General features: G+C 65.4%; 52 protein-coding genes, 4 pseudogenes and 1 other annotated feature (2 of these 57 only partly in view). Of the genes and pseudogenes, 32 read left to right on the top strand and 24 right to left on the bottom strand.

The window, feature by feature from the left end:
• Positions 1–136 carry the start of a dimethylsulfone monooxygenase SfnG gene (gene sfnG / locus ACV7NL_RS14850; protein WP_056190705.1) on the bottom strand. 980 nt of this gene lie to the left of the window's left edge, so the window shows 136 of its 1,116 coding nt (coding positions 1–136); its start codon is at positions 134–136; the stop codon falls past the left edge of the window.
• Between the two features lie 643 nt (positions 137–779).
• On the opposite strand from sfnG, the gene ACV7NL_RS14845 reads away from it, so the two are divergent.
• The 4 genes from ACV7NL_RS14845 (at position 780) to ACV7NL_RS14830 (ending at position 4,168) form a co-directional block, all read left to right on the top strand.
• A complete protein-coding gene (locus ACV7NL_RS14845) occupies positions 780–1,202 on the top strand; it encodes a hypothetical protein (RefSeq protein WP_056190525.1) in 423 nt (140 codons plus the stop codon).
• Between the two features lie 530 nt (positions 1,203–1,732).
• Positions 1,733–3,079, top strand: a complete 1,347-nt coding sequence (locus tag ACV7NL_RS14840) for an L-serine ammonia-lyase (RefSeq protein ID WP_463356061.1) — start codon at positions 1,733–1,735, stop codon at positions 3,077–3,079.
• 326 nt (positions 3,080–3,405) lie between these two features.
• Positions 3,406–3,528: a hypothetical protein gene (locus ACV7NL_RS14835; RefSeq protein ID WP_280138736.1), complete on the top strand. Its 123-nt coding sequence runs from the start codon at positions 3,406–3,408 to the stop codon at positions 3,526–3,528.
• A 118-nt stretch (positions 3,529–3,646) separates the two neighbouring features.
• A complete protein-coding gene (locus ACV7NL_RS14830) occupies positions 3,647–4,168 on the top strand; it encodes a hypothetical protein (protein WP_056480825.1) in 522 nt (173 codons plus the stop codon).
• A 206-nt stretch (positions 4,169–4,374) separates the two neighbouring features.
• Here the strand turns inward: ACV7NL_RS14830 and ACV7NL_RS14825 are convergent, their stop codons facing one another.
• Positions 4,375–5,172 (bottom strand): lytic murein transglycosylase, encoded by a 798-nt coding sequence (locus ACV7NL_RS14825; protein WP_056190520.1) that lies wholly within the window; start codon positions 5,170–5,172, stop codon positions 4,375–4,377.
• 275 nt (positions 5,173–5,447) lie between these two features.
• Here ACV7NL_RS14825 and ACV7NL_RS14820 point away from each other — a divergent pair, with 275 nt between their 5' ends.
• Positions 5,448–5,585 (top strand): hypothetical protein, encoded by a 138-nt coding sequence (locus ACV7NL_RS14820; RefSeq protein ID WP_463356060.1) that lies wholly within the window; start codon positions 5,448–5,450, stop codon positions 5,583–5,585.
• Positions 5,586–5,609: 24 nt separating this feature from the next.
• Here ACV7NL_RS14820 and ACV7NL_RS14815 read toward each other — a convergent pair whose 3' ends face one another.
• Entirely contained in the window at positions 5,610–5,840 is a 231-nt protein-coding gene (locus ACV7NL_RS14815) for a hypothetical protein (RefSeq protein WP_463356059.1), read from the bottom strand.
• Positions 5,841–6,104: 264 nt separating this feature from the next.
• On the opposite strand from ACV7NL_RS14815, the gene ACV7NL_RS14810 reads away from it, so the two are divergent.
• The 4 genes from ACV7NL_RS14810 to ACV7NL_RS14795 all read left to right on the top strand — a co-directional run bounded on the left by ACV7NL_RS14810 (position 6,105) and on the right by ACV7NL_RS14795 (position 10,689).
• The gene (locus ACV7NL_RS14810; RefSeq protein WP_463356058.1) at positions 6,105–7,412 is read left to right on the top strand and encodes a lytic murein transglycosylase; all 1,308 of its coding nucleotides are present in this window, start codon (positions 6,105–6,107) and stop codon (positions 7,410–7,412) included.
• A gap of 104 nt (positions 7,413–7,516) precedes the next feature.
• Positions 7,517–8,341 (top strand): glycosyltransferase family 32 protein, encoded by an 825-nt coding sequence (locus tag ACV7NL_RS14805; RefSeq protein WP_162241535.1) that lies wholly within the window; start codon positions 7,517–7,519, stop codon positions 8,339–8,341.
• 65 nt (positions 8,342–8,406) lie between these two features.
• Positions 8,407–9,441, top strand: coding sequence for a glycosyltransferase family 4 protein (locus tag ACV7NL_RS14800; RefSeq protein WP_463356057.1), 1,035 nt, complete (start codon positions 8,407–8,409; stop codon positions 9,439–9,441).
• Positions 9,442–9,576: 135 nt separating this feature from the next.
• Complete coding sequence (locus ACV7NL_RS14795) at positions 9,577–10,689, top strand: NHL repeat-containing protein (protein WP_463356056.1); 1,113 nt, start codon at positions 9,577–9,579, stop codon at positions 10,687–10,689.
• A gap of 85 nt (positions 10,690–10,774) precedes the next feature.
• Here ACV7NL_RS14795 and ACV7NL_RS14790 read toward each other — a convergent pair whose 3' ends face one another.
• Positions 10,775–11,872, bottom strand: coding sequence for a branched-chain amino acid aminotransferase (locus ACV7NL_RS14790; RefSeq protein ID WP_463356055.1), 1,098 nt, complete (start codon positions 11,870–11,872; stop codon positions 10,775–10,777).
• Between the two features lie 246 nt (positions 11,873–12,118).
• Between ACV7NL_RS14790 and ACV7NL_RS14785 the strand changes: the two genes are divergently transcribed.
• The 3 genes from ACV7NL_RS14785 to ACV7NL_RS14775 all read left to right on the top strand — a co-directional run bounded on the left by ACV7NL_RS14785 (position 12,119) and on the right by ACV7NL_RS14775 (position 15,700).
• Positions 12,119–12,577 carry a MarR family winged helix-turn-helix transcriptional regulator gene (locus ACV7NL_RS14785; RefSeq protein WP_463356054.1) on the top strand — a complete coding sequence of 153 codons (459 nt, stop codon included), beginning with the start codon at positions 12,119–12,121 and terminating at the stop codon, positions 12,575–12,577.
• A gap of 163 nt (positions 12,578–12,740) precedes the next feature.
• On the top strand, positions 12,741–14,153 hold the full coding sequence (locus tag ACV7NL_RS14780; protein WP_463356053.1) for an alpha/beta hydrolase: 1,413 nt from the start codon (positions 12,741–12,743) through the stop codon (positions 14,151–14,153).
• On the top strand, positions 14,150–15,700 hold the full coding sequence (locus ACV7NL_RS14775; RefSeq protein WP_463356052.1) for a GMC family oxidoreductase: 1,551 nt from the start codon (positions 14,150–14,152) through the stop codon (positions 15,698–15,700). The genes ACV7NL_RS14780 and ACV7NL_RS14775 overlap by 4 nt, the downstream gene beginning before the upstream one ends.
• 87 nt (positions 15,701–15,787) lie before the next feature.
• On the opposite strand, the gene ACV7NL_RS14770 is transcribed toward ACV7NL_RS14775, so the two are convergent.
• From ACV7NL_RS14770 to ACV7NL_RS14755, 4 genes are all read right to left on the bottom strand, one after another.
• On the bottom strand, positions 15,788–16,066 hold the full coding sequence (locus ACV7NL_RS14770; protein ID WP_247636310.1) for a helix-turn-helix domain-containing protein: 279 nt from the start codon (positions 16,064–16,066) through the stop codon (positions 15,788–15,790).
• Between the two features lie 18 nt (positions 16,067–16,084).
• Positions 16,085–16,963: an SDR family oxidoreductase gene (locus ACV7NL_RS14765; protein WP_463356051.1), complete on the bottom strand. Its 879-nt coding sequence runs from the start codon at positions 16,961–16,963 to the stop codon at positions 16,085–16,087.
• 102 nt (positions 16,964–17,065) lie between these two features.
• Positions 17,066–17,317 (bottom strand): hypothetical protein, encoded by a 252-nt coding sequence (locus ACV7NL_RS14760; RefSeq protein WP_463356050.1) that lies wholly within the window; start codon positions 17,315–17,317, stop codon positions 17,066–17,068.
• An 84-nt stretch (positions 17,318–17,401) separates the two neighbouring features.
• Positions 17,402–19,207 (bottom strand): glycoside hydrolase family 15 protein, encoded by a 1,806-nt coding sequence (locus ACV7NL_RS14755; protein WP_463356049.1) that lies wholly within the window; start codon positions 19,205–19,207, stop codon positions 17,402–17,404.
• 310 nt (positions 19,208–19,517) lie between these two features.
• On the opposite strand from ACV7NL_RS14755, the gene ACV7NL_RS14750 reads away from it, so the two are divergent.
• The 5 genes from ACV7NL_RS14750 (at position 19,518) to ACV7NL_RS14730 (ending at position 25,638) form a co-directional block, all read left to right on the top strand.
• On the top strand, positions 19,518–19,751 hold the full coding sequence (locus ACV7NL_RS14750; RefSeq protein WP_156375974.1) for a hypothetical protein: 234 nt from the start codon (positions 19,518–19,520) through the stop codon (positions 19,749–19,751).
• A gap of 2 nt (positions 19,752–19,753) precedes the next feature.
• Complete coding sequence (locus ACV7NL_RS14745) at positions 19,754–20,407, top strand: TetR/AcrR family transcriptional regulator (protein WP_463356048.1); 654 nt, start codon at positions 19,754–19,756, stop codon at positions 20,405–20,407.
• The gene (locus ACV7NL_RS14740; RefSeq protein ID WP_463356047.1) at positions 20,380–21,639 is read left to right on the top strand and encodes an efflux RND transporter periplasmic adaptor subunit; all 1,260 of its coding nucleotides are present in this window, start codon (positions 20,380–20,382) and stop codon (positions 21,637–21,639) included. The genes ACV7NL_RS14745 and ACV7NL_RS14740 overlap by 28 nt, the downstream gene beginning before the upstream one ends.
• A gap of 192 nt (positions 21,640–21,831) precedes the next feature.
• Positions 21,832–24,930: an efflux RND transporter permease subunit gene (locus tag ACV7NL_RS14735; protein ID WP_463356046.1), complete on the top strand. Its 3,099-nt coding sequence runs from the start codon at positions 21,832–21,834 to the stop codon at positions 24,928–24,930.
• Positions 24,931–25,233: 303 nt separating this feature from the next.
• Positions 25,234–25,638, top strand: coding sequence for a DoxX family protein (locus ACV7NL_RS14730; protein WP_056480851.1), 405 nt, complete (start codon positions 25,234–25,236; stop codon positions 25,636–25,638).
• A gap of 163 nt (positions 25,639–25,801) precedes the next feature.
• Here the strand turns inward: ACV7NL_RS14730 and ACV7NL_RS14725 are convergent, their stop codons facing one another.
• Positions 25,802–26,710 carry a LysR family transcriptional regulator gene (locus tag ACV7NL_RS14725; protein WP_056480853.1) on the bottom strand — a complete coding sequence of 303 codons (909 nt, stop codon included), beginning with the start codon at positions 26,708–26,710 and terminating at the stop codon, positions 25,802–25,804.
• Positions 26,711–26,804: 94 nt separating this feature from the next.
• Between ACV7NL_RS14725 and ACV7NL_RS14720 the strand changes: the two genes are divergently transcribed.
• The gene (locus ACV7NL_RS14720; RefSeq protein WP_463356045.1) at positions 26,805–27,680 is read left to right on the top strand and encodes an aldo/keto reductase family oxidoreductase; all 876 of its coding nucleotides are present in this window, start codon (positions 26,805–26,807) and stop codon (positions 27,678–27,680) included.
• Positions 27,681–27,989: 309 nt separating this feature from the next.
• Here the strand turns inward: ACV7NL_RS14720 and ACV7NL_RS14715 are convergent, their stop codons facing one another.
• From ACV7NL_RS14715 to ACV7NL_RS14675, 9 genes are all read right to left on the bottom strand, one after another.
• Positions 27,990–28,478, bottom strand: a complete 489-nt coding sequence (locus ACV7NL_RS14715) for a YidB family protein (protein WP_056480857.1) — start codon at positions 28,476–28,478, stop codon at positions 27,990–27,992.
• Between the two features lie 106 nt (positions 28,479–28,584).
• Positions 28,585–29,994 carry a TAXI family TRAP transporter solute-binding subunit gene (locus ACV7NL_RS14710; protein WP_463356044.1) on the bottom strand — a complete coding sequence of 470 codons (1,410 nt, stop codon included), beginning with the start codon at positions 29,992–29,994 and terminating at the stop codon, positions 28,585–28,587.
• Positions 29,995–30,144: 150 nt separating this feature from the next.
• Positions 30,145–30,579 carry a BA14K family protein gene (locus tag ACV7NL_RS14705; RefSeq protein WP_463356043.1) on the bottom strand — a complete coding sequence of 145 codons (435 nt, stop codon included), beginning with the start codon at positions 30,577–30,579 and terminating at the stop codon, positions 30,145–30,147.
• A gap of 220 nt (positions 30,580–30,799) precedes the next feature.
• Complete coding sequence (locus ACV7NL_RS14700) at positions 30,800–31,237, bottom strand: CsbD family protein (RefSeq protein ID WP_056190477.1); 438 nt, start codon at positions 31,235–31,237, stop codon at positions 30,800–30,802.
• A 100-nt stretch (positions 31,238–31,337) separates the two neighbouring features.
• Entirely contained in the window at positions 31,338–31,541 is a 204-nt protein-coding gene (locus tag ACV7NL_RS14695) for a CsbD family protein (protein ID WP_056190475.1), read from the bottom strand.
• Between the two features lie 87 nt (positions 31,542–31,628).
• On the bottom strand, positions 31,629–32,543 hold the full coding sequence (locus tag ACV7NL_RS14690; RefSeq protein WP_056190473.1) for a hypothetical protein: 915 nt from the start codon (positions 32,541–32,543) through the stop codon (positions 31,629–31,631).
• 123 nt (positions 32,544–32,666) lie between these two features.
• Positions 32,667–33,176, bottom strand: a complete 510-nt coding sequence (locus ACV7NL_RS14685; protein WP_056190470.1) for a CsbD family protein — start codon at positions 33,174–33,176, stop codon at positions 32,667–32,669.
• Between the two features lie 61 nt (positions 33,177–33,237).
• Positions 33,238–33,513 carry a CsbD family protein gene (locus tag ACV7NL_RS14680; RefSeq protein WP_463356042.1) on the bottom strand — a complete coding sequence of 92 codons (276 nt, stop codon included), beginning with the start codon at positions 33,511–33,513 and terminating at the stop codon, positions 33,238–33,240.
• Positions 33,514–33,657: 144 nt separating this feature from the next.
• Positions 33,658–35,115, bottom strand: coding sequence for a helix-turn-helix transcriptional regulator (locus ACV7NL_RS14675; protein WP_056480869.1), 1,458 nt, complete (start codon positions 35,113–35,115; stop codon positions 33,658–33,660).
• A 253-nt stretch (positions 35,116–35,368) separates the two neighbouring features.
• Here ACV7NL_RS14675 and ACV7NL_RS14670 point away from each other — a divergent pair, with 253 nt between their 5' ends.
• Positions 35,369–35,995 (top strand): sigma-70 family RNA polymerase sigma factor, encoded by a 627-nt coding sequence (locus tag ACV7NL_RS14670; protein WP_463356041.1) that lies wholly within the window; start codon positions 35,369–35,371, stop codon positions 35,993–35,995.
• Between the two features lie 137 nt (positions 35,996–36,132).
• Here the strand turns inward: ACV7NL_RS14670 and ACV7NL_RS14665 are convergent, their stop codons facing one another.
• Together ACV7NL_RS14665 and ACV7NL_RS14660 are read right to left on the bottom strand one after the other, a co-directional pair.
• Positions 36,133–37,032, bottom strand: a complete 900-nt coding sequence (locus tag ACV7NL_RS14665; protein WP_463356040.1) for an SMP-30/gluconolactonase/LRE family protein — start codon at positions 37,030–37,032, stop codon at positions 36,133–36,135.
• A 1,297-nt stretch (positions 37,033–38,329) separates the two neighbouring features.
• Positions 38,330–39,124, bottom strand: a complete 795-nt coding sequence (locus ACV7NL_RS14660; RefSeq protein ID WP_463356039.1) for an ABC transporter permease — start codon at positions 39,122–39,124, stop codon at positions 38,330–38,332.
• A 441-nt stretch (positions 39,125–39,565) separates the two neighbouring features.
• On the opposite strand from ACV7NL_RS14660, the gene ACV7NL_RS14655 reads away from it, so the two are divergent.
• Positions 39,566–40,021, top strand: coding sequence for a hypothetical protein (locus tag ACV7NL_RS14655; RefSeq protein WP_156375976.1), 456 nt, complete (start codon positions 39,566–39,568; stop codon positions 40,019–40,021).
• Between the two features lie 321 nt (positions 40,022–40,342).
• On the opposite strand, the gene ACV7NL_RS14650 is transcribed toward ACV7NL_RS14655, so the two are convergent.
• Positions 40,343–40,588, bottom strand: coding sequence for a helix-turn-helix transcriptional regulator (locus ACV7NL_RS14650; RefSeq protein WP_082503705.1), 246 nt, complete (start codon positions 40,586–40,588; stop codon positions 40,343–40,345).
• A 715-nt stretch (positions 40,589–41,303) separates the two neighbouring features.
• Between ACV7NL_RS14650 and ACV7NL_RS14645 the strand changes: the two genes are divergently transcribed.
• The 6 genes and pseudogenes from ACV7NL_RS14645 to ACV7NL_RS14620 form a co-directional block, all read left to right on the top strand.
• Positions 41,304–41,540 (top strand): hypothetical protein, encoded by a 237-nt coding sequence (locus ACV7NL_RS14645; protein ID WP_463356038.1) that lies wholly within the window; start codon positions 41,304–41,306, stop codon positions 41,538–41,540.
• Positions 41,521–42,729 carry an HNH endonuclease signature motif containing protein gene (locus tag ACV7NL_RS14640; protein ID WP_463356037.1) on the top strand — a complete coding sequence of 403 codons (1,209 nt, stop codon included), beginning with the start codon at positions 41,521–41,523 and terminating at the stop codon, positions 42,727–42,729. Before ACV7NL_RS14645 ends, ACV7NL_RS14640 begins: the two co-directional genes overlap by 20 nt.
• Before the next feature lie 731 nt (positions 42,730–43,460).
• On the top strand, positions 43,461–44,393 hold the full coding sequence (locus ACV7NL_RS14635) for a methyltransferase domain-containing protein (protein ID WP_082503707.1): 933 nt from the start codon (positions 43,461–43,463) through the stop codon (positions 44,391–44,393).
• 158 nt (positions 44,394–44,551) lie between these two features.
• Positions 44,552–44,713: pseudogene (locus ACV7NL_RS14630) on the top strand (transposase); the annotation flags it as partial.
• 75 nt (positions 44,714–44,788) lie between these two features.
• A pseudogene (locus ACV7NL_RS14625) lies at positions 44,789–45,849 on the top strand (IS5 family transposase).
• Between the two features lie 157 nt (positions 45,850–46,006).
• Positions 46,007–46,225 (top strand): annotated as a pseudogene (locus ACV7NL_RS14620) (transposase); the annotation flags it as partial.
• 53 nt (positions 46,226–46,278) lie between these two features.
• Here the strand turns inward: ACV7NL_RS14620 and ACV7NL_RS14615 are convergent.
• A pseudogene (locus ACV7NL_RS14615) lies at positions 46,279–47,281 on the bottom strand (IS3 family transposase); the annotation flags it as partial.
• Positions 46,893–47,000, bottom strand: a sequence feature (AL1L pseudoknot). (Overlaps the previous pseudogene by 108 nt.)
• On the bottom strand, positions 47,278–47,703 hold the full coding sequence (locus tag ACV7NL_RS14610; protein WP_463356036.1) for a helix-turn-helix domain-containing protein: 426 nt from the start codon (positions 47,701–47,703) through the stop codon (positions 47,278–47,280). The pseudogene ACV7NL_RS14615 and the gene ACV7NL_RS14610, both read right to left, overlap by 4 nt.
• A gap of 279 nt (positions 47,704–47,982) precedes the next feature.
• Here ACV7NL_RS14610 and rfbC point away from each other — a divergent pair, with 279 nt between their 5' ends.
• From rfbC to ACV7NL_RS14580, 6 genes are all read left to right on the top strand, one after another.
• The gene (gene rfbC / locus ACV7NL_RS14605) at positions 47,983–48,537 is read left to right on the top strand and encodes a dTDP-4-dehydrorhamnose 3,5-epimerase (protein ID WP_463356035.1); all 555 of its coding nucleotides are present in this window, start codon (positions 47,983–47,985) and stop codon (positions 48,535–48,537) included.
• A gap of 91 nt (positions 48,538–48,628) precedes the next feature.
• Positions 48,629–49,702 carry a dTDP-glucose 4,6-dehydratase gene (gene rfbB / locus ACV7NL_RS14600; RefSeq protein ID WP_463356034.1) on the top strand — a complete coding sequence of 358 codons (1,074 nt, stop codon included), beginning with the start codon at positions 48,629–48,631 and terminating at the stop codon, positions 49,700–49,702.
• A gap of 39 nt (positions 49,703–49,741) precedes the next feature.
• A complete protein-coding gene (rfbD, locus tag ACV7NL_RS14595; RefSeq protein ID WP_463357135.1) occupies positions 49,742–50,650 on the top strand; it encodes a dTDP-4-dehydrorhamnose reductase in 909 nt (302 codons plus the stop codon).
• The gene (rfbA, locus tag ACV7NL_RS14590) at positions 50,647–51,537 is read left to right on the top strand and encodes a glucose-1-phosphate thymidylyltransferase RfbA (protein WP_463356033.1); all 891 of its coding nucleotides are present in this window, start codon (positions 50,647–50,649) and stop codon (positions 51,535–51,537) included. The genes rfbD and rfbA overlap by 4 nt, the downstream gene beginning before the upstream one ends.
• Positions 51,538–51,636: 99 nt before the next feature.
• The gene (locus ACV7NL_RS14585) at positions 51,637–55,263 is read left to right on the top strand and encodes a glycoside hydrolase family 99-like domain-containing protein (protein ID WP_463356032.1); all 3,627 of its coding nucleotides are present in this window, start codon (positions 51,637–51,639) and stop codon (positions 55,261–55,263) included.
• A 471-nt stretch (positions 55,264–55,734) separates the two neighbouring features.
• Positions 55,735–56,016, top strand: coding sequence for a hypothetical protein (locus ACV7NL_RS14580; RefSeq protein WP_463356031.1), 282 nt, complete (start codon positions 55,735–55,737; stop codon positions 56,014–56,016).
• Here ACV7NL_RS14580 and ACV7NL_RS14575 read toward each other — a convergent pair.
• Positions 56,001–56,155 (bottom strand): IS630 family transposase gene (locus ACV7NL_RS14575; protein WP_156633997.1); it runs 792 nt beyond the window's last position. Within the gene, positions 56,001–56,155 belong to an annotated coding region that runs on past the window's edge; the region does not span the whole gene. The two genes, ACV7NL_RS14580 and ACV7NL_RS14575, sit on opposite strands and share 16 nt — an antisense overlap.

The raw sequence follows: 56,155 nt of genomic DNA, 5'->3' as shown, positions 1-56,155 counted from the left end.
GGCGGCGGTTGTAGGGGCCGTCCCAGCTCGTGCGCTGGGGAATCTTGCTGATGACGAGGCCGCCCGAGACGTTGGGCACCCAGTAGGCGAAGCGGATCGGATCGCTGTCGTCGTGGTGCGGCGGTTGGAAGCTCATGTTCGGATCCATGCGTTTTCAGCGGGCGCGCAAGGTCGGCGGCCCGGCAGGTTAGGTTTTCGGATTGAATACAAAAGACAAAGATTTGGAATGATTGCCTCACGTCTCCGTGACGCCGAGGCCTGGACTTGGTCTTTGTTGGTGCTTGCTGTTCCGCGTCTAGAATTGCCCGGCCGCGTGTCCGCGTCAAAGGAAGCAAACGGCTTTTTTCAGGCCTCCGGCGAAAACCCGTTCCCCCGAACGCGACCGGCGCCGAAAGTTTGTGTCGTGGGGCCGTTCGGGGACCGGCGCGCCGCTGCGGCCCGGTCCTGCGCGCGCCTTCCGGGCAGGTCCGGGGCGCGGGACAGGGCTGATCCGGCGCCGACGATGCCCGGATTGCGGGCGCTGCCGGGATGCCGAATTCAGTTGCCGGGGCCGGATTGCTTGTTCCGGCGCCTTTCTGGGCAGCTGAATGCTGATAAGGTGGGCAATATCGAAAATTTGCCGATCTTGTAAGCTTGCCGTTCAAAATGACATTGCTTCGCGAAACCGGTCGTTTAAGCACGCGTTAATTCATCGCCCCTTACGTTTGGCTCCATCTCCAAGGGATCGCCGAAGTCTCCGATCTCGGTTCACCCAGGACTTTCATCCAGGAACACCGTCCATGCTGGCCGCGTCCCGACGACCGCTCGTGGTTCTCCTTGCCGGAGACGAGCTGACCCGTTCCATCACCACGAGTTGCCTCGAGATGTCGGGCTACGACGTGCTCGGTGCCCGCACCGCCGGCGAGGTCGAGAGCCTGCTGCTCGCCCGGCCGGACGAGGGCCGGGTCGACGTGCTGGTGACCGATGCCGACGTGCGCGACACGGTGGACGGATTGTCCCTGGCGGGCGTGGCCCGCTGCCTCGATCCGACCGTGGGGGTGATCTACACCGTCCGCTCGCCGCGCCGCCTCGACGGCGAGGCCCTGGAGCCGGGCGCCCTGCGCCTGCGCACGCCGTACCACGGCCACCAACTCGTCGCCCTGATCACCGACCTCCTGGCCAGCCCGGCCAATCGACGCGAGCAGGCCCGCGCGGCCGCGTGAGTCGGGGGGGCTGCGTCCCCGACCGCTTGCCCGTTTCACACCGCGCCGATTCCACCCGCCCGTTGCCCGTTGCCCGTCCGCCTCTGCGCGTCTCGATTCACGCACCTGATCTTGCCGGCAGACCGCGTCCCGCTCCCCCGTGTGGGGAGAGGTTCGGCGTGGGGGGGTGGGTGACCCTCCTCCGGCGGAGGCTGGCGGGGCCACCCCCAGCTCCAACGCCACCCCACAGGCTCGACGGATCGCGGGCAGGCCCGAGATCCGCTGGGGAGCAGGGCCGCGTCGCGGTGAGATGCCGGAATCCAGGAGCCCGCGGAGAGGGAGCGCGCCCGTCCCCGACGCACCGGCCCAGGCGCCCGCCCCCGGTCGCCAACCCCCAATGTCCAACCCGCCTGTCCGTCCGGCGCCGGGCGGTGTATCAGGCGGTTCCCGCCCCGCCCCGCCCTGCGACGTGACCGCCCACCGGTCCGCCGGCGGCGCGCGCTGGCGCGGATCGTGCCCGGCTGTCGGGCCCCAGCGCACCGCGAGAGCCGATGATCAGCGCCTTCGACCTTTTCAAGATCGGAATCGGCCCGTCGAGTTCCCACACCATCGGCCCGATGGTGGCGGCGCGCCGGTTCCGCACGCGGACGCGCGGGGTGCCCGGCCTCGCCCGCATCCGGGCCGAGATCTTCGGCTCCCTGGCCTGGACCGGGCGCGGGCACGGCACCGACACCGCCATCTTCCTCGGGCTCCTCGATCACGAGCCCCACACCGTCGACCCGGACGGGGTCGCCGGCCACGTGGCGGTGCTCGGCGCCGAGAAGCGGCTCGGACCCGGGGGGCCGGCCTTCGACCCGGCTGCCGACCTCACCTTCAATTTCACCGATCTGCTGCCCCTGCACACCAACGGCCTGCGCTTCTGCGCGCTCGATGGCGACGGGGCCGTCCTCGACAGCGAGGAATACTATTCCGTCGGCGGCGGCTTCGTGGTGACCGAGGCCGAGGCGGCCCCCAATGCGGAGGCGGCCTGCCCCGTGCCTTATGCCAGCGCGGCCGGCCTCCTCGCCCTCTGCGTCGCCGAGGGCCGCACCATCGCCGAGGTGCAGTTCGCCAACGAATGCGGCACCCGCACCCCCGCGGCCGTGGAGGCCGGCCTCGATGCCATCCGCGACGCGATGTTCGCCTGCATCGACCGGGGCCTGCGCCAGGACGGCGAGTTGCCCGGCGGCCTCAAGGTGCGCCGGCGGGCCCGGCGCCTGCACGACGACCTGACGGAGGGGCGCCTGCGCAACACCCGCGCGGCCCACGAGATCGTCGATTGGATCAGCCTCTACGCCCTGGCGGTGAACGAGGAGAACGCGGCCGGCGGCCGGGTGGTGACGGCGCCGACCAACGGCGCCGCCGGCATCGTCCCGGCGGTGCTGCGCTACGCCCGCGATTTCTGCCCCGACTGGTCGGATGCGCGGTCGCGGGAATTCCTGCTCACGGCGGCGGCGGTGGGGGGCCTGATCAAGACCCGGGCCTCGATCTCGGGCGCCGAGGTCGGCTGCCAGGGGGAGGTAGGCTCGGCCGCCGCCATGGCGGCGGCGGGGCTGGCGGCCTTCCTCGGCGGCCATGCGGCCCAGGTGGAGAACGCCGCCGAGATCGCGATGGAGCACCATCTCGGCATGACCTGCGACCCCATCGGCGGCCTGGTGCAGATCCCCTGCATCGAGCGCAACGCCTTCGGGGCCAACAAGGCGGTGGTGGCGGCCTCCCTGGCCCTGCGCGGCGACGGCATCCACCGCGTCACCCTCGACGAGGTCATCGAGACCATGCGCCAGACCGGCCACGACATGCAGGCCAAGTACAAGGAGACCTCCCTGGGGGGCCTCGCGGTCAACGTCGCGGCCTGCTGAGGGGCGGCCCGTCCCGGACAAAGGGAACGACAGCGTTTCCTGTTTCGCTCCCGATCACGGGCTCGGTCCGCTCCCGCTGACTCGTATCCGGCCCGGGTTGGTCCGGCGATCGGTCCGATTCAGCGCTTGATCTGGGGGCACGATCTGGGGGCAAGATCTGGAGTACAGCGGGGCCGGATGGCGTCGGGACGGCCTCGCTCGCGTTCGGTGCCAGACATATGGAACGGAGCGGTTCCGATAGGGTTGTCCCGTCCGAGGGGACTACCGGATGGCGGATGCGGGCTGCGCGCACCCGACCCATCCCGCCGACATGCGAGACCGTTTCCATGACCATCCTTCCGCACGCGGCCGGCTCCAGCGTGAGCAGATTCGCGATCCCGTCCGGCCGGGTCCGGGCCGAGACGCGCATTTGGGCCGAGACGCGTATCCGGGGCGCCACGCCGGCCTGACGGGCGCATCCGCCCCCCCCCCCACGCTCCCGACGCCTGACCACGCGCCCGGCCGCTGATCGCGCCGAGCCCGAATCCGACGCTCGCCCTCCCCCGATCCGACGACCGGAGACCCGCCATGCGGACCCTGACGCTTGCCCTGCTCCTCGGAGCGCTGACGCTCACTCCCTGTTTTGCCCCGTCCTTCGCACCGTCCTTCGCCCTCGCTCCATCCCCCGCCGCCGCACAGGACCTGATCGTCCCGCAACATCCCGGATCGAACGGCTTGCAATCGGAGGAGCCGGGACCGAGCGGACGCGGACTGGAGCGGCCGGGAGTGCCCGTCCCGCCGGACGCGCCCCTGCCCCGGCAGACCCCACGCCCGACCCTGCTGATCCACGGGCATTATTGCGGCCCCGGCAACGACGGCATGGAGGTCACGCCGATCGACGCCCTGGATGCCGCCTGCCGCAAGCACGATGCCTGCACGCCCGACGGCGGCCTGCCCTCCTGCGGCTGCAACCGCGCCCTCAAACGCGATGCCGGCCGCGTGGCCGCGAGCCCGCGCGAACCACAGGATCTCCGCGCCCTGGCCGGCGTGGTCGCCGGAGCCAGCGACCTGATGCTCTGCACCGACGACGTCGCGGGGCTGGGCCACTGAAGCGGACGCCTCGAGGCCGGAGGCCGGCGGCGGCCCCCGCCACCCTCGACGGCGCGACACCCGGATTGCTCCCGGGTGCCCTGCAGCAGGTCTCATCGGGGCGCGGGGTCTTCCCTCTTTACCCTCTGCCGGGCGGGAGAGGAGGCGACCGCTCCGGATGGTCCCTGCGCCGCGGCAGGTCCCCGGCCGAATGAACCGGCGCGCGCTCAGTTCCCGTCGATGCGCTGGCCGAGCAGCGCGATGGCGCGCTGGTAGACCGAGGCGGCGTTCCAGCCCTGGATCGCGGCGAAGTTGGGCTCGCCCGGCTGGTAGCCGGCGCCGGCACGCCAGCCATGGCCCTTGAGGAAGTTCGCCGTGGAGTTCAGGGCGTTGGACGAGTTGTCGAGGCTGCCGCCGACGCCGTAGTTCAGCACGTTCTTGGGCAGGAACTGGGTGTGGCCGACCTCGCCATGGGCCGCGCCCCGGGTGCCGGCGTTGAGGACGCCGCGATCGACCAGGGTCAGGGCGGCGTAGAGCTGGTCGGTGAAGTAGGCCGAGCGGCGGCAATCGTAGGCGAGGGTCGCGACCGCCGAGAGGGTGTTCACGTTGCCCTTTACCGCGCCGAAGCCGGTCTCCATGCCCCAGATCGCCAGGAGCGGACCGGGCGGCACGCCGTAGCGCTGCTCGATCGACGCGAACAGGGCGGCGTTCTGCGCCTTCAGGGCGCGGCCGCGCGACACGATGGTGTTGCCGCCGCGCTTGGCCAGGAACTGGTCGAGCGAGAGCTTGAAGCTCTTCTGGCCGCGATCGGCCGAGATCGTCGCCGTCGAGTAGGACGTGCCCATCAGGGTGGCGAGGCTGGCGGCGCTGGCCCGGCCGCGCGCCTCCTCGGAGAATTCCCGCTTCCAGGCCTCGAAGCCGGCGGCAGTGTTGCCGCACTGGGCCGCGTTCGCCCCACCCGTCGCGCAGACGAGCGCCGTGAAGGCCGCCGCGATCCACGGCGTCCGATACCCACGTCCGATCATGTCAAAACTCCCTGGCCCTGCGCCTCCGGATGCCGGACTCGCAGGCACGATGACTTCCCCTTGCGCGGAGCAAGGCGACAAACCGGTCGGGAAGTCGAGACACATTGCGGCAATTTTGCCTGCGATCCGGACCGGCGGCATCACTTCGCCGCGCTTGGTTACGTGACGGTGTCCGGCGATGCGATCCGGCATTCGGCCGGTTTTACCCGCGGGACGGCCCGCCCCCTGCAGTTTCGACCAAGACAAACCGTCTCCTGTCCTGGGCCGCAACGATCATGTCCCATTCCAATACAGGCCGTTCCACATCGGGCCGGCGCCCGTCCCTGGCCGTGGTCCTGATCGCCTGCGTCACCGCCGCGCTGCTGTGGGTGCCGATCTTTGCGCTCAGCCCGGCGCCGATCTGGTTCTGGTGAGCCTCAGGTCTTCTCCAGAGCGGCTCACGGCTCCTCGTCGCCGTAGCGACGATAGGCGCCCGTCAGGTAGCCCGCCTGCAGCGCGGTGAGATGGGCGAACAGCACGAGGGCGCCGACGACGCCGACCTCGCCCCGGGCCAGCCAGACCAGCCCCGACAGGGCGAGCACCACCGCCGAGATCCCGAAGATCAGGCGGATGCTGCCAGCCAGGCCGACCGCCAGGCCGGCGAGGAACAGGATCAGGGCGACCAGCATGGGCGACTCCTGGCGCGGCGGGTCGGATCGCGGTCAAGCATCCTTCGGCATTCGGGTACCCTTCACCAATCCGAACCATCGCGGCGATCCCGGACCAATCCGTCGCCGGGCGGTGATCCGCGCGTCACCGATCGTCCGACCGTAGCGCCCCAAATCGAAACGGCCGGTTGATGGCGCCGGTCAATCTCTCCCGGTTCCGGTCTTCCGCCCCCGGGCCCGCGCCGCTACCCTGGCGGCCCACTCCGGCATCGAAGGAACCCCTGCATGCGGTGTCGCCGGCAACGCTCCGGACCTGCGTCTCGGCCGACCCCCGGGCCGGGCCTCGCCCCCGTCCTCTCGCTGGTCCTCTCGCTGGTCCTGGCGCCGTGCGGGACGCGTGCCGCGTTGGGCGAGGCCGGGGCGCCGGATGCGGGGCAAACCCCTGTGACCGTGACGCGACCTCCGGCGTATACCGCCTGCACCGATGCGATCGCGGCCGAGGCCGAAACGCGCGGCGTCCCCCCGGCCGTGGCGGCCCGACTGCGCACCCTCGCTCCCGACCCCGCGGTGGCGGCCGCCACCGGAAACCAGTCGGAATTCGTCACGCCGATCTGGTCCTACCTCAATGCCGCCGTCACCGAGGCGCACATCGCCGAGGGCCAGCGCAAGCTGGCAGACTGGGCCGCCACCTTCGCGGCCATCGAGGCCCGCTACGGGGTCGACCGCTTCACCCTCGCGGCGTTCTGGGGGGTGGAATCGACCTACGGCCGCGTCCTCGACAACCCCGGCATCGTCCGTCCGGTCCTGCGCTCCCTGGCGACGCTGGCCTGTGCCGAGACGCCGCGCGCGCCCTATTGGCGCTCGGAACTGATCGCGGCCTTGCAGATCCAGGCGCAGGATCATCCTCCGCCCGAGCCGCTCACCGGGTCCTGGGCCGGCGCCATGGGCCACACGCAGTTCATGCCGACGGTGTATCAAGCTTACGCGGTGGATTTCGACGGTGACGGCCGGCGCGACATCTGGACCTCGGTCCCGGATGCCCTCGCGTCGACGGCCAATTACCTCAAGGCCATGGGCTGGCGCTCCGGAGAACGCTGGGGCAGCGAGGCGCGCCTGCCGGACACCTTCGACTATGCTCTCGCGGACGAGACCACCGAACGCAGCCTCGCGGCGTGGCGCCGGCTCGGGGTCGACCCGGTCCAGCCCCTCTCGGACGACACCGTGCCCGCAACCCTGATCCTGCCCGCCGGTGCGCGCGGCCCGGCCTTCCTGCTCCAGCCCAACTTCCGGATCATCCTGCGCTACAACACGGCGCTGGCGTATGGCCTCACCGTCGCCCATCTGGCGGACCGCCTGCGCGGCGCTCCCGGCTTCACCCGGGACTGGCCCCGCGGCGATTCGATGCCGACCCCCGCCGACGTGCAGGCGCTTCAGGCCCGCCTGGCGGAGCGGGGCTTCCCCGCCGGAACCCCCGACGGCAAGATCGGCCCGCGAACCCGCGCGGCGGTCCGGGCCTTTCAGGCCGCGCACGGCCTGACGCCCGACGGCTACGCCGACGCGCCCTTGCGCGAGCGGATCCTGGCCCTTCCCTGACACACCGGCCGATTTAGCGGTGGTCGCGCCGCGGGGGTCGCGATAGAGCAGCGCCCGGCATCCAGGTTCCGGGATGCGGCGCGAGGCCGGGAGGGCGAGCGGAAATGAGTCGAGCCACCGTCGCGCCTGGCACCCCCCGACAGACCGTCGTGACCTACTGGGAAGGGCCGGTGACCTGGCTCGAACGGCTCAGCGCGGCTTCGATCGTCGCGGCCGGGCACCCGCTGCACATCTACTCGCACGACGTGGCGGGCCTGCGGCGGCAGGGGCTTCCCGGCACGGTGATCGATGCCCGCGAGGGGATCGGCCCGAACGTCATGGCGGACCTCTACCGCCGCCGCGGCGTCCTCGCCTTCTACGCCGATTACCTGCGCCTCAGCCTGATCCGCGATGGCAAGGGTGTCTGGTCGGACCTAGACTGCGTGTTCCAGCGTCCCCTCGACCCGTCCAGCGGCGAGGCCGGCTACCTGTTCGGGTGGCTCAACCGGAGCCGCCTCAACAACGCGATCCTGTCGGCGCCGCCCAACTCGGAGCTCGTCGCCCGCTACTGGGACGCCATTTCCACGGTGCCGATCCGGGCCCCGTGGGCGACCGGCCATATCCGGGTCAAGCGCAGCCTCGAACTCCTGATCGGCAAGCGCATCCCGGTCCATCCGGAGCGCCTGGCGATCGGTCCGCGCGCCCTCACCTACTTCGTGCGCCAGCTCGGCCTCGAGGGCCATGCCCAGCCGCGCGCGGTCTTCTATCCCCTCGGCGACGACGACGCCCATCTCCTCGCCGAGGCGGACGACCGGGCGGCGCGCGCGCGGATCCTGCCCGAGACCGTGGCGGTGCATGCATGGCGCGGCAAGCTGTGGTCGATCGGCCGGGATGCCCCGCCGCCCGCCGCCTCATGGCTCGGGCAGCGGTGCCGGGACCTCGGGCTCTGATCCGTCCGGGAGTTTCCCCTCAACCGCCTCGAAACCGGTCCGGAACCCGTCCCCTGGAGATGTCGATGCGCCGGATCCTGTTCATCTGCGCGACGCCGGTCGTCTTCGGGCTCGACACCCCCGCGGAGGTCGGTCTCGGCGGAATCGAGAGTACGAACATCGCCCTCGCCGAGGCGCTCGCCCGGCGCGGGTGGGCCGTGACCCTGGCTACGCGCCGGATCGGGACGGTGGTGCGCGACGGCATCCGCAACATCCCCCTGGAGGCGGCAGCGGACTGCGCGGCGGACGCGATCGTCACCAGCAACGATCCGCGTCCCCTCAGGGCCTTCCCCGGGCGGCGGGGCATCGTCTGGGTTCACAATCCCCTGAACGTCGAGAAATCCATCCGCAAGGGATACCTCCGGCCCTTCCTGTCCCTGCGGCCCGAGGCGGTCTTCGTCGGCAGCCTGGCAGCCCGGACGATGTCGCCGCTCTACCCGTTCCGACGTCGCCACGTCATCCCGCACGGGGTCTCCCCGGTCTTCCGCACGCTCGAGCCGACCCGCGGGCGCAGCCGCGACTTCGTCTACGCCTCGCAGCCCCAACGCGGCCTCGACCGGATGCTCCGGCTCTGGCGCAACGCCGCGCCCCTGGTCGCCTCGGGCGCGACATTGCATGTCTTTGGATCGGAAGGGCTTTTCGGATCGGAACAGCCCGATTCACCTGAGGAAAGTGGTCCGGTCGTGTTCCACCCGCGGGTCGGAGCCGCCGCCCTGGCCGCGTTCTATGCCGGGGCGCGGGCCATGGTCTGTCCCGGCTCCCCCGACGAAACCTTCTGCCTAGCCGCCGCCGAAGCGCAGGCCATGGGGCTGCCCGTGGTGACCGCCGGCATCGGAGCGCTGGCCGAGCGGGTGCAGCACGGGGTGAACGGGTGGATCGCGGCGAGCGATGCGGACTTCGCCGACGCCGTCGTCGCTCTCGCGGTCAACGACGACCTCTGGTCGGAGCTCAGTGCCGGCGCCCTCCTGCAGCGGCAGGCTCTGACCTGGGAGCGGGCCGCGATCCTGTGGGAAGCCGTCCTGCGAGACCCACCCGGAATGCCGCCCGCCCGAGGCGCCTGATCACCCCGGTATCCAGGCCTACGGACACCCGTGACAGAATTCGGTCCGCCACAAGCCGCGGACGCGCCGCCACTGGACGCCGCTCGGACGGCGGCGAATACTGTGTGCAAGAAGAGATCACATCGGGAGGATGGCATGAGGCTTCGGCTTGGTCTGGCCGCGCTGGCATTCGCGTGGGCGGGGAGCGCGCTCGCGGACCCGCTGACCTTCCAGGTCGATCCGGCCTGGCCGAAACCGCTGCCCAACAACTGGATCATGGGGCAGGCTTCGGGCGTGGCCGTCGATGCACAGGACAACGTCTGGGTGGTTCAGCGCCCGCGCAGCCTCACCGACGACGAGAAGGCCGCGAGCCTCAATCCGCCCCGCACCAAGTGCTGCCATCCCGCGCCCCCGGTGCTGGTGTTCGATCAGGCCGGCACCCTGATCCGCAGCTGGGGCGGCCCCGGCGAAGGCTACGACTGGCCCCAGAACGAGCACGGCATCCACATCGACCACAAGGGCTTCGTCTGGCTCGCCGGCAATGGCGACACCGACGGGCAGATCCTGAAGTTCACGCCCAACGGGAAGTTCGTGCTGCAGATCGGCAAGCAGGGGCCGCAGACCAACAGCCTCGACACCAGCCGCCTCGGCAAGCCCGCGGCGATGCAGGTCGACCCTGAGACCAACGAACTCTTCGTCGCCGACGGCTACTTCAACCACCGGGTCATCGTGTTCGATGCCGAGACCGGCGCGTTCAAGCGGATGTGGGGCGCCTACGGGAAGCCGCCCACCGACGAGACTCTCCCGGCCTACGACCCGGCCGCCGCGCCCGCGCAGCAGTTCCGCAATCCCGTCCACTGCGTCCAGATCGCCCGGGACGGGCTGGTCTACGTCTGCGACCGCACCAACGACCGGGTCCAGGTCTTCCGCCGCGACGGCAGCTTCGTGAAGGAGTTCTTCGTCGAGAAGAGCACCCGCGCCAACGGCTCGGTCTGGGAGCTGGCGCTCTGGCCCGATGCCGAGCAGAGCTACCTCCTCAACGCCGATGGCGCCAACAACGAGGTCCGGACGCTCAGCCGCGACACCGGCGAGGTGCTCGGCGCCTTCGGCCGCAACGGCCGCATGGCGGGCGATTTCCACTGGGTCCACAACCTCGCGGTCGACAGCCGCGGCAACGTCTTCACCACCGAGGTCGACACCGGCAAGCGCGCCCAGAAGTTCCTGTTCCGGGGCGATCTGATCCTGCGCAAGCGGGCCGCGCTGCCCTGACGCTCATTGCGCCCGCCCGGCCCGCCTCTCCCCCAAGGGGCAAGAGGCCTCGGCGTGGCGCCGAGACCCGTTTCCCGTCCGTGGCTCAGTAGACCCGCGTGACCCAGCCATGGGGATCGGGAGCGTTGCCGCGCTGGATGTCGACCAGGGCCGAGCGCAGGCGCTTCGTCACCGGACCGGCGACGTTGTCCGAGACGGAGAATTCGCCGTCCGGGCTGCGCACGGTACCGATCGGCGTGATCACTGCGGCGGTGCCGCAGGCGAAAACCTCGCGCAGGCGGCCGCTGGCAGCATCGGCCTTCCAGTCGTCGATGGAATAGGGCCGCTCGGCGACCGCGATGCCGTCGGCCTTTGCCAGCGTCAGGATCGAGTCGCGGGTGATGCCCGACAGGATGGTGTCGCTCAGCGGCGGGGTCACCATCGAGCCGTCGTCGAAGACGAAGAAGATGTTCATGCCTCCGAGCTCCTCGACCCAGCGGCGCTCGACCGCGTCGAGGAACACCACCTGGGCGCAGCCGTGCTCCACCGCCGCAGCCTGGGCGCGCAGGCTGGCGGCGTAGTTGCCGCCGCACTTGGCGGCACCCGTCCCGCCGGGGGCCGCGCGGGTCTGGTCCTGCGAGACCCACACCGTCACGGTTTCGGATCCGCCCTTGAAGTAGGCGCCCACCGCCGAGGCGATGACGAAGTAGAGGTATTCCGAGGACGGCTTGACGCCGAGGAAGACCTCGCTGGCAATCATGAAGGGGCGGAGGTAGAGGCTGCCGCCCTCGCTCGACGGGATCCAGTCGCGGTCGGCGCTGACGAGCTGCTTGACCGACTCGACGAAGACCGAATCGGGCAGCGCCGGCATTGCCAGGCGCTCGGCCGAGCGGCGGAAGCGCAAGGCATTGGCCTCCGGTCGGAACAAGGCCGCGCCGCCATCCGCCGTACGATAGGCCTTCAGGCCCTCGAAGATCTCCTGGGCGTAGTGCAGCACCGCCGCCGCAGGATCGAGTTGGATCGGGGCACGCGCCTCCACCCGTGCGTCGTGCCAGCCGCGTCCCTCGACGTAGTGGATCGTCACCATGTGGTCGGTGAACACCCGCCCGAAGCCGGGATCGACCAGAAGCTCGGCCCGGCGTTCCGGCGAGACGGGCGAGGCATGCGGCTGGGTGGCGAAGGGAAGATCGTCGGGGGCGCTCATCGTCAGTCCTTACTTACGTCTCGTCGGATCAATCAAGAGCCGGTGCGGCGCCGGCCGCGGCGGTGGCCGCCGAAGGCATCCGGACGGCGGCAGCATCCGGGCGACGGCAGCATCCGGGCGACGGGACGTGTGCTGCTGCTCTGATACGACGATGTCCGCTTGCGATCAAACGGCTTGCATCCTAATAATACGCAAACGAAAAGAGGGCCGGATCGTCCACGGTCGGTGCGCACAGGAGCCTCGCGCGTGTCTGCCCGAAAGCCGCCCGTCGGAACTCTGGACCAGCTCCGCCTCGCCTACACCCACACGCTTCTGCTGACGGGCCGGCACTGGCGCCGCGCGGCCAACACGGTCATGGAGGCGCATGGTCTCTCCGACGCCACGGCGGTTCCGCTGATCATGATCGGTCGCCTCGATGGCGCGCCGCGTCAGAACGCCCTCGCGGAGGCTGTCGGCATTGAGGGGCCATCCCTGGTGCGCCTCCTCGACCAACTCTGCGAAGCGGGCCTCGCGGTCCGCCGAGAGGATCCCACCGACCGCCGGGCCAAGGTGCTCAGCCTCACCACCGCCGGGACGGCCGTGGTCGCCCGCATGGAAGCCGATCTCGTGCGCCTGCGGGCCGAAATCTTTTCCGAGGTCAGCACCGCCGATCTCGAAGCGAGCCTGCGGGTGTTCGCGGCGCTGCAGGCCTCCTGCATCCGGTGATGCGCAAGGGGTTGCCCCGCCCTGCGCTCCGTCTCTGTCTTCAGCCCATGCGCTCTTGGCGGGAACTTTACGTCCGGCCGAGGTTCGTTCCAACCGGGGGATGCTGCCGAACGCCGCGTCCCGGCTGACTTGAAGGGACGACGTCGTGCGCTCTTTGCAGCGCATGTCTAACACATCATCCGGCCGGCCGGTTCTCTATTGCCTTCACTATCTCGGCGGCAGCGCCGCAACCTTCGACGCGGTGGCGGAGCACCTCGCGGGTGCGATGGACTGCGTCGCCCTGGACTTGCCCGGCTTCGGCGCCGACGGTAGCGGTCCCGGCCGAGACGTCGGCGCGATGGCCGACGGCGTGGCGGCCCGGATCCGGGCAGACGCCCCGGCCCGATGGCTGCTGGCCGGCAACAGCATGGGCGCCAAGGTCGCTCTCGCGGTCGCCCGGCAGGCGGAGGATGGCGCACCCGGTCTCGAAGGCCTCGGAGGCCTCGTGCTGATGGCCGGTTCGCCGCCCTCCCCCGAGCCGATGTCCGAGGACAAGCGCGCCGCGATGATCGCCTGGATCGATGCCGATTCAGCCACGCGCGCGCGGGAGGCGGACGCCTTCGTCGCTCAGAATGTCGGCGCTCCCCTCGATCAGGCCCTGATGGACCGGACCGTGGCGGATGTCCTGCGCGCCAGCCCCGAAGCCTGGAAAGCCTGGCTCGCTCACGGCAGCCGTGAGGATTGGTGCGCGCGGATCGGCATCCTGCGCAGCCCGGCGGTCATCCTGGCCGGTTCGGAGGATGCCGATCTCGGCGCGACCGCCCAGGCTGCCCTGACGGCTCCGCACCTCGCTCAGGCCCGTCTCGTCACCCTGGAGGGCGCCGGGCACCTCATTCCTCTTGAGCGCCCACAGGCCGTGGCCCTGGCCGTGGGCACGCTCCTGGTCGAACCGGCCTGGCAGGACGCGCCCGCTCCTGCCCCCACCTTGCCGCAGGCCTATGCGGACCTGATTCGGTCGGAACGCGTGAACGGCCGCCTGCGCGAGGCACTGCTGGCGCGGGCGGAGCAGGACGACCCGGCCTATCAGCCCCGCGCCCTCGATCCGGTCGTTCTGTCGATCCTGCGAGCCGCCTGTGACCGGGTGCTGCCGCAGGATGGGCCGACCCGCATCGATCTGGCCGCCCGCATCGATGCGCGGCTGGCGAGCGGGGCCGGTGACGGCTGGCGCTTCGCCAAACTGCCGCCGGACGCGCAGGCCTACAGCCTTGCGCTGCGGACCCTGGACGCCGCCGCCCGCGCGGCCCACGCGAAACCCTTCGTGGTTCTCGACGCCAAGGAGCAGGATGCTCTGCTGGAAAGCCTGGAGACCGGCACGGTCTCGGGCGATCTCGATGCCGAACAGATGGGGTTCTGGTTCGAGGATCTTCGCGCCGACGTGGCGCGCACCTATCTGGCCCACCCATTGGCGCTGGCTCGCATGGATTTCAGCGGCATCGGTGCGGGCGGCGACACCGACCCCCTCCCGGGCTTCCGCGACATCGGTATCGGCCAGCGCGAAGCATGGGAACCCTGCACGCTTCCGGAGACCACCCGATGAACCTCGATGCGATGCATCGCCATGCAATCCACGAGACCGTCGACGCGGTGGTGATCGGCACCGGCGCCGGCGGTGCGCCCCTGCTGGCACGCCTCGCCCAGGCCGGCCTCTCCTGCGTCGCCCTGGAGGCCGGGCCGAACTTCGATCCGAAGGGGTTCGCCTTCGACGAGACACTGGCCGACGAGATCTATTGGACCGAGGAGCGGATCAGCGGCGGCTCGACGCCCGAAGCCTTCGGCGGCAACAATAGTGGCACCGGCGTCGGCGGCTCGACCTTGCATTGGGGCGCATTCACGCCCCGGGCCGATGCCCGCGATCTGCGCCTCTACACCGAGACCGGCGAGGGCGTCGACTGGCCCTTGGACTATGCCGAGCTGCGGCCGTTCTACGAGCGTGTCGAAGCCTTCATCGGCGTGTCCGGTCCGGCCTCCTATCCCTGGGACGAGACCCGTGCCTACCCGCTCGGCCCCGTCGCCCGCAACGCACCGGCCCAGGCCATGGCCAACGCCTGCACGGCGCTCGGGGTGCGATTCGCCGATGCCCCGGCGGCGGTCGTGTCGCGCGCCTTCCCTCAGGAGCATGGCCCGACCCGGCCCGGCTGCATCAACTGCGGCTATTGCCACCAGGGCTGTCGCACCGGCGCCAAGACCAGCATGGACGTCACCTACCTGCCGCTCGGCGTGCATCACGGCGCCGAGATCCGGGCCGAGGCCCGGGTTCACGGCATCGAGCGGTCGAAGGACGGCCGCGTCACCGCTGTGATCTACCGCCAGGGCGGCGTCGACCGTCGCCAGCCCTGCCGCAACGTCTTCCTGTGCGCCGGATCGGTGGAATCCGCCCGCCTCCTCCTGCATCTCGACCTCTGCAACGGCAGCGGTCAGGTCGGCCGCAACTACATGGGCCACGTCGCCACCCAGGTCTGGGGCACCTTCGAGCCCGAGATGCGGATGAACAAGGGCTATCCCTCCTCGCTCATCACCGAGGATATGATCCGCCCGGCCGACGCGGACTTCGCTGGTGGCTATCTCGTGCAAAGCCTCGGCGTGGTCCCGCTCACCTTCGCCAATTCCCTGGCGCGGGGGCGAAAGCTCTGGGGACGGGCGTTGGCCGACCAGCTCGCGCGCTACAACCACATGGCCGGCATCGGCATCAACGGCGAGACCCTGCCGTGCGATGCCAACGTGCTGACGCTCTCCGACGAGGTTGACGCGTTGGGGATGCGCAAGGCGGCGATCAGCTTCGGCTACAGCCAGAATGAAAAGCGCCTCAACGCGCACGCCACCCGATTCCTGAACCAGGTCTGGGAAGCGGCCGGCGCGACGGATCTCTGGACCCTGGAGCGCGTCGCCCACACCATCGGCACCTGCCGCATGGGCCGCGACGGCGACACCGCGGTGGTCGATCCCTATGGCCGCAGCTTCGAGGTGCCGAACCTGTGGATCTGCGACGGTTCGACCTTCCCGAGTTCGCTCGCCGCCAACCCGGCCCTGACCATCATGGCCATGAGCCTGCGGAGCGCCGAAGCGTTCCTGGCGGACGGACGCTAGAGCTTTTCGTTTTCGTTTGTCGTGTCAGGGATAACCGGTTTCCGCTTATTCCTGACAAACTCTGGGCTGATGGACTCGGGCGGTGGCTCAGGCCACCGCCCGGGCCACGATGTCGGGGTAGCGTCCAATGAGCCGGACATCGGCAATGCCGAAATCCGGCGCTGTCGCCCGCGCCTGCTCCCAGTCGCGCATGGTCCCGACAGGGACCCGAAAGCGGTTGGTGAACTCAGACTGCGACAGTCCGAGGCTGGTCAGCGTCCGACGCATCAGGCGGGCACGCTGGCCCCGGTTCAGGGCTTCGGCCGTCGCGTCGAAGTCCTGGTCGTCGGCCGGAGCAGCCGAGAGCGCAATCGCCGCGTTCTTCACTCGTGTTTCCCATTCCCCTCAATACATCGGGGTCCCGCCGGTGACCGGCACCAGCGCGCCCGTCATGTAGCTGCCCTCCCGCGAGGCGAGCAGCACGTAGGCGGGGGCCAGTTCGGCCGGCTGGCCGGCCCGGCCGAGGGGCGTGTCGGCGCCGAGGGATGCGATCTGCTCGGGGCTCTTCACGATGGGCTGGATCGGGGTCCAGACCGGGCCGGGCGCGACGCAATTGACCCGGATGCCCTTGGGCGCGAGCAGGTTCGACAGGCCGATGGTCAGGCTGGCGATGGCGCCCTTGGTGGAGGCGTAGACCAGCATGGTCTTGTCGGCAATCTTGGCCTGCTGGCTCGTGGAATTCACGATGGCCGAGCCCGGCTTCATGTGCGGCACGGCGGCCTGGGCGAGGTACAGCATCGCGAACACGTTGGCGCGGAACGAGCCTTCGAGATCCTCCGGCGTCACATCGTCGAGTTCTTCGTTCACCACTTGGGCGGCAGCGTTGTTGACCAGGATGTCGAGGCCCCCGAGTTCCGCCACGGTGCGCTCGACCAGCGTCCGGCAATGGGCCGCATCGCGTAAATCACCGGGCAGCAGAAGGACGCGGCGCCCGGCTTTGCGGACCCAGTCCGCGGTGTCTTCGGCGTCCGACTGCTCGACGGGCAGGTAGGAGATCGCCACGTCGGCGCCCTCACGGGCATACGCGATCGCCACGGCCCGGCCGATGCCGGAATCGCCGCCGGTCACCAGGGCGACGCGGCCGGTTAGCAGGCCTTTGCCGACGTAGCTCGTCTCGCCGTGATCGGGCGCCGGATCCATGCGCGAGCTCAGACCCGGCCGCTCCTGCTGCTGGTCGCCGGGAAAGGGCGGCCGCGGGCCGGCGTCACGGGGGTCGATGGTCATCGGCTTTCGGGCCTTCCAGGGCTGTCTTGGGAGCGAGGCTTTATCGGGAGCGAGGCTGTCGAAGGGGACCGAGAGCCCGCGGGGGCGGGCTCCCGGGATCGGTCAGGCGCTCGCGTCGTCGGCTTCCAGGATCGTCTCGAGGTCGCCCGTGAGGGCATCGAGCTGGTCGGCTGTCGCCCGGATCTTGAAGGTGGTGCCGTCCTCGGCCTCGACCGCGATTTCCACGTGGTCGTCGACGCGGGCGGCTAGGGCCTGCTTGAAAATGTAGGTCGTGACGTCTGCCGTCTTGTCCGCCGTCTTGTCCGCCGTCTTGTCCGCCGTCTTGTCCGCCGTCTTGTCCGCCGTCTTGGCCATGCTGCCGTCTCCTGCTGTGGTCCCGGGCAACGCGGCAGAGCCTGGGGCGGATCTGCGACCAAAGCTCTCGCTCGGTCCCGAGGCCTACAGACCCTGTCCCGATAGGGTGGCGGCGGCCTGGATCAGGGCGAGGTGGGTCAACCCCTGCGGCAGGTTGCCGAGATAGGTTCCACTGACGGGGTCGGCCATCTCGGCATAGGTGCCGGAATTCCGATCGAGAGCCGCCACCAGGGCCTCGAAGGCGGCTTCCGCCTCCGCCTGCTCCCCGAGCAGGGCCTTGGCCTCGATCAGCCAGAACGTGCAGGCGAGGAAGCAGCCCTCTTCCGCCTCCGCGCCGGTGTAGCGGTAGTGGTAGGGACCGCGCCCCAACGCTCGGTCGATGGCCCGGCAGGTGGCGGCGAGGCGGACGGGATTGCCGAAGCGGAATCGTACCGCAAGGGTCAGGGAGGCATCGAGCTTTTCGGTGCCCGGATGCATGACGTAGGATTGCTGCGCCTCGGACCAGCAATGCTGATCGATCCACTCGGCGACCCGGTCGCGGGCACGCGCCCAGCGCTCCCGGCACGCCCCCGGAAGGTGTCCGCCATCGGCGAGTTCCACCGCCCGGGCGAGGGCCTGCCAGCAGCTGATCTTGGAGCCGGTGTAGTGTTCGGCATCCGGCAGTTCCCAGATGCCCGCATCCTTGAGCTTCCAGGACTCGGCGCATTGGTCGGCGAGTTCGGCGAGCAGCGCCCCGGTGCGCAGGTCGAGCATGTTGCCGTCGGCGACGAAGCGCTCTGCGGTCTCGAAGATGTCGCCGTAGATGCCGTGCTGGTGCTGACCCGTCGCCAGGTTTCCGGTCCGCACGGGACGCGAGCCGCGATAACCCGGAAGGTCGATCTCCCGCTCGCCGGGCACGCGCCCGCCGTCGAGGGTGTAGAGTACCTGTGCCCCGTGCTCGCCGATGTGGCGCATCAGCCAGGACAGGGCGGCGTTGGCCTCAGCCTGCGCGCCCAGGCGCAGGAAGGCCTTGATGACGTAGCCGGCATCGCGGATCCAGGCGTAGCGGTAATCGTAGTTCTTGGAGCCGCCGATGCCCTCGGGCAGGGACGTCGTGGCCGCCGCCGCGATGGCGCCGGTGGGCGAGTAGAGCAGCAGCTTCAGCGCCAGTGCGCTGCGCTCGACCTGCTCGGCGTAGCGACCCCGATAGGCGAGCCGTTCGGTCCAGTCCCGCCACTCCCCGCACGACACGTCGATGCGCCGGTCGATCTCTTCGATGGGCGCCACCACCAGGGGCTGGTCCTCGGCCGCCACGATGGCGACGACTTCGCGCTGGCCTGCGCGCACCTCCACGAAGCCCAAGATGGCGTGGTCGTTCTCCGCCTCGATCCGGATGCCGTCGCTGGTCCGGAACAGGCCCATCATGCCGGCGACGTGGAAGGCGGTGCCGTTGCTGTTGCCCGACAGGTAGGGGGCGGCCGTGTCGCCCCGGGTGCCGAACACCAGCGCCACCCGGAAGCGCACGCGCCCCTCCAGGCCCTCGATCCGGCGGGCCAGCTCCGCCCAGGGCAGGCGTCCGGCCGGGCCGCTGTTCAGGCTCTCGGTGAGCCGCGCGCGCCCGGTCTTCGTGGTGAAGACGGTCTCATGGACGTTGCTGCCTTCGCGATAGCCGATCTCGGCCGTGAACGGCTCCTCCGGGGTGATCGCGAAGTAGCCGCCTTCGTCCGGGCTCAGCAGGCGGTCGAACAGCGGCGGCGAGTCGAGATTGGGGCAGCACCACCAGTCGATGGAGCCGTCCGCCCCCGAGAGTGCCACCGAGCGGCCCTCACCGATGGCCGCGTAGGCTTCGAGTGGGAGGTAGCCGTCGGTGCGGGTGACGGCACCACCTTCGCGAGGAAAAGGCTTCAGCACGGTACGGATACCCTTGGTGGGGAAGCGGACGGCACGGGTCGGAGGCGGGCGCGCCGCCACGGGCAGTGCGTGCGCGTCGCGAATATCCGAACCAAGCCGACCGGAAGCCTCCGCGGAGACTTGGTCGAACCCGCGCCGTCATCGGCCGTTCCGGCCCGGACTTGCTGCATGTTGACACGGCAGTGCGCGTGAGAGGCCACGCCTGTGGCCCGGAGGCCGCATCGCCGTGCCCTTCCACACGACCAGAATGAACGCTCATTGACCAGTGAATGAACATTCAATACGACGATGGGGTCGGATGGAGGATGCGATGCAGCGGACCCACGAGGATGCCTGGTCTCAGGCGCTGATGCGGCGGGCGCGGACACTCGTCGCGCCGGAGCAGCTGCTGCTCGGGGCCGTGCTGGTGCTCGGCTGGGCCGCCCTGATTGCCTGGACCGGCAACGGCTCGGTCGGCTGGCAGGCCCGTCTCTGCGCCGATGCGGATGCCTCGGTCACCGCCTGCCGGATGGTCGCGCCGTCTGCGGACGGACGGGTCTCCTGAGCATGGCCTCGCCGGTCGGCACCCTCATCGATGCCCGCGCCGGACAGGCCGCGCGTCGGGAACAGATCCTCGACGCCGCCTGCGCCTGCTTCGTGCGCAACGGGTTCCATCGCACTACCATGCAGGATCTCGCCCGCGAGGCCGGGATGACGGCGGGCAATTTCTATCACTATTTTCGCTCGAAGGAGGCCCTGGTCCTCGGCTTGGTCGAGCGCGAGCGTGAGAGCGGCGCCCTCCTGGTGACGCGCCTCCAGCAGGAGGGCGACCGGCGCAGTGCCCTGTTCGGGGTACTCGGACAGTATTTCGGGTCGCTCACCCGCGAGGCGGCGGTGCTGCGCCTGGAGATCTGGTCCGAGGGAACCCGCAATCCCGCAATCGCGGCCCTGACGGCGGAGACGGAGGCGGAGGCGCGGGCTTGGTTCGAGGAGACCTTCGCCGACCTCGCCACCGCTTCGGACTGCGACCCGTCGGCCCTCTACGCCCTGCTGGCGCCCCAGCTGAAGGGCATCGTCCTGAGCCGCGCCATCCTGCCCGATTTCGATACGGGCATGGCCGTGGCGCAACTCCAGGCCCTGATCGAGGCAGGGCTCGCCGGCCGCGCGCCTCTCCCAGCCGGGAAGCCCCGCTCATGCCCCGCCATGGAGTCCCGCTCATGAACTTCGCCCGCCTCGGCTTCGCCCTTCTCGCCCTGGCGCTGCCGGCCTCGGCGGCCCTCGCCGGCCCTGCGCCGGCGGGGGCCGTGCAGCCGAAATCCACGCTCGTGCCGACCATCAGCGTGGTCGAGGCCCGACGGCGGGAGATCGTCGAGTCGGTGGTCGTCACCGGCACGCTGGTCCCGCGCGACGAGATCCTGGTGACGCCGGAAATCGAGGGCTACCGGGTCACCGAGGTGCTGGTGGAGGAAGGCGCGCGCGTGGCCCGGGGCCAGGTGCTGGCCCGCCTCTCGCACGACCTCATCGACCGGCAACTCGCCCAGCAGGCCGCCCTGGTGGAAAAGGCCGAGGCCGCCGTGCCCCAGGCCCAAAGCAGCATCGAACAGGCGGAGGCCACCGAGACCGAGGCACGCCTTGCCTTCGAGCGGGCGCAACAGCTCCTGAGGACCGGCAACGCCACCGCCGCCGTGATGGAAGGACGCACTGCGACCCTGCGCCAAGCCGAGGGCAAGCGCGCCTTCGCCCGCAACGGCCTGCGCATCGCACGGGCCGACCTCGCCCAGGCCCGCGCCGTTCTCGACGAACTGAACCTGCGTCTGTCCCGCACCGAGATCCGCGCGCCGGAGGCCGGTATCGTCAACCGCCGCAGCGCCCGCGTCGGCCTCGCGGCTTCGGCCTCGGCCGAGCCCCTGTTCCGCCTGATCGCCCGGGGCGAGATCGAGCTGGAGGGCGAGGTGCTCGAGACCAAGCTGCCGCAGCTCCGCGAAAACGCCCCGGCCTGGATCGAACTCGGCGACGGCTCCCGTGTCTCGGGCAGCGTGCGCACCGTGTACCCCGAGGTCGACAAGGCGACGCGCCTCGGCAAGGTCCGCGTCCGCCTCGATCCGGACCCGCGCCTGCGCATCGGCACCTTCGCGCGCGGCGCCGTCGAACTTGCCCGCACCCGCGGCGTGACCGTGCCGCAGGCCTCAGTGCTCTATGGCGGGGCTCAGCGCAGCACCGTCCTCGTTGTCGCGGACGACGTGGTGGAGGCCCGGGCCGTCCGCACCGGGCTGTCCGACGACGACGACATCGAGATCCGCGCCGGGCTCGGCGACGGTGAGCGCGTCGTGGCCCGGGCCGGCAGCTTCCTGCGCGACGGCGACCGGGTCCACCCGGTGGCCCTGGCGGTGCCGGAGCCCGCCCTGGCTTCGGGCCCCTCCCCGCGCGCGACCGCCGAGGCGGGCACGCCCTGATCAGGCGGGCGTGTCGCCAACCGCTCGCCCGAATTTCTCTCGCGGCGCTCCATCATGCCGGCTCCGCCTTCGGCGACCCGGCATGGCGGCGTGTCCATTCTTGAGAGTGCCCTGTTTCCCGAGGCGGGAAGTCCGTTGCGCTCCCGCCGGCCGGCCGATGAACCCTGAACCCAACCCGCACCGAGCCGCCCCATGCGCCTGAACCTTTCCGCCTGGGCGATCCGCAATCCGATCGCCCCCCTCGTGCTGTTCATGGTGCTGATCGTGCTCGGCCTCGTCAGCTTCCGCAGCCTCGCGGTGACGCGGATGCCGAATGTCGACGTGCCCATCGTGTCGGTGACGATCACGCAGAGCGGGTCGGCCCCCGCCGAGCTCCAGACCCAGGTGACGAAGTGGGTCGAGGATTCGATCGCCGGCGTGCGCGGGGTCAAGCACATCACCTCGGCGATCACGGAAGGCTCGTCCGTGACCACGGTGGAGTTCCGCCTGGAGGTGAACACCGACCGGGCCGTCAACGACGTCAAGGATGCGATCTCGAAGATCCGCATCAACCTGCCCCGCACCATCGACGAGCCGGTGATCCAGCGCGTCGAGATCACCGGTCTGCCGATCCTGATCTACGGCGTGAGGTCGCCCGGCATGACGCCGGCCGAATTGTCCTGGTTCGTGGAGGACAAGGTCGCCCGCTCGCTCCAGGGCGTGAAGGGGGTCGGCGGCGTCGAGCGCGTCGGCGGCGTCGCCCGCGAGATGCGCGTCACCCTGCTGCCCGACCGGCTGCTGGCGCTCGGCATCACCGCCGCCGACGTCAACCGGCAGCTCCGCCTCACCTCCGCCGACATGGCGGGCGGGCGCGGCGAAGTCGGCGGGCGCGAGCAGTCGATCCGGACGCTGGCCGCGTCGCGCTCTCTGCGCGACCTCAAGGCCACCTCGATCATCCTGCCCGGCGGCCGCAAGGTCCGCCTCGACGAACTCGCCACCCTGGAGGATTCCGTCGAGGAGCCCCGCACCTTCGCGCGCTTCAACGGTGAGCCGGTGGTCGCCTTCGCGGTCTCGCGTGGCTCGGGGGCCAGCGATGCCGAGGTCGCGGAAGGCGTCGAGAAACGCATCGCCACGTTCCAGGCCGCCTACCCGGACATCCAGTTCGAGACCATCGACTCTTCGGTCGCCGCCACCATCGGCTCGTACGATTCGGCCATGCACACCCTGATCGAGGGGGCGGCCCTGGCGGTGCTGGTGGTGTTCCTGTTCCTGCGCGACTGGCGCGCGACCCTGATCGCGGCCCTCGCGCTGCCGCTCTCGGTCTTCCCGACCTTCTGGGCCATGGAGGCCATGGGCTTCACGCTCAACGGCATCAGCCTGCTTGCCATCACGCTGGTGACCGGCATCCTGGTGGACGACGCCATCGTGGAGATCGAGAACATCGTCCGCCACATGCGGCTCGGCAAATCGCCCTACCGCGCCGCCATCGAGGGCGCCGACGAGATCGGGCTCGCGGTCATCGCCATCACGGCGACCCTGATCGCGGTGTTCGCGCCGGTTTCGTTCATGGGCGGCATCGCCGGCCGCTACTTCATGCAGTTCGGGCTGACCATCGCGGTCTCGGTCTTCATGTCGCTGCTGGTGGCGCGCCTGATCACCCCGATGCTGGCCGCCTACTTCCTACGCGACCACGGCCACGAGGAGGTGCAGGACGGCCCGGTGATGCGCGCCTATGGCCGCCTCGTCGGCTGGTCGGTGCGCCACCGCGTCATCACGCTCATCGTCGGGCTTGCGCTGTTCGCGGGCTCGCTGGCCTCCACCGGTTTGCTGCCGTCGGGCTTCGTGCCCAAGCAGGACAATGCCCGCACGCTGTTCATGGTGGAACTCGCCCCCGGCGCCCGGCTCCCCGACACCGTCGCGGTCTCCGACCGGGTGGTGGCCCGCATCCGCGCCCTGCCCGAGGTGGTCTCGGTCTTCGTCGACGGCGGTCGCCAGGCCGGCGGCAAGCGGGAGACTCGGCTTGCCACCCTCATCGTCAACCTGACGCCGAAGAACCAGCGCATCCGTAAACAGGCCGCCATCGAGACCGAGATCGCCGGCCTCCTGGCGCAGGAACCCGACATCCGGTCGTGGACCCTGCGCGACGGCGGCCAGCGCGATCTCGCTCTCGTCGTCGGCGGTCCCGATGTCGATGTGGTCACCGAGGTCGCCGCCCGGCTCCAGCGCGATATGGCGGCGATCCCCCACCTCGTCTCGGTGATGTCGACGGCACCCCTCAACCGCACGGAGGTCCGCATCCGTCCGAAGGAGAGTGCGGCCGCCGATCTCGGCGTCTCCACCGACGCCATCGCGGAGACCGTCCGGGTCGGCACCATCGGCGACATCGGTCTCAACCTCGCGAAGTTCAACGCGCCCGACCGGCAGGTGCCGATCCGGGTGCAATTGCCGGAGAGCGCCCGCGGTGCGGTCTCGCGTCTCGAGAACCTCAAGGTGCCGGCCAAGAACGGGGCCGCCGTGCCGCTGGCGGCCGTCGCCGACATCGAGCTCGACCAGGGCCCCGGCGCCATCGAGCGCTACGACCGCGTGGTGCGCGTCGCCGTCGAGGCCAACATGGAAGGGTCGGACGCGCTCGGGTCCCTGATCCAGCAGGCGCTGGAGACCCCCACCGCGAAAAACCTGCCGCCGGGCGTGACCATCCGGCAGACCGGCGACGCCGAGATCATGGGCGAGGTCTTCTCGGGCTTCCTGATGGCGATGGGCGCCGGCATCATGATGGTCTACGCGGTGCTCGTGCTGCTGTTCGGCTCCTTCCTGCAGCCGCTGACCATCCTGTTCTCGCTGCCGCTCTCCATCGGCGGCGCCATCCTGGGCCTGCTGATCCTGAACATGCCGATCTCGATGCCGGTGGTGATCGGCATCCTGATGTTGATGGGGCTGGTGACCAAGAACGCCATCATGCTGGTGGACTTCGCCGTCGAGGAGATGGCGCGCGGGGTCGACCGCGTCACCGCGATCGTCGATGCGGGCCGCAAGCGCGCCCGGCCAATCGTGATGACCACCATCGCGATGGCGGCCGGCATGGTGCCCTCCGCCATGGCGCTCGGCATCGGCGGCGAGTTCCGGGCGCCGATGGCGGTGGCGGTGATCTCGGGCCTGATCGTCTCGACCCTGCTGTCTCTGGTGTTCGTGCCGGCGGTGTTCCTGTTGATGGACAGCCTCGGCGCCCTGCTCGGGCGGATCTTCGGCCGCTTCGTCGGCGCCCGGGACGAGACGGGCGACGCGCCCCTCCCGGTTCCGCACACGTCGGGATAGGCCGGGCGCATCGCGCTCGCCTCTTCCGTCCGACCCTTGCCCACGCCCAGCCACAACGCCGGCCACGCCGCCGCCGCTCGGGCGCTCCTTCAGGCTGATTCGGATGGTTGCACGGCGCGCCACGCGAGGTCCTCGGACAGAAGACGGCATGGACGAAGCCGATGATCTCCCGCGACCCATCGGCGTAGCCGTTGGAATGCATCGCATCAGAGTGGCTCCAACGATGGATCTATCGGGTCTAGATCATTGCCACCGGCCCCGTTCGTCCCTGGGGCCTGCCCCGATGCCTCCCGGAGTTCCCCCGTGTCCCAGACTCTCAGTGCCCACGCCACGCCCCTGTCAGGCGGCCGCAACATCCTCGCCTGGTCGCTCCAGGTCCTCCTCGCCCTCGTGTTCCTCGCTGCGGGCGGCGCCAAGCTCGCGGGCGCGCCGATGATGGTGCAGATCTTCGATCAGATCGGCCTCGGTCAGGGGTTCCGCATCGTCAGCGGCCTCGTCGAGGTCGTCGGCGCGGTCGCCCTGCTGGTCCCCGGCCTGGCCGCTATTGCGGCGATCTGGCTTGGAATCACCATGGTGGGCGCCGTGCTGGCCCATATCCTCGTCCTGCCGACACCGGTCGCCCCGGCCCTCGTGCTGCTCGGTCTCGCCGCTCTCCTGGCCTGGATGCGCCGGGGACAGGTGACGACGCTCCTGGCCCGCATCCGCTGACGCACCGTCCGGCTTCACGACCCCTCCGCCGGGAGGGCTCGGCTGGACCGGACCGTTCCGGGGGGCCGCCCCCGCGATCCCGCCGCCCATCCGTGACCCTCCGGCTCCGCCGGGTCTGGCGGAGCGCAACCGCCCGGCGGCGGCGGGCGTTCGAAGGCTCCGCTCACGGGCGATCGCGAGGCCGGGTGATGAAATCCACGAAGGCCCTCAGCGGTGCCGGCAGGTGGCGACGGCCCGGATAGTACAGGAACGGCCCCGGGAAGGGCTGCCACCAGGATTCCAGTACAGGCTCCAGCGCCCCGCTGGCGAGATGCGGGCGCAGCCAGTCCTCGAACAGGGTGATGATCCCGGTCCCGGCGATCGCCGCGGATACCGCCAGGTCGGTGGCGGCCCCAGCCCGGACGATGAGCGGTCCGCCGGGTTCGACGCGCACCACCTCTCCGTCGCGCTCGAACTCCCAATCCGTCATCGCGCCGCTGGCGAAGCGTCCGCGCAGGCAGGCATGGGCCAGGAGGTCGCGCGGGTGGGCCGGACGACCGTGGCGATCGAGATAGGCCGGCGCGGCCGCCGTGGCGAAGCGCTGCCGACGCGGGCCGATCGGGATGGCGATCATGTCCTGCTCGAGCCGGTCGTCGTAGCGAATGCCCGCATCGCACCCGGCCGCCAGCACGTCGATGAAGCTGTCCTCCGCCACCACGTCGAGGCGGATCTCCGGATAGGCGGCGAGGAAGGCAGGCACGATCCCGGGCAGGACGAGGCGGGCCGCGCTCACCGGCACGTTCAGCCTGAGGGTGCCGGCCGGGCGATCCCGAAGCCCGTTGACGACGTCGAGGGCCGCTTCGATCTCACCGAGTGCTGGGGTCAGCCGCTCGAGGAGGCGCGCGCCCGCCTCGGTCGGCGCGACGCTGCGGGTGGTGCGATGGAGTAGTCGGACGCCCAGCCGGGCTTCCAGGCGGCGCACGGCTTCGCTGAGGCCGGAGGCACTGAGGCCGCTCGCCCTGGCGCCTTCGCGGAAGCCACCGGCACGGGCGACCGCCACGAAGGCCGCGAGGTCACCGAGATCGGCCGCCATTGTTCGCCCTTTCGCACAGCCCGTGCCGATTGGGGCATGTTATCACGCAACCCCCATCGGCCTACATCCGCCGTCACCACGACGGAGAGAGACCATGACCGACATCGCACGCGCCGGGACCTATGCCCTGGGGGACTGCACCGTGAAGCGCCTGGGCTATGGCGCCATGCAGCTGGCCGGCCCGCAGGTGTTCGGGCCGCCGAAAGACCGGGCCGAGGCCATCGCGCTTCTGCGCGAGGCCGTGGCTTCGGGCGTCGACCATATCGATACCAGCGACTTCTACGGCCCGCACGTCACCAACGAGATCATCCGCGAGGCTCTCCATCCGTATCCGGACGACCTCGTGATCGTCACCAAGATCGGGGCGATGCGCGGCGACGACGCTTCGTGGAACCCGGCCTTTTCGCCCGAGGCGCTGACGCGCGCGGTCCATGACAACCTGCGCAACCTCGGTGTCGAGGCCCTCGACGTGGTGAACCTGCGTCTCATGTTCGACGTCCACGGTCCGGCCGAAGGCTCCATCGCGGCGCCCCTCGCCACCCTGGCCGAGCTTCAGCGCCAGGGCCTCGTCCGCCGGATCGGGCTCAGCAACGCCACCGCCCGGCAGGTCGCCGAGGGGCGGACCATCGCGGAGATCGTGTGCGTCCAGAACCAGTACAATCTCACGCACCGGGCCGACGACGCGCTGATCGACGACCTCGCCGCCTCGGGCACGGCCTACGTACCGTTCTTTCCGCTCGGCGGCTTCACGCCGCTCCAGTCGGCGACCCTGGACGCGGTCGCGGCCGATCTCGGCGCGACCCGGATGCAGGTGGCGCTCGCCTGGCTGCTCGCCCGCGCGCCCAACATCCTGCTGATCCCGGGCACCGCGTCGCGTGGGCACCTCCGCGAGAATCTGGCGGCGGCCGGGCTGACGTTGCCGGACAGCGCCCGTGCGGCCCTCGACGGGATCGCCGGCCCGGTCGCTTGAGGCCGGGCCCCCGTTCCCCGGGCTGTGGCGCCGTCCACTGCAAAGCACGCCATGGCCGGATTACGAGCCGACGAGAAGGCTCGCCGACTGGAACATGACGAAGACGAGGGTGCAGAGGGCGGCCGCGGCCAGGGCGTAGGACAGGCCCTTCATGAATTTGGTCACGTTCGGAGATCCGTTCATCGAAGGCGGGCATGGCCCGGGAGGCGTCCCCTCCTGGGCCGTTCGCACGTATCGGAGGGGATGAGAGGTGGATCCGCCCCCTTCCGGCCGGCGCCGCGCGGCGCCGGCCGGGTCGGGAGGGAAGCGTCAGGCGGGCTTGCGGCCGTCGGCGGCGTAGCGGTCGATGGCCGAGGGAAGTTCCCGCGAGAGGCGCGCCAGCAGGGCCGGACGGCTCAGACCGGTCTGCTGGGTGAGATGGTCGAGGGTGTCCGGGCCGATGGCGCGCTCGAGATCGGCCTCGGGGATGTCGCGGTTGGGACCGTGATTGACCCAGGAGGTCGCCGTCTCGCCGTGGCCGCCCTTGGTGAAGTGGTCGACCAGTTCGCTGAGGCCGTTGGCGATCAGGCCGCCGATGCCGGCCGTACCGACGCCGCCGAGGAGGCTGCCGAGATTGCCGAGGCCGCTGCCGCCGGACTGTGTGCTGGTCGAGGAGGTGTTCGGAAGGTGCGGGATCGAGCCCTGCGTCGGGGTGCTGTCGTGACCCTTCAGCAGTTCGGCGAGCTTGTCGCGGTTCTGGTAGCCGGCCACGGCCAGCAGGCCCAGCAGCGCGGTCATCGAAGGATAGCCCTTGCTCATCGTCGGTCTCCGTTTCGGTTCTGTAACACTTGGTTTCGGGATCGGTTGGTTTCGGGATCGTTTGGTTTCGGGGTCGGTCCGGGCTGGGGCGCCCGGGGTCTCGCCGTCAGCCCGCCGTGGCGGCTTCCGTCGATGTCGTGCGCCCGGCCAGATCGCTCGGTTCGGCGGCGTACTGGCTGGCGGCGATGGTGCGCTTGACCGTGGAGCGGGCCGCGTCGATGGCGATCGCGGCCGCCGACAGGGTGAGGGCCTCGGTCGGGCGCTCGAGCGCGTGCTTGGCGATCTCGCCGGCCAGATCGTCGATCTCGCGGGCCAGATGCTCCAGGCGCGGGGCGTCGGTGGTGTCCTGGGCTTCCTGCCGGATCTCCAGCAGGCGGTCGGTGGCCTCCTCGATGCGCTCGCGGCGCAGGCGCGACAGGCGCTGGCCGACCCAGGCGAGCGCCGAGCCGATGCCGCCGCCGAGAAAGGCCACGAGGTAGATCCAGGTCTCGTAGCGTTCGATGAAGCCCTGCTGCTCACGCTCGAAGAAGTCGACGGCCCCCGGATGGATGGGCAGCCGCGCGCTCGTCGCACCCGCCGTGCTGTCGTAGCTCGGGGCCTGGAGGTAGTCGGCGGCCGGCGTCACGTTGGCCATGCCGCTGCGCATCTCGAACAGGTGCTGGGTCACATCGGCCGCCACTGGGCGGGACAGGCTGGCGCGGGCCATCAGGCGATAGGACGCCCCCACCGTATGGACATCCTCGGCCGGGACCTTGGGACTGCCGCCGAAGGTCTCGGCCGGCATCGTCACGGCCTGGAGGCGTGGCAGGCGCGCGATGATGGCGTCGGCGTTCTCGACATCGACGAAGGCGACCCTGCCGGTACGGCTGACACGCTGGACGATCCCGACGATACGTTGCGCGGTCGGCGAGGTCGGAGCGATCACCGACACCACCGCGTCGATGCGCTTGGCGGTGAAGGCCGCGCCGAGGTCGGCCTCCGCCATTTCGACCAGCACGACGTGACGCGGCGGAACCGGTCCCTCGGGCTCCTTGTCGAGCAGCACCAAACCGTAATGCTCGACCATGGATCGGATCAGCGCCTGGTCGGCGTCCCGGTGGGCCAGGATGGCCAGGCGCTTGCGGTCGAGCTGGGGGAACCGGGTCAGGCCGGACCCTTCGGGCGAAGCGATGATCATGGCCTGGTCGCGCAGGATCGCGAGGGTCAGGCCGTTGTCGGGCAGATCGACGTCCGGACGCACCACGGCGAGGTCGGCGCGACCCTCCTGGAGGGCGGCGGCGCTGTCGCGCACGTCGTCGAGGTCTAGGACCTTCAGCCGGATTTCCTTGTGGCGCTTGGCCAAAGCATCCGCATAGGCATGGATCAAGGCGGGCTCGGTGCCGTCCCGCGGGGCGACGGCGACCGTCAGCACCGTGGCTCGCGAGACCCAGTAGGCCACCCCAGCCGCGAGGCAGAGACATACCGTGAGCATCAGGAACACGAGTTCCGGGCGCAGGACGAACTTGGCGAACTTCATCGGTCGGCGTTCGCTCCCTCTCGGCGACCGGCAGGTCCACCTGCCCGGACCTTGCCGGACAGGTGCAGGATGCGAGGCACCGGCCCAACGGGCAGGCGCAAAGCGCGACGCGCCAGCCTTATGGGCAGGCGAAAGGTGCTCGGCGCCGGCCTACGGGCAGGGGTGGCGGTCGCCGTCATTGCCCAGGTAGGTACCGCTGGCCGCGTCGTACGAGCGGAAGCGGCGGGCGCAGGCGGCCACCGCCTCGGCGGGGATTCCGCGCGGGGCGGCTTGGGCCTGCGAATTGGCGATGGCGCCGCCGATGATGGCCCCGGCGGCGAGACCGGCGACGCCGGCACCGACGGCCGCGCCGACGCCGGGTCCGCGGCGATAGCCGTAGCCGCGACGATAACCGTAGCCCCGGCCGTAGCCCCGTCCGCCGCGCCATCCGTGGCGGTGACCGAAGCGACGGTATTGGGCGTAGCCGGTCGGAAGGTCACCGCGTACCAGCGCCTCGACCGGCGCAGCCGTGGTGGGCGAAGCCTGGGCCGGCAGCCCGACGAGGGTGGCGACGACGGTCGCGGTAAGGGCGAGGGTCAGCTTCATCGTGGATCGGTTTCCAGGCTGGGTTTCGTGGGAAAGCGGCGGACCAGTAACGCGGGCGCTCAGTAGCCCCGACGGTTCGGCGGGGTGGAGGCCCGGCCGCCGAAGCGGCGGCTGACATAGGCGATGACCTTCGGGAGCAGGAAGGCGGTGAGGAGCTTGCGGATCATGGGATGGTCTCCGTGGTGGTAGGATCGTCGGGCGGGGATCAGCGCCTTAGAGATCAGCGCTTCGGACGGGCGAGCCAGCCGACCGCGAAGGCGACGGCGGCGAGTCCGAGCAGGGCCGAGGTCCGGTTGTCGTCGGCGTAGCGCGCCGCCTGTCGGCCGTAGGTCGCGCCGCGGCTGCGGGCTTGACGGGCGTAGTCGCGCCCCTCGTCGATGAGGTTTCCGGCCCGGTCGCGCGCATCGCCGACAAAGTGGCGGCCGTCCTCGATCAGGTTTCCGGCCCGGTCCCGGACCTCGTGGGCGAGGTGACGGCCGTCCTCGGCCAGATCCTCGGCCCGGTCGCGGGCGCGGCCATAGGCGTATTGCGCGCCGCCCGCGACTTGGTTGACGGCACCGCGGACCTGGCGGCCCGGATCGCCGGTAACGCCGCCGAGGGCAGTCTGGGCGCGACCCTTGAGGTTGCGGGAAGCACCGCGGAACTGATCGCGATTCATGAGTTTCTCCTGATCGTTCGGATGGGATGGAGCGGCGAGGCCACTCCATCGGAGCGCGGAGGAATCCGCTTAGTGAGTGCGGTCGGCGCCTGCCTGCGCCTCAGTGCTTGCCGGTGACCTTGTCGACGACCGAAGCGACGCCGTCCTTTGCCTCGCCGACGGTGCGCTGGGCCTCGCCCTTGAGTTCCTGGGCCTTGCCCTCGGCGACGAGCTTGTCGTTGCCCGTGACCTTGCCAACGCCTTCCTTCAGATTTCCGACGGCTTCGTTGGCGAGGCCCTTCAGCTTGTCCGTGGTGCTGCTCATGGGATGTCTCCTGGGATTTGTATGTTCGGGATTCGGATTGATGGGATGGAGGGACCGGCCGGTCGCGGGGACCGGCCGGGGACGGGCTCAGACGCGGCGGGCGTCGTAAGCGTCGGCGAGGGTGTGGAGCTTCGGGGCGCCGATCCGGCCGCCGAGGAAGCCGGCGAGCGCGCCGAGGATCAGGGCGAGCGCGCCGTAGAAGGCACCCTGGGTCGCGGCGGACTTGGCGGCCACGGCGGCGGCCTCGGCCTTCACCTTGGCGGTGGCGACGGTCTCGTCGTACTGCTTCTTGTAGTCCTGGATCTGGGCCTTGGCCTGATCGACCGGGATGTTCTGCGCCTTGGCGAGAGCGTCGGCGGCGCGGTTCTCGGCCTGGGCCTTCTGAGCCGGGTCACCCGTGAACAGGGCGCGGATGGCGGCCACAGCCGCATCCTTGGCGGCCTGCGGGTCCTGGCCGGCGGTCTGGTTGCGGACCGATTGCTCGATGCCGTCAAGCGGGTTGGTGATCTTCGACAGCGAGGGCGCTGCGGCCTGGGCCGCCGTCTGCACGGTTCCGCCGACGAGCGAGCCTGCGCCGCCGAGCGTGCTGGTCACGCCCGAGAAGGCGCCGCCGATGAGGCCTCCGGCCGCCGAGGTCAAAAGGTAGAGCACCACGAGCGTGGTCACCGCCCAGGAGACGAGGCCGTGCAGGCCGGCCGCACCGGTGACGGGCTTGCCCGAGAGGCGGCCGGCGATGAAGCCGCCGGCGAGCGAGGCGACGATGCCGGAGCCCACGAACCAGATGCCGGCGCTCATCGACAGGGTCGAGGCGGCCGGGTTGTCGGCAGCCACCGGGCCGACGCTGGACAGGCCGACGCCGACGCCGACCATGTTGAGGATGACCTGGGTCACCAGGGCGGTGACGGCGCCGGCGAAGATGGCGCCCCAGGAAACCTGGTTCAGCAGGACGGTGCGGGTGTCGGCCGAGGCGCCGGGGGTGGCGAGGATGGGGGAAGTGGACACGTAGTGGTACTCCGGGTGGTCGGTCGTCCGAGAAGTTCGGTCGTTCGAGGGGGGCGTGAGGGTGGGAGGGCTGCACGACCGCGCGTCAGGCGCGGCCGTGAAGGTCGGGTGCGGCGCTGCGGATCAATCGCGGCCGTGGATGAGGAGGCCGAGGCCGTAGCCGAGGAGGCCGGCGACGAGCAGGGCGGCGACGGGGTGCTCGCCGATCTGGGCAACGGCTTCGCGTCCGCTCTGGCGCAGGGTGTGGCCGCCGTTCTCGTAGGCGTCCTCGGCGTAATCGTAGGCTTCGCGGCCGGCATTGCGGACCGAACGCTCGGCGCGCTCGTAGGTGTCGCCGGCGGCGTCCTGTGCGTGGCGGGCCCGATCCTTGATCGCGCGTCCGTCGGACCCGGCAACGTCGTCGACGGCATCGCGGACTCGCGCACCCACGTCGCGCGCCGTATCGGCGACACGGTCGGCCGCATCGCGCACGGCGTCCTTGGCCTGGCCGTAGAGGTTCTCGGCCGTGCCCTGAACCTCGCGGGCGCGGCCCTCGACCGAGTCCCGGTTCGAGCCGGTCAGGTCGCCGACGGCGCCCTGGATCTTGCCGCCGAGTTCCTGTGCGGCGCCGGTGATCCGGTTGGTATCGACCATGATGTGTCTCCTGTGTGTGATGCGGGTGGATGGGGTGAAGGTCTGCGACGTTCCGGCAAAGCTACGGCTTAGGGACAGTCTTTGTTTTCACGTCGGAGTTCGGTGGTTTCTGGCGAGGCTCGGCTTCATGCTGCGTCGTCAGGTCTTGCTGGGACTTGAGGTCTTGCTGGGACTTGCCTTCCGCCTCGACCCGACCGTCGCCGATCAGCTTGCCGATGGCTTCCTTGACCGAGCCCTTGAGCGTCTCTGAGGTCGACCCCACCCCAATCTTGTTCTCCGTCCCGGTCTCTTTCTCCGTCCCGGTCCTGGGCCCGGTCCTGGATTTCGGCTCGTTCATGAAGGCGCGCTCCTGAAGGACTGTCAGGATCGAGACCCCTGACGCGGGATGGCCTGGACGGGCTGGGCGACACTCGTCCGCACCCCAGGTGGCATCGGAATGACGCCAGACAATGGTTCATTCGTACTAGTAAAATGAGTTTTATTAACTAGGTGCGGCGGTCGGAAATCCATTGTTCCGCCCCCACACGATGGCCTCGGAGCGCTTGTGGACATCGAGTTTCCGGTAGAGCGCGGCGGAGTGATTGCGCACCGTGTTCTTCGACAGGTTGAGACGCTTGGCGATGACGTCGTCGCTGAGCCCCTGGCAGATCAGGTCCAGAATCTGGCGCTCCCGCACCGTCATGTTGGGCGAGACCGCATCCTGGTGGTCGCCGCCGGGCTGGCGCAGGTTGGCCAGCTTCTCGATCAGCCCGCGGCTGAACCAGGAGGTGTCGGCCATCACCGCCTCGATGGCCTCGAACAGGTCGCGCTCCGTGCGCTTGCGGTCGGTGATGTCCTGCAGGACGAGGAGCGCGAAGGCCTCCTCGCCGATCTCGACCCGCTCGGCCGAGATCAGGCAGTCGAGATTGGTGCCGTCCTCGTGCTTGAGGCAGGCCTCCAGTCCGAGCACGTAGCCGGTGCGCGCCACCGCCGTCTCGAACCGGATCCGGGCCGCCTCATGGACCCAGAGGCCGAGATCCGCAGGCGAGCGTCCGCTCACCGTGTCGCTGCCGTAGCCGAAGACCCGCGCGAAGGCCTCGTTGACGCCCGTGATGGCAAAGCCTTCCGCCCGCGCCAGGAGGGTCGGCACGGGTGTCAGGCGAAACGCCTTGGCGAAGCGCTCCTCGCTCTGGCGCAGGGCCGTCTCGGCTTTGCGCCGGAGGTCGAGGTCGGCGAAGGTGAAGAGCATGCACGGCTCGTCGCCGAGATCCATGGGCTGGCCGGCCACGATCACGTAGCGGCTTCCGCCATCCGGCAGGTCGAGGCAGGCCTCCATCTGGGGAATGGTGCCGCCCTCGTTGAGCCGCGAGATCGCCAGATCCCGGCTGCGGGCATTGGCCAGGACGTCGACCTCGTAGACGCTGCGGCCGATCACGGCGTCGCGGGTGTAGCCGGTCATCTCGAGGAAACCGAGATTCACCTTGACGTGACGCAGGTCCGAAAGCCGGCAGATCACCGCCGGGGCCGGGTTGGCGTTGAAGGTGGCCTCGAAGCGCGCCTCTGCCTCGAACTGCTCGGAAACATCCTTGAGGATCAGCGCGAGGCAACTCGGGTTGCCCTCGCGGTCGGTGGCCACCAGGCTGCGCAGCGAGTGGACGAAATCGACGTCCGGCCGATCGGTGCGCTTCACCTCGACGATGACGTCATGGAAGCGCTCACCCGAGACCACGCGCTCGATTGGATACTGGTTCGGAGCGTGGTTGTTGCGGTAGCGCAGGGCGAAGCGCTCACGATAGGCGTCCACGGTCTCGCCGAGCTCGCCGACGGTCTCGGCTCCGTGCATCGCCAACGCGGCCTCGTTGGCATACGCGATGGTCTGGTCGGGCTCGACCAGGATCACGCCCTCGCTGAGGCCGGCGATGATTTGCCGGAGTTCATGCCTGTCGACGCCGAGGGTCACGGTGGCTCCCTGGGGACGCTGCCCCGCACAATGGTCCCGCTCGTAACAAGAACGCGGGATCGCAGTTCCGCATCCGAAGCCCGAATGTCTGGTATATCTGGATCATTGACGTGAACGTGATGGCCCAATCACAAGCTGAACGCGGTCTTGTCCCGTAAAGCGACAGGCGATCTGGATCGTGCTCCAGACACAAGGGCGGTCGTTCGTGCTGTCAGATCTCCAACACCAAAATCCTGTTTTGGATGAAGCGGGATTGTCCCGGCACATCCAGGATCGCATCGGCCGACGACTGAGCACGGTCTTCCCATGTCCCGATGCTGTTGAGGACACCTCGCGCCTCGGTCAGGTTCTGCTTCGGCTGGCGCAGGCCCTGGCGGCGGCGCCGGCGGGCAATCCGGTTCCGGATTCCTTCCGGACCGATCTGATCGCCGCCGTGCCGCAACTCCGGCGCTACGCGCTCGCGCAGTGCCGGAACGCCGCCGAGGCCGACGACCTCGTCCAGACGACCCTGATGCGGGCCTGGGAGAACCGGTCGCGGTTCGAGCCGGGCACCCGGCTGATCGCCTGGCTCTTCACGATCCTGCGCAACGCGTTCCTCAACCAGCGCAAGCGCCTCCGGCGCGAAGTCGAGGATGTCGACGGCGCTTTCGCCGCAACCCTGAGCCTGGAGCCCGAGCAGGAGCGCCGCGTCGAACTGATCCAGCTCCAGGCCGCCCTGAACACCCTCACGGCCGAACACCGCGAGACCCTCCTCCTCGTGATGGTCGACGGCCTGCTCTACGAGGAGGCCGCCCGGGTCCTGGGGTGCCGGACCGGCACGGTGAAGAGCCGCGTCAGCCGGGCCCGCGAACGCCTCGTTCTGGCCTTGGGCGCGGATTGAACGACGCCGGGCGCGCCCGGTGGGCGCCGTGGAACTGGTGGGGACGCCGCTTTTCTGACTCGACGCGCCGGTCCCCGCCCCCGGAATCAAAGGAGGCGGGAATCGCACAGCCTATTCCGCCCGATCGGCGTGGCTGTTCAGACCGAGAGCCGGAAAGCCGGCTCCAACAGTCCGCGACATCCAGCTGCAACCACGAGGGTGCGTCCGTGCTCCGGGTCAGCTTCCCGCTCCTCGGGACTCATGCCCTCATAGGCACTGGTGATGAGCAGGCGATCCAAGTCGGGGCCTGCGAAGGTGGGGCACGAAGGACGCGTCACCGGCAGGGGGATCGTGCGCACGCGCACGCCTTCCGGACTGTAGGCATCGATGCAAGCGGCGCCCCAGCGGGCGCACCAGATCCGGCCTTCGGCATCGACGGCGGCTCCATCCAGGCCCCCCTCCCCACCGCGATGATCGTAGAGCGTCGTTGGCTCCCCCGTCGGCAGGCCGGTGCGGGAATCGAGGGCCACGCGCTGGAGCAGGCCCAGGTTCGTGTCGGTGAAGTAACCGGTTCTGCCGTCGGGCGAGAAGCAGATGGCGTTCGGGATGGTCAGGGCACCGAAGAGGCGCGTCACCTGGGTGCCGGCGACGTGGTAGATCGCGCCGCGCCCCGACTCGGCGTCCCGCCCCATGGTGCTGATCCAGAGGGCGCCGCTGGGGTGGACCCGGCCGTCGTTGGAGCGGGTGCCGTGATCCTCTGCCTCCAAAGGGCAGAGCAGCGCAAGCGCACCATCCTCGAGGCCGCGCAAGTAGAGCCCGTTCTCGGCCGCCAGAAGGTGCCGTGTCTTGTCCACCGCGACTACGGTGCTCACCATGATGGGCAAGCCGTGTACGCGGGCCGCCCCTCCCCCTGCCAAGGGCGCCTCGAACAGGCGCCGTTCAAGGATGTCGACCCACCAGGCGGTGTCGGTTTGCGGGTCGTAGCAAGGCCCCTCGCCGAGGTGGCAGCGGGGTGCGTTCAGGATCCGTAGATCGTCCAGGGGCTCGTTGGTCCTCACATCCATCCTCCGGTCATCGCGCTGGCTCGGATCATCAAACTCGAGACGGAGGCGGGGAGCCCCTCACCAGAAAACCTCCGACCGATCGGCTCCAGTGCAGGACTATCGATTTTTTGTTCGGTAAGCCGCAGGACCGGCTGCGACCCCAGTCTCCTACCGGGTCGCGCCGGACGCGGTCATTGCCTGTGACATTCGGCAACGAACGGCTTCACACAGCTGGGAAAAGTCCGTCTGCGTTTGGCGTCGCGCTGCATCGGGTTGCGAGACCCACCATTCCGTCCTCAATTGGGTTCGTTCTGCCAAAACGGTCCTCTGTGCGCCTCTATGAAATCTGACTGGCAAAAAGAAAACGCAGGCGTCCCGTGTGCGGAATATAGAAATACCTAAATTTGAGGTTGTTTTGTGCCAATCGTAAGTCGCGATTGTACCGAAGCTTAAATACGATAAATTTTGTAAATCATAAACAATAAATATTTATCTGATAGTCGCTTTAACAATCAGGAAACGTGTCAAAACTTGCGCTGGGTAGAAAATACCTAGAGCTCGAATACAAAAAATATCGCTGCGAATTACTACAATCAAAAATCTTTACTACGGATCTACGTTAGTAGTTACATGTGGTTTTCTGATGATAGATGATGCTCCTTTTTTACGGTTTTATTATTAATCAATTGTGGAGGCCTTTAAAAAGTTGCGTAAGCCGCGCGTCATTGGCTCGCCAAGCTCAAGGTGTGAGGTTTTTGATCGTTGGGCAGGCGAACGTCGCCGTATGCGTAATGCTCAAGACTGGAAGCGAACTTCGGAGCAGCGCGTCCGGGTAGCGGTCGGGATCGGATGTCTGGAGGCGCAGGAGTAGCTGTCCTCCGGTTTGCGTAGGATCCGCCTCGAACCAGGATCGCAGGTCGTCGGTGACTGCGATGAGAGGATCCGGGCGACGGCGTCCGCGCTTCGGCTTCAGCGCGGGCTGTGCCGTCGGTTGAACCTCACCCATCCGGCAAGCCGTGCGCAGCCCCGCCAGGAAGTCGGCGACCGGGATAGGCGCGGCTGACGTGTCAAGCGGCGGGATGACGGTGCCCTCTCTGCTTAGTTCGGACTCGATCTCCGGTTGGGGATTCTTCTGGCGATCGCGACGCTGAACATCCTCCTGTCGCTAATCGTCACCCGCCGCACCCTCGGCGCCCAGGTCCGATAGGTTGCAGAGGTTGCGCGCGTCGGCCTTGGAAGGCCGCGCCGTGCGATCCAGGCGCACCGCCGGATGCTCAGCCGCACCATGATCCGTTTGCAGCAACCGGCCGAATTACTGGAATCGACGGACGACGGTGCGTTCCATGAGCAAGCCAAGGCAGAGAGATCCCGAGCCCCAAGCCATGACGTAGAAATAATCGACCGTGATTCCGAGCGAAGGATTGTAGGCGAGCCGGACCCACTCGATGATCTGGACCACCGGATTCCACTTTAGGAGGTCATAAATTTCGGATGGAAGCATATGTGGTAAGAAAAAAACGCCGGATGTCATGTATAATAGAATACTTAAGACAATATATCCCCAAAGCCATCCGGGAAAAAATGACATGATGCCGATGTTGATGGCGCCCATACCAAGTCCCAGGAGAAGGGCCATGAGATAGCCTTCGATTGCTCGAGCCGGATCTTCTGGCATAGGGTCGACACCCAGCAGCAAAAGTATCCCGATGATGATCAGCAGGCCCTGGAAGCCTTTCACAGTTTCAACGATGAAACGCGCGATCATGATGTCGAAGGATTTTACCTGCGGGTAGTACATCAGCGGTCTATTGACAAGAATAGCTTTCATTGCTTCGCGAGATGTGTACTGAAAAACCAAAGCTGGAACGGCGCCCGTCGCAACGAACAGGATAGGGTTGTTGCCCATTGGAGATGGCATGTTGCGGAACAACATGATCGTAACCATCAGAAAGATGTGCGCTACGGGCCACAGAACCACGACGACGTAGCCCCAGTAGGACGCGCCGAACCGCGTGCGCATGTCTCGCAGCATCAGGGCGCGAATGACCTCCGCGTACACCGCCAAGTCGCTCCGTTTGGTGGAGATGGGTGACGTCGGTGGCAGCATGTCCGGTCCTGATTGGCGTGCACTGAACACCATAGCTGGGCACTTGGACCAAATTGTGGGTCAGGCAAGAAGGCTGCCGGCACCGCTGAAGGTCGACGACGCCCGATGATGACCGGAGTTTGCAGGGTTGTGGTGCTGGACCCAGCCTCAACCCCGGCAGATCGCCGCCTGACAACCGGTTGGAAGCACGACCGCGGCCTTCACCGCAGGCGTACGAGACATCGGGAATTCCGTCGTTGCAGCTGGCACATCGGCAGCTCTGCTCTTTGTGAGAACTAGCCGGTAATGTTGCTAATTCGTTCTTGCCTTCGAACCACCTATACGAGATGGTGACAGTGTACATGTTGCCAACGCCACGTCCGGTCTGGACGTTAGTTCTTAACAGCGCTGAGTTCAGAAGCTGGTTGACCAACCAGACTGACAGCTGACCCGAGAATTTTTATGCCACGCACGATGCGAGTGGCGGCGGCAGTGCCGCCCGAAAAAACCTCACCAAGAACATGGCTTTCGAAGCCGGCTGCTTGTCTCACCGAGGCGGACGTAAGGCAGAAACCCTCAAAGGGTGCTGGTGATAATATCCTGGAGGCTGCCGAGAGCGCGTTGATGCAAAAGGCCGTTGCAATGGCGCTTGGCGGTAACTCTACGATGATGCGGTACTGTTTGGATCAGCTCTCGGCATGGCGAATGCGAACTGCGGAATTTATGCTGCCGGAGATCACCAAGATGGAGGATCTTTCGAAGGCAACATTGGGTATCCTAGAGGCTGCAGCAGCCGGAGTTATTACCTTTCCGGAAGCAAAGGAACTTTCCGGCCTCGTTGCTGTCCATGCTGAGGCATTACGAGATGGCGATCTCGCTATACGAGTAGCCAATCTTGAGGCTCAGCAGGCCCAATGAACGGTCGAATTGGATTGGAGCGCCGCGTCCAACGACTAGAACACACAATACGTTCGCAGGGCCGCTGGTTCATCATACGTTGCCTAAACGGCGAGGATGACAGCGTCAGAATTGATGAACTATGCAATAAAATCGAAAGCGAGCACGGGCCGCTCAGTTCTGCAAGGGACCAAATTATAACCATACCAGTCTTTGGCCATAATGCCGCGGATGTTTCCAGTTTCACGGTGCAGTATTTATCAGCTTGATTACAAGAAATTGTGGGTAATGTCGAGCAATATATTCATTGTATAATAATAGTTATATAGAAGACGGCGGATGTTACTTGGTCTTTCGCTTTTCACGAAAGCGGACACCAACACCTCCTCCGTTCTCTGGAATAAAGTCGATACCTGCTTCGTCGAAAGCGCGAACAACGTCGGCGAGCGTCCGGTCATATGGAGTTCGCTTGCCGGCTTCGAAATCTACCAGAGTTTTTTTCGAAACCGATGACGCTTCAGCGAGGCGATCTTGCGTCCACTCCAGAAGGGCCCTCGCCGCGCGACACTGCTCCCGAGAAATTGCCATTTTTGCGCAACATGACTTTTTTAGGTTGACTTAACGCCTTATAGATAGCACTAATATGGTTATGTTTCCCCAAATGAGTGCAGTCGATGCGTCGGCGATTGATTTCTTGGACAGCTGCCATACGCGATATCCGAGCGGACCGCATCCATTTCGCTCCTGAAGATCGACATGCAGCATTGCGGCAACGAGCGTTCGCCGATCTAGCCTTTCGTCGGGCACAGTCATCAGCTGGCGTTTGTCCTCTCCTGGTTTCTGCAACTTACGACCGCAGAGCGATCATGCTCCTTGCTGTAGCTGCTGCGAAAGCTCGCCGCGCAGCAACTGGCGAAGCCTGGCGGATTTGTCTGTCAGCGGCTCTGCAGGGAACGTGGCGGGCCGCCAAGGCGGCTCGCGTAACGGTCGGATGGAATGCGAGCCGTCGGGTGGTGACCATCAATGAGACGTCGGGCCGTATCGGACCTAATCCGGCGCTTCCGGCAACACGACCGGTTTCAGCTCTACAGGCTGCGGATGCATCATCCAAGCAATCGCCGCGGATGGCGTTGAGCCGCAAATCTCTCCCGCGGCCCATCCCACCAGATCGGGTCCCTGACGCTACGTTCAGAGCAGGACCGTTGCCACAAGCGTGATCGGTAATTGAACGCAACGCCTGCCGCTGTCCACCTGTCGCGGCCGCCTGATCTTCTCACCAACCCAACTTAGACGGAGGCTTACCATGCCCCACAGCAAACCGCGCCGGAGCGCGGCCGATCCCGCACGTCCGACGGTGGCTTCTTTGGGGCTCCAGGTGAAGCTCGTAGCCCGTGAGGAGGACGAACAGCTCAGAGCGTTGATCGAACGCTATGAGCAACTTCTCTGCGACTGGGAGCACCTATCCTATCAGGCACTGAAGGCGCTTGCGGACCGTCCGACTCTGAAAAATGAGCGCTTTGATGCCGTACGTCGCGCTTGAGGACGTTGGCACAACGCGACGCGGGGCGTTGTCGAGCCGCCGTCGGCTGCAAGCGTGGGAGCGGACGGGCGGAACCTGCGTGGTTTGCGATCGCCGCATCGACGGTGTGCGAGACCGCTGGATTGTCGAGCACATTCGAGCCCTCGAACTCGGTGGTCCAGATGAGCTCCACAATCTTGGGCCGGCACATGAGGCGTGTGGGCGTGAGAAAACGCGTGATGATCACGCGCGGGCTGCCGAAGCAAAACGACAAAAGCTCCAGCATTTGGGTGCAGATGTCACCACGCGTCCGATGCCCGGATCACGGGCTTCTGCTCTCAAGCGCAAGGTCGATGGAACGGTTGTCCGTCGGGAGGAGCATACACGGTCTCGTCGCCCTTCTGTGTATGTCGAGTCTGAACCGGGGAGCGAACAGGCTCAAGCATCTGCCGCAAAGCCGTTCGTGGTGGACGCCGTGACCAATGAGGCGGAACGCCTTTGTCCTCGGGGGATCCTTTCGGATAAAGAGATCGAGGCAGGAGCGGTGGATCAAATGGCGACCCGAGGGACAGCGAAGGGCAAACTGGCCAGCCTGAGCCAAGGCGATGCATCGACTTCAGGAGACGTCCTACCTGCGATCCCGGCTCACCTCGACTTTCTGTTCAGCGACCCTCCCCTACTGCCAGGCGAAGATGCAGATCAGTACGAGACCCTCCTTCGCAGCATCGTTGATCAGATCCGCCCTGCTGACGTTATCGAGGCACTTTGGGTCAAAAACATCACTGACCTGATCTGGGAGGCCAATCGGATCCGGCGCTGGCGGAGGCAAATTTTGGTCCAAGCTCAGTTGCAGGCAGCCGAGGATTTGATCCGGCCTGCCCTTCAGAACGCAGATCCCATGGGATTGAACCAATTCGTGGCGCCATCGGCTGATAGCCTTGCCTCAGGCTGGATGGCTGGCCAAGCGGAGCAACGGGCTCAAGTCGAGGACCTTCTTGAAGACCGTGGCCTTACGGCAGAAAACGTCGCAGCTCACGGCTTTCTTTTAAATCTACCTTCACTCGAACGCATTGATCGAATGACTTTTCTGGCCGATCAACGGCGAGATGCACTGTTGCGCGAAATCGAGCGCAAGCGACAAAGGTTCGGCCTGCTTGCCCAGAAAGTTGCAGCCGACGTCCTTTGCGTCGAGGGTGCCGACGAACGCTAATTCGTGCTCTTCAATTTTAGAGGTAATAGTGACATCTGAGCGTTCCAATTTTGCCAATCGAAATAATTCTATGAGTAGTACTGGGCCTCGTACATCCGAAGGTAAGGCGCGATCAAAGCAGAATGCACGTAAGCACGGCCTCTCGATTATCTATCCTAATTCACAGTTAGGAGTGGAGACAGAGCGTCTTGCTGTGCTCATTGCTGGAGACTACGGCGACAATATTGGTATCCTATCTGCCGCTCGTACTGTCGCTGAGGCGCAGATTTACCTTCAGCGGGTACAATCATACAAGACTGCGATGTTGAGAACTGCCGCCGCGGATAGGTTATCGCGAGTCGAAGTGGGACAAAAGTTGTTAGGCGAGTTATCGCCAGTGATATTTGTTCAGCTTGAGCGAATAGACAGATATGAAGCTCGAGCATTGTCGCGGCGAAAGGTTGCTTTACGGCGTTTTTCGGAATTAATTGAACAAAATTAGATATTTTACTAATTTATTCAGTAAAATTATCAGAATATATTATATTTATAATTGTTTCAAATTGAATAATGGCGCTGTTTAATATTTTATACATGATACATCTGGTGCTGGTTCAGTTTTTATTGTGTCGACCTCTGGCTTTTTTCTTTGATCTTGCCTCTTTGAAGCGCAACGTGCTAAACAAATTATGACAGCCAAGTAGAAGTCGTAAAATTAATAACCGTACAGTGTGAGTTCTTAGGGAGGTCGTATGCCGTACTCTTATACAACTAACTCAAATCTTTTTCATCTTGTATCAAGGCATCTAGATAGTAGCTGCATCCCTCCTGAATTAGATATAGATTTTTACAAGCTTTTGCACGAAGATTTGAAAAATCTAACAGACGAAGAAATCAAAAATCATTTCGAAGAATTTGGCAGGTCTGAAGGTAGGTTTGCTAGCCCCGCCGCGCATCGTAGCGGCTTTGTCAAATTATTACCGACTGAGGCTGATGTTTTAGAGATCGGACCGTTCACTAAGCCTGTCCTGACTGGAGCTAATATCAAGTATTTTGATGTGCTTGATAAGAGCGGCCTTCTAGCTCGAGCAAGGGAGATCGGGTTCCCGATACAGGCCGATTTTGATATAGATTATGTATCAAGCGTTGGAGATTTAAGTATTGTTCCAGAAAATGAATTTGATGCTGTGTTCAGTAGCCATTGTATTGAGCATCAGCCCGATCTAGTCCGACACTTGGTAAATGTTTCTAGAATTCTAAAAGAAGGAGGCCGGTATTTTCTTATAGTACCAGATAAAAGATATTGTTTTGATCACTTTCTTGAGGCAAGTAGTCTTGATAATGTGCTAAAAGCATTTGAAGAACGAAGAATGGTGCACACTATGACAAGTGTTTTCGAGCACCATGCGCTTACAACGCATAGTGATCCTATAGGGCATTGGAGTAATTGGCACGATGATCCAAACGCATCTGATATTGCTCGGCGCGCTGCTCATGCCGTAAAAATCTTTGATGAAGCGAGAGGCAGCTATATAGATGTTCATGCCTGGCAATTTACTCCTCAGTCGTTTCGGTACATCATAGACGAGCTCAGAAAACGCGAATTGATAGATTTATCTGTTGAAAGAGTGTATGATACGGTTTGGAGTCAGTATGAGTTCATGGCGATTTTGAAGAGTAGTTAATCGTTGAATCGAAATTGAGTTTTATCTCAGCTAATGTCTAATCACAAAGGCTGCGCGGTTGGAGCGTTAGATGATAGTGATTTTTCCAGGAAAATAGCTGAGATTTCCCGTGAGCATGATCGCGCGAGGGTATTCGGGCCCTTGCTATGTGCCCCCCGGATACCGAGCGGTGCAGCAAGGCCGGCGTGCCCGAGGATATCGGCTTCCAGACCAAGCCAGAGATCGCGTTGGATCAGATCCGAGCAGCCTTGGCCGATGGGGTGGCGCCCGGCCTCGTTCTGGCAGATGCCGGATACGGGATCGACATGGCCTACCGTACGGACACCTCGAAATACCCCCTTCCGTGCGGGGCGGTGTCGTGATTCCCTGACGGTGTCGACGTTGGGGAGGCTCGGATGGTTCAGCCAGGGTTCTTCGATCTGGATGAGCGCTATCAGCGTCTGTCGGAGAACGGCGACCCGCTGGTGAAGCTCGCGGCCCTGATCGACTTCGAGGCTTTCCGCCCGAAGTTGGCCACCGCACTGAAGCGGTCCGACGGATCGAAGGGGGGCCGCCCGCCCTACGACCCGGTCCTGATGTTCAAGATCCTGGTCCTTCAGACGCTCTACACGCTGTCGGACGACGCCACCGAGTTCCAGATCCGCGATCGGCTGTCGTTCAGGCGCTTCCTTGATCTCGGCTTCGAGGATGGCGTGCCCGACGCCAAGACGGTGTGGCTGTTCCGGGAGCACCTGACCCGGGCCGGCGCGATCGAGGAGCTGTTTGCCGCCTTCGACGCCTGGTTGAAGGGTAAGGGTTACCTCGCGATGTCGGGGCAGATCATCGATGCCTCGATCATCGCGGCTCCGCGTCAGCGCAACACCGATGCGGAGAAGGCGGCTCTCAGGGAGGGCAAGATCCCTGACGCGTGGGCGGCCAAACCAAAAAAGCTCGCGCGAGATGAGACCGCGATGCCCGCTGGACCCTAAAGCGGGCCAAGGCGCGGCCCGCAAAGGCGGACGGCACCAAGGCCAAGGTTGAGATCGCCGTTCCGATGTTCGGCTACAAGACCCACGTCTCGATCGACCGCAAGCACGGGTTCGTCCGCCGCTTCACCGTGACCAGCGCGGCCGCCCACGACGGGGCACAACTGGCCAACGTCCTCGACGCGACCAACACGGCGAGCGCCGTCTGGGCCGACACCGCCTACCGCTCGAAGACCAACGAAGCGCATCTCGCCAAGAATGGCCGGCGCTCGAAGGTCCACTTCCGGCGGCAGCCTGGCCTCGATCTGACGCCGGCGCAGCGCAAGGCCAACCGCGCCCGCTCCAAGGTCCGCTCGGCCATCGAGACGGTGTTCGCCGGCCAGAAGCACCGCTTCGGTCTGTTCGTGCGCACCATCGGTTTGGCGCGAGCCCGGACCAAGATCGGGCTCGCCAACCTCGCCTACAACCTCAAGCGCTTCCTCTGGATCTAAGCCCGGCCGGTGGCGGCCTGAGGCAACTTCGGGATGACCCCCGAGCCCGTTCACGGCCACCACCAGACTGCCAGAACGGCAGTCCGATCTCGCCAAAGCTGCGAGGGGCGTCAAATCGACGGCCAACCCTCGCAACTGCGTAGTTCTTCGAGGTGTCCGTACGGCGCTGACGGCTTTGGGCTTGCCCTACAGTCTGGGTGTTCAGTCCTCCATGAGCCTGTGGGCTCCCGGAACGGCACCGCTGCCGCCCAAACCTTGGAACGGACGCGGGCGCCCACCCACCCGGGTACGACGGAGCCCTGAGCAAAAACCATTCTCGGCAGAGAAGCTGGCTCGGTCTCTGCCGGAGAACCGACACGTCAATGCGAGGACACGAAGGTCAATCGTAAGCAAGGGTCAGGTCCTCCGGGCGACGCTCACACTCTCACAGTCGTAGCTGTCGCCGACGCTGCCGACGGAGGGTTCGATGCCCGCTTCAGCACGGCGCTCGGTGTATCGGATGCTCACGTATTGCGATCCGCGGTCGGAGTGACAGAAGAGACCGCTGCCTGCGATGGGGCAGCGCTCATGTAGAGCCTGCTCCAAGGCATCGAGGACGAAGTCCGTCCGCGCCGAGCGCTACACGCGCCAGCCCACGATCCGGCGAGCGAAGACATCGACCAGGAAAGCTTCCATTGTCGAAGTCGCCCCAGGTGGCGACGTAGGTAAAATCCGCGACCCACAGCCTGTTCGGGTACGCGGCCTTACACTGCCGGTTGGCCCGGTTGAGTGGGCACGCCGCAGCCGGATCAGGGATCGTCGTCCGGACCGTCTTGCCTCGCACTACGCCTTGCAGACCCATCGCTCGCATCAGCCGTGCGACGGTGCAACGGGCCGGAGTGATCCCTTCATGGTCAAGCCCCCCAGATCTTGCGCACGCCGTAGACGCAGAAGTTCGCCTCGTACACGCGCCGAATCTCGGTCATCAGCGTCGCATCCCGCTTGAATCGGGCCGGCAGCCTGCCGGGATCAACCCGGCGCACGATATGGGCGTGATACGTTGACGGGGTGATCGCCAGGACCTTGCAGATTGGCTGGCCCCCGCGGTGATCGTCGATGAACGCGATCATCGCCTGAAGGAGCGATCGAGCTCCGACTGGGCAAAATACGCCGATGCTTTTCTCAGAATTTCGTTGGCTTGCCGGAGCTCACGGTTCTCCCGCTCCAGCGCCTTTATCCGCTCGCCCTCGGCCGTCGTCGGGCCAGCTCGCTGACTTTGATCCCGCTCGGCCTAGCGTACCCAATACCGCAGCGTCTCTCCCGAGCAACCGATCTTGGGCGCAATTGAGCGGATCGCTCCGTACTGGGTGTCGTGATAGCCCTGATGCTCGGACGCCATCCGCATGGCGCGCTCACGGACCTTAGAGGAAAAGGGTGGGGTGAGCTTCGTCATAGCTCCATCCTCGCAGGATCAGGAGCCTCCTGGAAACCCGGTGCGGTTTGCCCGCCGTTGGCCGACTTCTTCGACACGCGGGCTGCCAGCGTGGCATGGCTGAGCTTGCTGGTGTGGATCGGGCCGTTGTCGAGGACCTCACCCCTCGCTTGTACGGCTGGCCGGGCCTGAGCCCATAGAGGCCGTCGACTTGCTCCAGCAGGTTGATGAAGTCGTTGCTGCGCTTGGTCCGGGCGGCTCGCCCGAAAGCCGCAGCGCCAGAACCGCACCGTATTTTCCTGCACCCCAAACGCTTCTACGACGCGCGAGCTGGTCCAGCCCGACAGGGGCAGGAGGAACGCCCGAGCCCGCTCCGCCTGCAGACGGTCCGCGCCGCTCGGCGGCACTCTCAGTTCCGCGCGTGGTTCAGCTGTCGCCGTCATTCTGGATCGTCCCGCCATGATCCGCCTCGCCTCCATCCAGGGACAAGCGAATCATCGCGTGCGTTCGTTGGTAAGCTCAAACAAACTGCTTAGTGCTGATCGAGCCCGAATCCCCGATTTGGCTTCTCCAGAACCCTTCCTCGCCCATTCACTAAATGCACCTTATGATTGAACAAGGTTCGGTACCGCGCGTCCATAAATCTCTCCTTTACCCTTGACAGCGCCAAGCTAAGACCTGCCTAGGACAAATCGATGCTATGGTTTCGAGGTCCTCCGAGCATGCGCGTGATCGAGACGACCATTCCTGCGGTGCGGCGCGTGGTGCCGACGCGCTTTGGCGATGCGCGGGGCTGGTTCTCGGAGACCTACCGGGCGGACATCCTGGCCGCGAGCGGCATCGACGACGTCTTCATCCAGGACAACCAATCCTTCTCCGCCCCGCAGGGCACCGTGCGCGGCCTGCACTTCCAGCGCCCTCCGATGGCCCAGGCCAAGCTGATCCGCGTGCTGGCCGGCGCCATCCTGGATGTGGCCGTCGACCTGCGGCGCGCCTCGCCCACCTACGGCCGCCACGTGGCCGTGCGGCTCGATGCGGAGGGCGGCGAGCAGCTCTACATTCCGGTCGGCTTCGGGCACGGCTTCTGCACCCTGGAGCCCGACACCATGGTGGCCTACAAGGTCGCCGGCGGGGTCTACAGCCCCGAGCACGACGGCGCCCTGCTCTGGAACGATCCGGCGCTGGGCATCGACTGGCCGGTGACGGACGCCGACGCGCAGCTCTCGGCCAAGGACCGGATCGCCCCACGGCTGGCCGATCTTCCGCCGCTTTTCTGAAGCCTGTACAGGGGGGGACGCGGCCGGAGACGACAGCGCCGCACCGCCCGATCGTCCGCCCGTCCCGATTTCACGAGAGACCGTTCATCCCATGCGCATCCTGGTAACCGGCGGCTGCGGCTTCATCGGATCGGCCCTGGTGCTGCACCTGGTGCAGGATCTCGGACACGAGGTGGCCACCCTGGACGCGCTGACCTACGCGGCCAACCCGATCTCGCTCCAGCCCCTGGCCGACGATCCCCGCCACCGCCTGGTGGAAGCCGACATCTGCGACCCGAAGGCGGTCCACGCCCTCTACGCCGATTTCCGGCCCGAGGCCGTGATGCATCTGGCCGCCGAGAGCCACGTCGACCGCTCGATCACCGATCCGGGCGCCTTCATCCGCACCAACGTGGTCGGCACCCAGGTGATGCTCGACGGCGCCCGCAGCCATTGGGACGGGCTCTCGGGCACGGCCAGGGCGGGGTTCCGCTTCCTCCACGTCTCCACCGACGAGGTCTACGGCTCGCTGCCGCCGGACGGCTTCTTCACCGAAGACAGCCGCTACGATCCGCGCTCGCCCTACTCGGCCTCCAAGGCCGCCTCCGACCACCTGGCCCGCGCCTGGCACGAGACCTACGGCCTGCCGGTGCTGGTGACCAACTGCTCGAACAATTACGGCCCGCGCCACTTCCCCGAGAAGCTCATCCCCCTGATGATCCTCAACGCGCTCGAGGGCAAGCCGCTGCCGGTCTACGGCGACGGCCTCAACGAGCGCGACTGGATCCATGTCGAGGACCATGCCCGCGGCCTCGTGGCCGTGCTCGAGAAGGGGCGGCTCGGCGAGACCTACCTGCTCGGCGGGCGCTCGGTGCGCAACAACCTGGCCGTGGTCAAGGCGCTGTGCGCCGCCTTCGACCGCCTGCGCCCGGAGCACGCGCCCCACGACCGGCTCATCACCTCCGTCACCGATCGGCCCGGCCACGACCGGCGCTACGCCATCGACCCGTCCAAGGCCGAGGCCGAGGTGGGGTGGCACCCGACCAAGGACTTCGAGCAGGCGCTGGAGGAGACCGTGCGCTGGTATCTGGCCAACGAGTCCTGGTGGCGCCCGATCCGCGCGGGGCGCTACACCGGCGAGCGCCTCGGCCTCGGCGCGAGCGCATCGCCCGCCGGGCACGGGTGAGCCCGGCAGATGCCTGACCCCGTCAACATGCCTGAATCCATGAACATCCTGATCCTCGGCGGCGCCGGCCAGGTCGGCACCGAACTGCAGGCGCCCGGCCTCTGGGACCCGAGCGTGCGCCTGTACGCCCCGAGCCGCACCGAACTCGACGTCACCGACGCGGCTGCGATCGAGGCCGCCCTGGCGCAGCGCCCCTACGCGGCGGTGGTCAACACGGCCGCCTACACCGCCGTCGACCGGGCCGAGAGCGAGATCGCCGCGGCCTGGGCCCTGAACGCGGTGGCGCCGGCGCTCCTGGCCGCCGCCACCGCCCGGGCCGGCATCCCGCTCGTCCACGTCTCCACCGACTACGTCTTCGATGGCACCGGCACCGGCGCCTATCCCTCGGACGCGGCCGTGAACCCGCAGAGCGTCTACGGGGCCAGCAAGGCGGCCGGCGAGATCGCCGTGCGGGCGGCCAATCCGCGCCACGCCATCATCCGCACCGCCTGGGTGGTGAGCCCGCACCGGGGCAACTTCGTCAAGACGATGCTGCGCCTCGCCGCCGAGCGCGAGCGCCTGAGCGTGGTCGACGACCAGCACGGCTGCCCGACCAGCGCGGGCGACCTCGCCGCGGGGCTCGCGGTGGTCGCCCAGGCGCTGGCCACCGATCCGGCCGCGCCCACGGGCACGCATCACTACGTCAATGCCGGGGCCACGACCTGGTGTGGCTTTGCCCGCGCCATCATCGCCGGCAACGCCCGGCGCGGCGGGCGCTCCGTGCCGGTGGATGCGATCCCGACCTCCGCCTTCCCGACCCCGGCGCGGCGCCCGGCCAACTCGGTGCTCTCGACGGCGAGCCTGACGGCCGCCTACGGCCTGACGCCGCGACCCTGGGCCGAGGCCGTCGACGCCATCCTCGACCGACTGGTCGGCCCTGAACGGACACAGACGGAGACGCGGGCATGAAGGGGATCGTTCTGGCCGGCGGCACGGGCACGCGCCTGCACCCGGCCACCCTGTCGATCAACAAGCAGCTGCTGCCGGTCTACGACAAGCCGATGATCTACTATCCGGTCTCCGTGCTGATGCTGGCCGGCATCCGCGAGATCCTGATCATCTCCTCGCCCGAGCATCTCGACAACTACAAGCGCCTGTTCGGCACCGGCGAGCAGTTCGGCCTGTCCTTCAGCTACGCGGTCCAGCCCCGGCCGGAAGGACTGGCCCAGGCCTTCCTCATCGGGCGCGCGTTCGTCGGCGACGACAGCGTCGCCCTGGTGCTGGGCGACAACCTGTTCTTCGGCTCGGGCATGACCGAGTTGCTGCGCAGCGCCCGCGCCCGGACGACCGGCGCCACGGTGTTCGCCTACCATGTCGACAATCCGGCGGCTTACGGCGTCGTCACCCTCGACCCGGAGGGGCGTCCCCTGCGGCTCGTGGAGAAGCCGACGGAGCCCGAGAGCCCCTGGGCGGTGACGGGGCTGTACTTCTACGACAACCAGGTCCTCGACATCGCCGCCGCCGTGAAGCCCTCGGCGCGTGGCGAACTCGAGATCACCAGCATCAACGAGGCCTATCTCGAGCGGGGCCAGCTCCACGTGGAGCGGATGAGCCGCGGCTATGCCTGGCTCGATACCGGCACGCATGACAGCCTGCTGGAGGCGGCCGAGTTCGTGCGCACCCTGCAGCACCGCCAGGGCCTCCAGGTGGCCTGCCTGGAGGAGATCGCCTACCTGCAGGGCTTCATCGGCAAGGACCAGCTCATCGCCCGCGGCAACCTGTTCTCCAAGACCGCCTACGGCCAGAACCTGCTCAAGCTCGCCAAAGAAGATCAGGCCTCCCTCCTGGCACGGTGAGAATGAGCATAGCAAAAGCCTGAGACTGCGCTATTATCTACAAGAAATAATAGTAATCTCAGCAAAATAAACAGAAATCTCAAGGATTTGAGGGACCAGATGATATTCAATAAATACAAAAAATTAGTTCCAGCTAATTTTGAGGCAGAAGAGTATTTTCAACTTAATCCAGACGTCAGAGAAGCAGGTGCTGATCCCTATAGGCATTATGTTGAACACGGCGCAAAAGAGGGTAGAATATACAATATAAAAGAAAATCTGCCTCCAAATTTTGACTATAATACGTATTTTCTCCTTAATCCTGATGTGAAGGCTTCGGGGATTGACGCTGGCTTACACTATGTCCGCTTCGGGGTGTCTCAGAACAGACCCTACCAAATTGACAATGATGCCACGTTCGATCCCATGTGGTATATCGAAGAGTACCCCGATGTATCAACTACAGGAATGTCACCTTTCGATCATTATCAGAAAGTCGGTATATTTGAAGGCAGGCATAAAAAGTTCGACCCCGTTTGGTATTTGAGCGAGTACCCAGACATTGCAAACTCAGAATTAGATCCATTAGTTCATTATAGAAGTTATGGTCGTGATGAATGCCGTCATCCTGCATTTCACGAGTTCTGGTACAACCTTGAATATTATGATGTAAAAGAGTCCGGGTTGAATCCGGAAGAACATTATAACTTAGTTGGCAGAGATGAAGGAAGATTGCCAGCTTTCAACGCGCGTTGGTATGTCGACGAATATCCAGAAATTGCAGAAGCGGGTGTTAACCCATACCAGCATTATCTTACAAATGGACGCGGAGAAGGAAGAAAGCCAGCTTTTGCAACAAAATGGTACGTACAGGAATATCCAGATGTAGCAGCAAGCGGTCTTGGCTCGTACGCTCACTACCGGAAATACGCAAAACAAGTCGGATATAGTTCAGGGCCAACCCGATCGCAAATAATCGAGCATAGCGTTCGCCTGAAGGATTTTCCGGACCCATATGACGCTAGGTATGAACCCCAGAAAGATTTTGATAATTTATCTACCACAATAAAAGCAATTACATTTTACTTGCCACAATTCCATGTATCGGAACATAATAATAAATGGTGGGGCGAGGGATTTACTGAATGGACAAATACGAAAAAGTCTAAAGCTCGATTCGAGGGGCACTTTCAGCCCCGAGAGCCACATCTAGATATTGGTTACTACGATTTGAGTAATCCAGAGGTAATCAAGCGTCAGGCTGAACAGGCCCGTAAGCATGGAATATACGGTTTTTGTTTCTATCACTATTGGTTTTCAGGGGAGCGTCTGCTAGAAAAACCAGTAGATATATTATTGGCGAATAAAGATATAGACATAAAATTTTGCTTATGTTGGGCAAATGAAAATTGGACGAAGACATGGGATGGGCAAGAAAGTAATGTACTTATAAAGCAGCAATACAGCATCGAGGACCCTAGCAAGTTCATTAAAGATATATCAGTCTACTTGCTGGACGAGAGATACATTCGTGTGGCTGGTAAACCAGTAATAATGGTTTATAAACCTCATTTGATCCCCGAGGTAGGTAGGGTATTTGCTACTTGGCGGCAATTTTGGAAGATAAAGACTGGAGAAGATCTTCTGATCTGGTGCAATCGTACCGAACCGTCTGACTATAGTTTCGAGCAAATCGATGCAGAGATTGACGCTGTGGTGGAGTTCCCTCCACATGTAGTTCCGCATAGTCGGCATGTACCAAAATATAGGATGATTCAAAAGTTCGCCGGTATAAAGTCCGAGGGCAACTTCTACGATTATCGTCGATTGGTCGACGACATCGTATCCGGGAAGGATTATGCCCCTATTCCCGTTAACATACCCTTCTATCGTGGGGTTACGTTAGGATGGGATAATTCAGCACGTCGCGCGACTGGGCAATCGATCTGGTTTGGCTTCTCTCTTGCTTATTACTATAAATGGTTACGGTATGTAGTGGATTATACAGTGTCTACCTTCGATGATGATAAACGGTTTGTCTTCATAAACGCCTGGAATGAATGGGCGGAAGGCACCTATCTCGAGCCTGATGTGGCTACGGGCTATGCGAACCTGAATACGACCTCGAAGGCTATTTTTGGAGAGCAGCTTAAAAGTTTGCCAACGTTCTCGAGTGCAAAAATAAGTACTAATCTCAACTCAAAGATTGCTGTTCATCTGCATGTATACTTCTTAGACCAAGTCGATTTTTTTGTGGAGCAACTAAATCAAATTGATGCAAATTTTGACTTGTTTATTACGACCGATTCAGATGCAAAAAATGCATTCATAACAGAAATATTCAGTACAAGGGGAATTCAAAAACAACTAAAGGTTTTGACGACGCCTAATGTTGGCCGAGATATTGGTCCTATGCTCATGTTTGTGTCGAAATATTTGTTGGAATATGATGTTATAGGCCATTTCCATACGAAAAAATCTTCAACGGTTAAGTGGGGGGATCGGTGGTGTAAGTATCTAGTCAGCAATCTACTCGGAAGTACAAACAATATTAAGGGAATCTTCGCAGAATTTACTACGAATGAATCCCTTGGCTTGGTGTATCCGCCCACTTATCCGCTGATATCTCCGCATGTCAGCTGGGGTGAAGTAAAGGATCGATGCTATGAGATTTTAAAAACCCTGAGACTGAACGTTTTGCTTCCAAGTGATCCTGAATTCCCGGCTGGAAATATGTTCTGGGCTAGAGTTCCGGCAATCATTCCGATTTTGAGGCACAATTGGGAAATCGACGACTTTGAAACTGAAGCGGGCCAGATCGAAAAGACTTTGCCGCATTGCATAGAGAGGCTATGGGGATACGTTGCAAGTGCTTCAGGCTATGAATCCAAGGAAATTCTCAATGGTTTCTCTCTGGATAGATCTGACTGTTGCCCGCAGCCGAAACGGTTGACACTATTCGTCCATTACAATGCCAATGATGTTCACATCACTGATGCTGATCTGTATCTCCTCATGCAGCTTAAGCGCATCTCGGCTTATATCTGTGTAGCTTCCAATTCTGATTTATCCGCCGAATCAAAATCTAAGGTACTTTTATATGCAGACGATGTGTTCATAAGACCGAATGCCGGTCTTGACTTTGGGGCGTGGAGGGACTGTTTGAACCAAATTGGGTGGACGAAAGTCTCAAGTTACGATGAGATTATCTTCGTTAACAATAGTTGTTACGGTCCTATATTTCCATTTGAGACGATGTTTGATCAAATGTCTGTACCAAGCATCGATTTTTGGGGGGTTACTTCTTTCCCTGAGGTGAAAAACTCTGGTAGGCCAGAAGCTGTCTTCCTAAAAGATAGAAATATTCCAGCCCATATTCAGAGTTACTTTATGGTAGTTAAAAAAAATGTTGTTAACTCCCCAGAATTCTATAGGTTCTGGAGTAACGTTGAAGACAAGCACGACTTCATGGATGTTGTCACATCTTATGAGATGGGCTTTACCGCGAAAATGACTGCAGCAGGATTTCACTGGGGAGCCTATATCAAGGAAGCATCGGAGATGCAGTTGGACATGATAAATGACCATAGATTTAATACTCCGTACAATAAGCCATTTGATCTTATTATATTGGGGTCTCCGTTGTTAAAGAAGAGATCTTGGGATTACAATTCTCAAAGCTTGCTTGCCTGCCGAGAATTATTAATTAGCTCGTCAAACTTCCCTGCCCATTATATATGGCGTTGAATGAGAAGCGTGGGTCTTTAATCTTTTCTGCTTCTCAGATCTATCTGAGAAGCAGAATCGGTCGCTCAAAACTTAGGATGTCGTCGACATTCGGGGTTAGTTGCGGTATGCCTTTGATCTGTAGGGATCGGTCTGGTATTTACCTTTTTTGTTGTGGTTTCATTAGCCTCCCTGCAGCGGCCGCACTCCGGGAGGTTGTTGTGCCGCGAGATCAGCCGTCGGCCTGAAGCCGGTGAAGACCTGCCCGGCGATTGGTTCTGCTAGACTTATAAATTCGGCTTTTTCCATAGCGACCTTGCGCAGGTTCGGATCAGCGATGACAAGCTAGACGTTGTTGCTCCTAGTCTGGACTATTCGGCTATAGCCGAACCGATCTCTCTCCATCGCCCCCGGTCGGACACCTCGAAATACCCCCTTCCGTGCGGGGCGGTGTTGTAATTCCCTGATGCCGTCGGCGTTGGGTCGGCTCGGATGGGTCCGCCAGGGTTCTTCGATCTGGAGGAGCGCTATCAGCGTCTGTCGGAGAACGGCGATCCGTTGGTGAAACTCGCGGCCCTGATCGACTTCAAGGCGTTCCGACCGAAGCTGGCCACAGCACCGAAGCGGTCCGACGGATCGAAGGGCGGCCGCCCGCCCTACGATTCGCTCCTCATGTTCAAGATCCCGATCCTTCAGACGCTCACCGCGCTCTCGGTCGACGCCCTGAGTTCCAGATCCGAGACTAGAGCGGTTTCCACCTATTCCGGATCGTAACCGGCGGCAGCGAAGTAGTTTGCGCACTCGGTTGGGGTGAAGGCGTCGAGCAGATTGCCGACGACAGTCCAGAGCCGATCGACCGTGCGCTCGGCCGCTTTGCGCAGCAGCGCCTTGAGCTTGGCGAAGGCCATCTCGA

The organism is Methylobacterium sp. Ger2507, from assembly GCF_055231875.1.
This window is presented reverse-complemented; position numbering and strand designations above follow the sequence as displayed.

Coding starts and splice junctions, on each gene's coding strand:
- ACV7NL_RS14845 (WP_056190525.1), top strand. CDS start 780: ATGCTGGCCGCGTCCCGACGACCGCTCGTGGTTCTCCTTGCCGGAGAC.
- ACV7NL_RS14840 (WP_463356061.1), top strand. CDS start 1,733: ATGATCAGCGCCTTCGACCTTTTCAAGATCGGAATCGGCCCGTCGAGT.
- ACV7NL_RS14835 (WP_280138736.1), top strand. CDS start 3,406: ATGACCATCCTTCCGCACGCGGCCGGCTCCAGCGTGAGCAGATTCGCG.
- ACV7NL_RS14830 (WP_056480825.1), top strand. CDS start 3,647: ATGCGGACCCTGACGCTTGCCCTGCTCCTCGGAGCGCTGACGCTCACT.
- ACV7NL_RS14825 (WP_056190520.1), bottom strand. CDS start 5,172: ATGATCGGACGTGGGTATCGGACGCCGTGGATCGCGGCGGCCTTCACG.
- ACV7NL_RS14820 (WP_463356060.1), top strand. CDS start 5,448: ATGTCCCATTCCAATACAGGCCGTTCCACATCGGGCCGGCGCCCGTCC.
- ACV7NL_RS14815 (WP_463356059.1), bottom strand. CDS start 5,840: ATGCTGGTCGCCCTGATCCTGTTCCTCGCCGGCCTGGCGGTCGGCCTG.
- ACV7NL_RS14810 (WP_463356058.1), top strand. CDS start 6,105: ATGCGGTGTCGCCGGCAACGCTCCGGACCTGCGTCTCGGCCGACCCCC.
- ACV7NL_RS14805 (WP_162241535.1), top strand. CDS start 7,517: ATGAGTCGAGCCACCGTCGCGCCTGGCACCCCCCGACAGACCGTCGTG.
- ACV7NL_RS14800 (WP_463356057.1), top strand. CDS start 8,407: ATGCGCCGGATCCTGTTCATCTGCGCGACGCCGGTCGTCTTCGGGCTC.
- ACV7NL_RS14795 (WP_463356056.1), top strand. CDS start 9,577: ATGAGGCTTCGGCTTGGTCTGGCCGCGCTGGCATTCGCGTGGGCGGGG.
- ACV7NL_RS14790 (WP_463356055.1), bottom strand. CDS start 11,872: ATGAGCGCCCCCGACGATCTTCCCTTCGCCACCCAGCCGCATGCCTCG.
- ACV7NL_RS14780 (WP_463356053.1), top strand. CDS start 12,741: ATGTCTAACACATCATCCGGCCGGCCGGTTCTCTATTGCCTTCACTAT.
- ACV7NL_RS14775 (WP_463356052.1), top strand. CDS start 14,150: ATGAACCTCGATGCGATGCATCGCCATGCAATCCACGAGACCGTCGAC.
- ACV7NL_RS14765 (WP_463356051.1), bottom strand. CDS start 16,963: ATGACCATCGACCCCCGTGACGCCGGCCCGCGGCCGCCCTTTCCCGGC.
- ACV7NL_RS14760 (WP_463356050.1), bottom strand. CDS start 17,317: ATGGCCAAGACGGCGGACAAGACGGCGGACAAGACGGCGGACAAGACG.
- ACV7NL_RS14750 (WP_156375974.1), top strand. CDS start 19,518: ATGCAGCGGACCCACGAGGATGCCTGGTCTCAGGCGCTGATGCGGCGG.
- ACV7NL_RS14745 (WP_463356048.1), top strand. CDS start 19,754: ATGGCCTCGCCGGTCGGCACCCTCATCGATGCCCGCGCCGGACAGGCC.
- ACV7NL_RS14740 (WP_463356047.1), top strand. CDS start 20,380: ATGCCCCGCCATGGAGTCCCGCTCATGAACTTCGCCCGCCTCGGCTTC.
- ACV7NL_RS14735 (WP_463356046.1), top strand. CDS start 21,832: ATGCGCCTGAACCTTTCCGCCTGGGCGATCCGCAATCCGATCGCCCCC.
- ACV7NL_RS14725 (WP_056480853.1), bottom strand. CDS start 26,710: ATGGCGGCCGATCTCGGTGACCTCGCGGCCTTCGTGGCGGTCGCCCGT.
- ACV7NL_RS14720 (WP_463356045.1), top strand. CDS start 26,805: ATGACCGACATCGCACGCGCCGGGACCTATGCCCTGGGGGACTGCACC.
- ACV7NL_RS14715 (WP_056480857.1), bottom strand. CDS start 28,478: ATGAGCAAGGGCTATCCTTCGATGACCGCGCTGCTGGGCCTGCTGGCC.
- ACV7NL_RS14710 (WP_463356044.1), bottom strand. CDS start 29,994: ATGAAGTTCGCCAAGTTCGTCCTGCGCCCGGAACTCGTGTTCCTGATG.
- ACV7NL_RS14705 (WP_463356043.1), bottom strand. CDS start 30,579: ATGAAGCTGACCCTCGCCCTTACCGCGACCGTCGTCGCCACCCTCGTC.
- ACV7NL_RS14700 (WP_056190477.1), bottom strand. CDS start 31,237: ATGAATCGCGATCAGTTCCGCGGTGCTTCCCGCAACCTCAAGGGTCGC.
- ACV7NL_RS14695 (WP_056190475.1), bottom strand. CDS start 31,541: ATGAGCAGCACCACGGACAAGCTGAAGGGCCTCGCCAACGAAGCCGTC.
- ACV7NL_RS14685 (WP_056190470.1), bottom strand. CDS start 33,176: ATGGTCGATACCAACCGGATCACCGGCGCCGCACAGGAACTCGGCGGC.
- ACV7NL_RS14680 (WP_463356042.1), bottom strand. CDS start 33,513: ATGAACGAGCCGAAATCCAGGACCGGGCCCAGGACCGGGACGGAGAAA.
- ACV7NL_RS14660 (WP_463356039.1), bottom strand. CDS start 39,124: ATGCTGCCACCGACGTCACCCATCTCCACCAAACGGAGCGACTTGGCG.
- ACV7NL_RS14655 (WP_156375976.1), top strand. CDS start 39,566: ATGCCACGCACGATGCGAGTGGCGGCGGCAGTGCCGCCCGAAAAAACC.
- ACV7NL_RS14650 (WP_082503705.1), bottom strand. CDS start 40,588: ATGGCAATTTCTCGGGAGCAGTGTCGCGCGGCGAGGGCCCTTCTGGAG.
- ACV7NL_RS14645 (WP_463356038.1), top strand. CDS start 41,304: ATGCCCCACAGCAAACCGCGCCGGAGCGCGGCCGATCCCGCACGTCCG.
- ACV7NL_RS14640 (WP_463356037.1), top strand. CDS start 41,521: ATGCCGTACGTCGCGCTTGAGGACGTTGGCACAACGCGACGCGGGGCG.
- ACV7NL_RS14635 (WP_082503707.1), top strand. CDS start 43,461: ATGCCGTACTCTTATACAACTAACTCAAATCTTTTTCATCTTGTATCA.
- ACV7NL_RS14610 (WP_463356036.1), bottom strand. CDS start 47,703: ATGACGGCGACAGCTGAACCACGCGCGGAACTGAGAGTGCCGCCGAGC.
- rfbC (WP_463356035.1), top strand. CDS start 47,983: ATGCGCGTGATCGAGACGACCATTCCTGCGGTGCGGCGCGTGGTGCCG.
- rfbB (WP_463356034.1), top strand. CDS start 48,629: ATGCGCATCCTGGTAACCGGCGGCTGCGGCTTCATCGGATCGGCCCTG.
- rfbD (WP_463357135.1), top strand. CDS start 49,742: ATGAACATCCTGATCCTCGGCGGCGCCGGCCAGGTCGGCACCGAACTG.
- rfbA (WP_463356033.1), top strand. CDS start 50,647: ATGAAGGGGATCGTTCTGGCCGGCGGCACGGGCACGCGCCTGCACCCG.
- ACV7NL_RS14585 (WP_463356032.1), top strand. CDS start 51,637: ATGATATTCAATAAATACAAAAAATTAGTTCCAGCTAATTTTGAGGCA.
- ACV7NL_RS14580 (WP_463356031.1), top strand. CDS start 55,735: ATGGGTCCGCCAGGGTTCTTCGATCTGGAGGAGCGCTATCAGCGTCTG.